We start from the raw sequence: 42,069 nt of genomic DNA, 5'->3' as shown, positions 1-42,069 counted from the left end.
TCGCGGTCGTCGGCGACCTCGCCGACGAGGCGGCCGTGACCGCCGCCGTCGAGCGCGTCGCCGCCGAGCTGGGCCGGCCCGGGATCCTCGTGAACAACGCCGGGATCCTCCGCGACAACCTGCTGTTCAAGATGACCGCCGACGACTGGGACGCGGTTCTGGGCGTGCACCTGCGGGGCGCGTTCCTCATGACCCGTGCCGTGCAGTCGCACATGGTCGACGCCGGATGGGGCCGGATCGTGAACCTGTCGAGCACCTCGGCGCTCGGCAACCGCGGGCAGGCCAACTACGCCGCCGCGAAGGCCGGTATGCAGGGATTCACCAAGACCCTCGCCATCGAGCTCGGCAAGTTCGGCGTCACCGCGAACGCCGTCGCCCCCGGTTTCATCCAGACCGAGATGACCAAGCTGACCGCCGAGCGCATCGGCGTGCCGTTCGACGACTTCCTGGCGCACGCCGCCAAGGAGGCGCCCGTCGGCCGCGTCGGGCAGCCCGAGGACATCGCCGCCGCCGTGGCCTTCTTCTGCTCCGAAGAGGCCGGCTTCGTCTCCGGTCAGGTGCTGTACGTGGCGGGAGGGCCCAAGGCATGAGCACGACGATCACGGTCGCCTCCCCCGCCGAGCTGGCGGACGCGGTCGGGCGCCGGGCCACCGGTGCGTGGTTCACCGTCGAGCAGGACCGCATCGACGCCTTCGCCGAGGCCACCGAGGACCGGCAGTGGATCCACGTCGACCCCGAGCGCGCCGCCGCCGGGCCGTTCGGGGCGACGATCGCGCACGGTTTCCTCACGCTCTCCCTGCTGCCGCGCCTGGCCTCCTCGCTGGTCGAGGTGGGGCGCACCGCCATGGCGATGAACTACGGGATGGACAAGGTGCGCTTCCTCAATCCCGTGCCCGCCGGCTCGCGGGTGCGCGCGACGACGGAGATCACCGCTGCGGAGACCACCGCCATGGGCGTGCGGCTCGGCTCGGCGGTGACCGTCGAGATCGAGGGCGTCGACAAGCCGGCGCTCATCGCCCAGACCATCTCGCTGTACGTCCCCGAGTCCTGAGGGACGCCGATGAGGCCCGGAGGACCACCGCGGTCGTCCGGGCCTGTGGTGTTCGAGGGGGCGGGCGTTCAGAGCCGTTCGACGACCATCGCCATGCCCTGGCCGCCGCCCACGCACATCGTCTCCAGCCCGTAGCGCCCGCCGGTGTCGGCGAGCGCGTTCAGGAGCGTGGAGGTGATCCGCGCGCCGGTCATGCCGAACGGATGCCCGACGGCGATCGCACCGCCCTTGACGTTCAGCTTCTCCTCGTCGATGCCGAGCATCCGCGCCGAGGGGATCACCTGCGCGGCGAACGCCTCGTTGATCTCCACGAGGTCCATGTCCTCGATGCCCAGGCCCGCCAGCGCGAGCGCCCTCCTGCTGGCCTCGACCGGTCCGAGGCCCATGATCTCCGGGGACAGGGCGCTCACGCCGGTGGAGACGATTCGCGCCACCGGCTCCAGCCCGAGCTCCTCGACGACCCGCTCGGAGACGACGACCACGGCGGCGGCGCCGTCGTTGAGCGGGCAGGCGTTGCCCGCGGTGACGGTGCCGTCGGGGCGGAACACCGGGTCCAAGGTGGCGAGCTTCTCCACCGTGGTGCCCGCGCGCGGGCTGTCGTCGGCGGAGACGACGGTGCCGTCGGCGAGAGTGACCGGGGTGATGTCGCGCTCCCAGAAGCCCTCGGCGATGGCCTGCTCGGCTCGCTGCTGGCTGCGAGCGGCGAAGGCGTCCTGCTGCTCGCGGCCGACGCCGCACAGGCCGGCGACGTTCTCGGCGGTCTGGCCCATCGCGATGTAGGGGTCGGGCAGGAGGCCATCCTGGCGCGGGTCCGTCCACACCAGGGCGCCGCCCTCGGCGCGTCGCTCGGTGCGCTCGAGGGCCTCGGCGAAGCGGGGGTTGTTCAGGTCGACGCCGGGGATGGCGTCGCTCGACCCTTCGGCCATGCCGCTGAGCGACTCGACGCCGGCCGAGACGAACACGTCGCCCTCGCCGGCCTTGATCGCGTGGAAGGCCATGCGGGTGGACTGGAGGCTGGAGGAGCAGTACCGGGTCACCGTGGTGCCGGGGACGGTGTCCCAGCCGAGCAGCACGGCGACGATGCGGGCCATGTTCATGCCCTGCCGCCCGCCCGGCAGTCCGCAGCCGAGCAGCAGGTCGTCGATCCTGGACGGATCCAGCCCGGGGACCCGGTCGACGGCGGCGCGCACCATCTGCGCGGCGAGGTCGTCGGCGCGGGTGTCCTTGAGCGACCCCTTGTGGGCCCGCCCGATGGGCGAGCGCGCGGTCGCGACGATGTAGGCCTCGGTCATGTGGTGTCCCTTTCTAGACGAATGCCTGGTGGCCGGTGATCGCCCGGCCGACGATGAGGGTGTTCATGTCGCGCGTGCCCTCGTAGGAGTAGACGGCCTCGGCGTCGGCGAAGTGCCGCGCGACGCCGTAGTCGAGTTGGATGCCGTTGCCGCCGAGGATCTCCCGGCACCATCCGACGGTCTCGCGCATGCGGGAGGTGACGAAGGCCTTGGCCATCGCGGCGTGCTCGTCGCGCTGGACGCCCTGGTCCTGCATGCGCGAGACCTGCACGCACATGGCGATGCTGGCGGTGATGTCGGCGAGCGTGCTCACGAGCTTGTCCTGCACGAGCTGGAAGGAGGCGATGGGCCGGCCGAACTGCTCGCGTTCCTTGGCGTACTTCGCGGCGGCCTCGTAGGCGCCGACGGCGATGCCGACGGCCTCCCAGGCGACTCCGGCGCGGGTGAGGCGCAGGATCTTGGCGACGTCGCGGAAGGAGTCGATGCGCTGGAGCCGGTCGGACTCGGGGACCTCGACGTCGGTCAGTTCGATGTCGGCGTTCTGGACCGAGCGCAGCGACTGCTTGCGCTCGATCTTGGTGGCGGTGAAGCCGGGCGCGTCTCCCCGCACGAGGAAGCCCTTGACCTGGCCTTCCTCGGTGTCCTTGGCCAAGATGACGGTGACGTCGGCGAAGGTGGCGTTGCCGATCCAGCGCTTGGCGCCGTTGAGGATCCAGGTGTCGCCGCGGCGCGTGGCGGTGGTGCGGAGCCCTTTGGCGGCGTCGGAGCCGGCGAGGGGCTCGGTGAGCCCGAAGGCGCCGATGGTCTCGCAGCGGCCCATGGGCGGCAGCCATTGCGCGCGCTGCTCGTCCGAGCCGCCGACGCCGATCGAGGTCATCGCGAGGCCGCTGGTGACGCCGACGAAGGTCGCGAACGAGGCGTCGACGCGGGCCATCTCGAGGGCGCACCAGCCGCGGTAGACGGCGCTGTTCTCGAAGCGGGCCGCCTCGGGCCACGCCGCGCCGACCACGCCGGTCTCGGCGAAGCCGGAGATGAGGTGGTACGGGAACTCGGCGCGTTCCCAGTAGTCGTCGGCGATGGGGCGGACCTCGCGTTCCATGAACTCCCGCAGGCCGAGCACGGCCTCGCGCTCCACCGGGGTGAGCGCGTCCTGGAAGGAGTAGAAGTCGGCGTCGAGCACGTCGTGGGCCATCGTCATCGGTCCTCCGATCCGGGCCGACCGAGCCGAACATTCCGACCGGTCGGTCTGTGACTAGTATGCATGATTACGTAATCCTTCCACCGATTGCCCCAAGGAGTGGCCATGACGGGATATCGACATGTGTTCCCATTGCGCTGGAACGACAACGATCAGTACGGCCACATGAACAACGCCGTGTACTACGAGGCGATGGACTCGGCGGTGAACATGTGGATGATGTCCAACGCGGCGCTCGACCCGCAAGGGCCCGTGATCGGGCTGGCACGGGCCTCGTCGTGCGAGTTCCTCGAGCCGGCGTCGTTCCCCGAGGTGCTGGAGGTCGACGTCGCCGTCGCCCGGCTCGGCACGACCTCGATCACCTGGGACCTGGCGATCGTGCGGAGCGGGGCGCCGGATCGCGACGCCCCGCTGGCGCTGGGCCGGTTCACGCACGTGTTCGTGGACCGGGACCGGCGCCGCCCGGTGCCGGTCCCCGAGCCGATCCGGTCCGCGGTGGTGGAGCGGCTCAAGGTGGGCTGAGCGGGGTCGCCGCTATTTCCCGAACGTCTCCACGAGCTCGCGCTTGAGGACCTTCCCGCTCGGACCGAGCGGGAGGGTCTCCACCAGGTGCACCACGCGCGGGTACTTGTAGGCGGCGACCTTCTCCTTCATGTACGCCACCAGCTCCTCGGCGGTCGCGCTGCGGCCCTCGGCGAGGACGACGGCGGCGTGGACCTCCTGGCCGTGCATCTCGTCCGGCACGCCGAAGATCGCCGCGATCGACACCGCGGGGTGCCGGGCCAGCACCGCCTCGACCTCCGTGGGGTACACGTTGTAGCCGTTGCGGATGATCATGTCCTTCTTGCGGTCCACGATGGTCACGATGCCGTCGGCGTCGACCGTGCCGAGGTCGCCGGTGCGGAACCAGCCGTCCACGACGGCGGCCGCGGTGGCGTCGGGCCGGCCCAGGTAGCCCTTCATGAGGTTGTGGCCGCGCACGACCAGTTCCCCGAGCTCGCTCTGGCCGTCCGGCGCGGGATCGGGCAGGAGCTCGATCCGGTCCTCGGCCTCGGGATCGGCCACGGCGACGTCGACGCCCCACATGGGACGGCCGACCGTGCCGGGCCGGATGGGCTCGGCGGTGATGTTGAACGTGCACGACGGGGAGGTCTCGGTGAGCCCGTAGCCCTCGTGGACCTGCGCCCCGTACGCCTCCTCGAACGCCTCCAGCAGCGCCACCGGCAGCGCCGCGCCGCCGGAGACGGCGTACCGCAGCGGCGGCCGGTCCGGTGAGCGCTTGGCGGCCTCGACCATCCCGGCGAAGTTGGTCGGGACGGCGGTGAACACGGTGGCCCGGTGGCGCGTCAGCAGCGCGAGCGCCTCGTCGGGGTCGAACTTCGGCAGCAGGATGATCGAGGCCCCGGTCCTGAAGGCCATGTTGAGCACGGCCATCTGCCCGAACGAGTGGAAGAACGGCAGCCCGCCGTAGACGATGTCGTCCGGGCGCATGTCGAAGGAGTCGATGAGCGAGCAGTGCACCTGCTCGATCATCGCCAGGTGCGAGCCGACGGCGCCCTTCGGCGTGCCGGTCGTGCCCGAGGTGTAGAGGATGGTCGCGGCGGCGAGCGGGTTGACCAGGGTGTGGCGGGCGATCGGCGTCGCCGCGGCGGCCTCCTCCTCCAGCCGGGCGACGGGTGCGCCGCCGAGCTCCAGGCCTTCGGGGGCGAGCACGGTCACCAGCGGCACCTTCGCGATCGCGGCGGCGGGCGCGGCCTCGGCCAGCATGGGCGCGGCGGCCACGACGAGGTCGGCCTCGGCGTCCTCGAGGACGAACGCGATCTCCTCGGCCTTGAACAGCAGGTGCACGGGAATCACGACGGCGCCGAGCGAGAGCGCGGCGTAGTAGACGCGCGGGAAGTCCGGCACGTTCGGCACCACCATCGCGACGCGCGAGCCGGCGCCGATGCCGCGCGCGGCCAGCGCCCCGGCGTACGCGCGGGTCTGCTCCCACAGGGCCCCATAGGTGATGGTGTGCCCCATGAAGTGGAGAGCGGGCCGCTCGGGGTGGCGGCGGGCGGTCTCGGCGAGGATGCTCGCGATCGAGAGCGTGCCTTGACCGGGTCCGTCGACGGCGGGGTCGGGACGGTGCGTCATTGCAGGTCTCCTTCCAGAGGGATTCGGGGTCGCATCTCGGCCTTGCCGAGGGCGGCGAGGTGGACCTCGTCGGGTCCGTCGGCCAGGCGCATCGCGCGCGCGCCGGCCAGCATCGCGGCCAAGGGCTCCTGGCCGGTCAGTCCCGCGGCGCCGAACAGTTGGATCGCCTGGTCGAGGATGCGCTGAACGGCGCGGGGAACGGCGATCTTGATGGCCTGGATCTCGGTCATGGCCCGCTTGTTGCCGACGGTGTCCATGAGCCAGGCGGTCTTGAGCACGAGCAGGCGCAGCGCTTCGAGCTCGATGCGGGACTCGGCGGCCCAGGCGCGGACGAGGCCCTTCTCGGCGAGCGGCCCGCCGAACGCGACGCGGTCGTTCGCTCTGGTCCGCGCCAGGTCGAGGGCGCGTTCGGCCATGCCGAGCGCGCGCATGCAGTGGTGGACGCGGCCGGGCCCGAGCCGGGCCTGGGCGATGGCGAAGCCCTCCCCTTCGCCGCCGAGGAGGTTCGCGGCCCGGACGCGGACGTCGTCGAAGTGGACTTCGGCGTGGCCGCCGTGGTCGCGGTCGTCGTAGCCGAGGACGGTCAGCGGCCGCACGACGGTGACCCCCGGCGTCTCGCGCGGGACGAGGACCATCGACTGCTGCCGGTGCCGCGGCGCCTCGGGGTCGGTCTTGCCCATGACGATGAACAGCCGGCAGTCGGGGTTCATCGCGCCGGTGGCGAACCATTTGCGGCCCGAGATCACGTAGTCGGCGCCGGCGCGGCGGATGTGGGTGGCGATCTGCGCGGCGTCCGAGGAGGCGACGTCGGGTTCGGTCATGCAGAACGCCGATCGGATCTCGGCCTCCAGCAGCGGTTCGAGCCATTGGCGCTGCTGCTCGCGGGTCCCGAAGTGGGCCAGGAGCTCCATGTTGCCGGTGTCGGGGGCGGCGCAGTTCATCGCGGCGGGTGCGAGGCGGGGGCTGTGCCCGGTGAGCTCGGCGACGGGGGCGTACTGGAGGTTGGTGAGCCCGGCGCCGCGGCCGTCGCCGTTCGGTCCGGGCGGCAGGAACAGGTTCCACAGGCCCCGCTCGCGCGCCACCTTCTGGAGCTCGCGCACGACGGGACGGAAGGTCCACTCCTCCGGTGTGGACTCGACCTGTTCGCGCAGCACGGCCTCGGCGGGCAGGACGTGCGCGTCCAGAAAGGCCCGCGCCTCCTCGACGTAGGCGGTCGTCATCTCGTCCGCTTGGAAATCCACAGCCCCTCCTCGGCCAGCGGCGCCACGAGGTCGCCGATCGTCTCGAACCCTTCGCCGACGGTCTGCCCGCCGGTGTAGCGGTAGTGGATGCCCTCGAGGATCACGGCCAGTTTGTAGCAGGCGAACGCCCGATACCAGGCCAGATCCGGCACACCGGTCCCCGAGCGGGAGGCATAGGCCTCGACGACCTCGTCGAAGTCGGGGTAGCCGGCGCCGGGCACGATCGCGCCCGCGGCGGCCTCGCCCCCGCGCAGTTCGCGTATGTGCCAGTACATGCCGAGCATCCCCAGGTCCACGAGCGGGTCTCCGAGCGTGGCCATCTCCCAGTCGAGGACGGCCGCGACGCGCGGCCGATCCCTCGGACCGGCGACGAGCACGTTGTCGAGCCGGTAGTCGCCGTGGACGACGCCGGCGCGCCGGCCCTCGTCGGGCGGCGAGGCGGCGAGCCGGTCCTGGAGTTCGTCGAGTGCCGGCTGCTCCCGCGACCTGGAGGCGTCGAGTTGACGCCTCCAGGTCTTCATCTGGCGGGCGAGGTAGCCGGCGGGGCGGCCGAAGTCGCCCAGGCCCACCGCTTCGGGGTCGGCGGCGTGCAGGTCGGCGAGGATCTCGGCGAGTTCGATGCCGAGCCGGCGCAGCCCGGTCTCCTCCCACCCGGCGTTCTGCGCCGGATTGGAGAGGACCTCGCCGTCGACGTACTCCATGACGAAGAAGACCGTGCCGGTGACCTCGCCGGCCTCGGTGTCGTCGACGAGGTCCACCGTGGACGGCACCGGGACGACGCCCTTGAGCGCCGAGATGACCCGGTGCTCGCGGCGCATGTCGTGCGCCGTGGAGAGCACGTGGCCCAGCGGGGGCCGCCGCAGCACCAGCGGCGTCCGCGCGCCGTCCACCCGGTAGGTGAGGTTGCTGCGCCCGCCGTCGATCAGCGCCGCCCTCAGCGGCGCGTCACCGGCGAGTTCCGGATGCTCGCGCTCAAGCCACCGGCCCAGGCCGGGCACGTCGAGCCCGGGCACCTCGGCCGTCTCGTCCACTTCGGTCATCGACTCCCTCTTCTTGTCCGGCGTTGCGTGTCCGCGCTTCCCGCTACTGAGGCGGGACGCCCTCGTTCTCCAGCGGCACGGGCTCGGCCTCGATCGTCTCGACCTGGCCGTTGCTCACGCTGTAGGTGGTGCCCACGTAGTCCTGGACGCCCTCGTCGACGATGGTGATGCCGACGCTGCGGTAGGCGGCGTGGTCGTCGGGGCCGAACGACAGCGGCACGATGCCGTTGCCGACGAGGTCGCCCGATTCGACGGCCTCCACGAGCGACTCGCGGGTGGGGTCCTCCCCCGCGGCCGCGAGCGCCTCGGCGAACAGGTAGGCGACGCTCATGCCGAACACCGTGTTGCCGGTGAACGGCTCGCCGCCGTTGTACTCCTCGTTGATCCGCGTGAACAGCTCGACCCATTCGCCCTCGGGGCTGAACGGGAGGTAGTTGACGCTCACCATGCCCTGGAGCAGGAGCGGGGCGGTCTCCTCGCCGAGGTAGCCCACGAGCGTCGGGTAGTCGGCCCCGGAGGACGAGACGTACCACCGCGGGAACCATTCGAGCTGTGCGGCGGTGCCGATCGCGCGCGCGGTGAAGCCGTTGATGGTGCCGAGCACGTTGATCTCGCAGTCGGCCTCCATCATGGCGCCGATCTGGGCGCTGACGTCCTCGCTGGAGACCGAGTAGTTCTGGATCTCGACGATGGTCTCGCCGCCGACGACGGCCTCGACGCCTTCGAGGATGCCCTCGCCGTAGTCGTCGTCCTGGCCGAGGACGCAGATCCTGGCGTCCGGGTCCTGCTCGACCGCGTACTGGGCGAGGGCGGCGCCCTCGGTGACGTAGTCGGCGTTGAAGGCGAAGGTGTTCGGATACACCCCAGGCTGGTTCCAGGTCAGGGAGCCGGAGGAGACGAACAGGTCGGGGACGCCCTGCTGGTCGAGGTAGTCGAGCACGGACGAGTGAGTGGGCGTGCCGAGGCCGTTGACGATCGCGAAGACGTCGTCCTCGGTGACGAGCTCGCGGACGACCGACTGCGTATTCGCCGGGTCGTAGGCGTCGTCCTTGACGATGTACTCGATGTCGCGGCCGTGGATGCCGCCGTTGTCGTTGAGGTACTCGAAGTACGCGGTGGTGGCCGCCGAGATGGTCGAGTAGCCGGCCGCGGCGGGGCCGGTCAAGGGCTGGTGGGTGCCGATGGTGACGGTGTCGTCGGTGATGCCGGGGGTGTCCTCCGAATCGCCGGGGGTGCTGCACGCGGTCAGCCCGAGGGCCGCCGCGGCGGCCAAGGCGGCCGCCGTTCTGGTGGGGATTCGCATTCCGATCACCTCTCTGTGTTCGTTGCAGGGGTTGCGATGTCAGTGGGCTCGGAGGCCGGTGCGGGCTCGGCCGGCGGGGCCGTCGGCTTTCGGCGGCGGAGCCGCCCGAGCAGGCCGGCCACGCCCTGCGGCCAGGCGATCGTCACCGCGACGATGACGAGGCCGAACAGCAGGACGGCGAGGTTGCCGTCGAGCCGCTGCCCGAGATCGGCGGGCACGGCGCCGACGAGCTCGTCGACCACCCAGGGCAGGGCGACGATGAGGACCGCGCCGACGGCGGCCCCGCCGATGCTGCCGAGGCCGCCGATGACGGCGGCGACCACGAGGGAGAGCGAGAACGCCAGGCCGTACCCGCCGGGGGTGACCTGCTGGGTGACGATCGCCAGCGCCGCGCCGCCGAGTCCGGCGGGGATCGCGCTGGCGACGAACGCGCCGGTCTTGACCGCACCGGGATCCACTCCGGACAGCTGCGAGGCGGTCTCGTCGCCGAGGACGGCGCGCATGCGCAGGCCGGCCCGGCCGGAGCGGAGCGCGACGAGCGGCACCACGGCGACGGCGGCGATGACGATCGCGAGCCACGCGTGCCACTGCTCGACGGCGATGAGGGCCGCGAGGGGCTCGGGTACCGCCAAGAACGGTGCGCGGGCGCCTTGGTCGCCGCCGATCGGGAGGGTGCTCGCCGCCGAGGGCAGCGCGATGACGAGGGCGAGGGTCAGGCCCGCGAGGTAGGGCCCCTTGAGCCGGGCGGCGGCCATGCCGAGCAGGAGGCCGAGCACGCCGGAGACGGCGACGGCTCCGGCGAGGCCCGCGAGGAGGATGAGCACGGTCGACTCGGGGGCGGCCTCGGCGACCGCCGTGGCGGTCATGGCGAAGCCGTAGCCGCCGGAGGCCATGAGCACCGCGTGGCCGAGGGAGAGCTGGCCGGTGAGTCCGACCAGGACGGTGAGTCCGGCGACGGCGGCGAAGCAGGCGGCGGCGGTGGCGAGCTGGTAGTTGCGGAACGGGTCGAGGCCGAAGGTGGCCGCGAGGGCGAGGAGGGTGAGCAGCGCGGCGCGCAGGGAGAGCCTCATGCTGACCGGGCCTCCCTCGCGGAGAAGAGTCCGCCCGGTCGCACCAGGAGCACCACCGTCAGGAGGGCGAGCACGGCCAGTGGCACGGCGGCGGCCGAGACGTACCCGGTGACGAGGCTGGCGAGCATCCCGATGGCGACGCCGGCCACGAGGGCGCCGACCGGGGAGTCGAGCCCGCCGACCACGGCGACGGCGAAGGCGTTGACGAAGAGCAGGTCGGCGGCGTGCGGGTTGAGGCCGAGTTCGGTGGGCACCAGCAGGAGCGCGGCGAGTGCCGCCGCGGCCACCGAGAGCATCCAGCCGACGGTGACCATGCGGGGCACGCGCACGCCGAGGAGCCGGGAGGTCTCGGGTGCGAAGGCGGCGGCCCGCAGTTGCAGACCGAGGGAGGTGCGAGCGAACAGCAGCGCGAGCGCGGCCATGACGACTGCGGCGATGACGAGGGTGAACAGCCCGTACGGGGAGAGCACGGGGACGTCACCGACGATGAAGGGCCGCTCGGAGAACGGCGCGCTGATCGGGCGGTGCTCGGGGCCGAAGGCGATGGCGAGCCCGGCTTGGAGGACCATCACCAGTCCGATCGCGACGATCATGCTCGGCAGGGGCGTCTGATGCGGCACCCGTTTCATGAGCCCGCGTTCGACGGCCGCACCGAGGAGCGCTCCCGTCGCGAGCCCGCCGAACAGGCCGAGCCAGTACGAGCCGGTGGCGGCGGTGAGCGCGAAGGCGACGTACACGGCGCACACGGCCATGGCGGCTTGGGCGAAGTTCACCACCCGGGCCGCGCGCCACACGATCACCAAGGAGAGGGCGAAGAGCGCCAGGACGGCCCCGCGGGCGAGACCGGTCGAGAGCAGGAAGACGAGTCGGTCCATCAGAACCCCAGGTAGGCGTGCCGGAGGGCGGGATCGGCGGCGAGGGCGGCGGCCGGTCGATCGGCCACCACCTCGCCGAGGGAGAGCACCACGCCGCGGTGGGCCACGGAGAGGGCGCCGGTGACGTTCTGCTCGGCGAGCAGCACGGTCAGGCCGGTGCGTTCGGCGGTCTCGCGGAGCACGCCGAGCAGCTGCGCCACGACGAGCGGGGCGAGGCCGAGGGAGGGTTCGTCGAGCAGCAGGACGCGTGGACGGGAGACGAGCGCGCGGGCCAGCGCGAGCATTTGACGCTCGCCTCCCGAGAGGGTGTGCCCGGCGGCGTGGCGGCGGCGGGCGAGGGGTTCGAAGAGGTCGTACATCTCCTCGACGGCGGCGCGGCGGGCCCGGCCGCGGTGCCGCCACAGGGCGCCGAGTCGGAGGTTCTCCTCGACGGTGAGTTCGACGACGACGCTGCGCCCTTCGGGGACGAGCGCCAGCCCGCGCCGGACGCGGTCCTCGGTGGACACTGCCGTGAGGTCGTCGCCGTCGAGCAGGATCCGGCCGCCGCGGGCGGCGACCTGGCCGGTGAGGGCGCGGAGCAGTGTGGTCTTGCCGGCGCCGTTGGCGCCGAGAAGGGCGACGATGGCGCCGTCGGCGATCTCGATGCTCAGCGCTGCGATGACGGGGGCGCCGTCGCCGTAGCCGACGGTGAGGTCGCGGCAGGTCAGGGTGCTCATGAGGCGGCCTCCAAACCGAGGTAGGCGGCTTCGACGGCGGGGTCGCCGCGCACCTGGTCGGGTTCGCCGCAGGCGATGACCCTGCCGAAGTCGAGGACGACGACGCGGTCGGCGATGTCCATGACGAAGTCGACGTGGTGCTCCACGAGCAGGACGGCGCAGCCGGCGTCGGCGACGCGGCGGATCGCGGCGGTGAGCGCGGCGATGTCGGCGGGGGCGAGGCCGCCGGCGGGCTCGTCGAGCAGCAGGAGGTCCGGTTGGGAGACGAGCGCGCGGGCGAGTGCGACGCGTTTGCGCTCGGGGTAGGGCAGGGTGCCGGCGGGGCGGTCGGCGGCGTCGGCGAGGTCGAGCTCGTCGAGGATCGCGCGGGTCCGGGCGGCGGCCTCGGCGGAGGTGACGCGCAGGCTCGACATCGGCACGAGGAGGTGTTCGCGGACGCTCATGCGGTCGAACAGTCCCAGTCCCTGGAGGGTGCGGGAGACGCCCGCTGCCAGGAGGCCGGTGGGCTTGCCCGGTGCGGGGCGGCCGCCGATGCGGACGGCGCCGGCGCGGGGTTTCACGAGGCCGCACACGGCGTTGAACACGGTGGTCTTGCCGGCGCCGTTGGGGCCGATGAGGGCGACCGTCTCGCCGTCGCCGACGGTGAATGCGACGTCGTCGAGGGCGGTGAGGCCGCCGAAGGTCACGTGGAGGCCGCTCACTTCGAGCCGAGGGGGCCCGCCGGGCGGAGGGGTCTTCGTCATCTTGGTACTCGCACCTCTTCGTGTCGGAGTACCGCCACTCTACCTGAAATACCGACCGGACGGTATGTGCGTGGCGGTGTGAATCCATTTCGATATGGAGACGGCTCGAACCGAGGTCTCAGACGTGTGGGATGCCGGCGGTCATGCCGCCGTCCACGACGATCTCGGTGCCGGTCACGTAGGCCGAGGCGTCGCTCGCGAGGAACAGGACCGCGCCGGTGAGGTCGCCCGGGACGCCCCCGCGCGTGAGCGGGATGATGAGCGCGTCGGGGTCGATGCGCTTGCTCATCTCGGTGTCGATGAAGCCCGGGTGGATCGAGTTGACGCGGATGCCTGAGGAGCCCAGTTCGACAGCGAGCGACTTGGTCAGCCCGCGGACGGCGAACTTCGAGGCGGTGTAGCCGTGGAGGCGGACGCTGCCGCGCAGTCCCTCCACTGAGGAGACGTTGACGATCGAGCCGCGCCCGGCGGCCTTCATCGCCGGGACCACGGCCCGGCAGCCGAGGAAGGTGCCGGTGAGGTTCACGGCGATCACCGCGTTCCACTTCTCGAGGGTGAAGTGCTCGATCGGCGCGGCGTTGGCGATCCCGGCGTTGTTCACCAGCACGTCAACGCCGCCGAACGATGCGATCGTGTCGGCGACGGTGCGGTCCCAGGCCGCCTCGTCGGCCACGTCCAGCCGCGTGAAGCGGGCGCGGTCGCCGAGCTCGGCGGCCAGCGCCTCGCCCTCCTCGGCGAGGATGTCGGCGATGACGACGCCGGCGCCCGCGCCGTGCAGGGCCCGGACGTAGGCCTCCCCGATGCCGCGCGCGCCGCCAGTGACGATCGCGACGCGTCCGTCCATATCGGTCATCTCCACCGCCTCACTCGGCGATCCGCACCACGAGCCGCCCCGTGGTGCTCCCGGACGCCACCCGCTGGACCGCCGCGGCGGCCTGGTCGAACGGCACGACCTCGGCCACGACGGGGCGGACGGCGCCCTCGTCGGCCAATCGCGTGAGCTCCTCGTGCGCCTCGACGACGAGCTCCGGGCGGCGCTGCTGGTACAGGGCCCAGTGGAGACCGAGCACGCTGTAGTTCTTGACGAGGGGGTGGCCCGCCTGGACGGCGGGGATGGTGCCGCTGGCGAAGCCGACCACGATGATGCGTCCCTCGAAGGCCACGCAGCGGGTCGAGCCCTCGAAGGCCTCGCCGCCGACGGGGTCGAACACGACGTCGGCGCCGCCCAGCTCGCGCTTGACCGCGCCGATCCAGTCGTCCTCGCGCAGCAGGACCTCGCCCGCGCCCGAGGCGCGGGCGACCTCGGCCTTGGCGGCGCTGCCGACGACGCCGACCACGGTCGCTCCGGCGGCGGCCCCGAGCTGGCAGGCGGCGGTGCCGACCCCGCCCGCGGCGGCGTGGACGAGCAGAGTCTCTCCGGATCGGAGCGCGGCGCGGCGGTGGAGGCCGAACCACGCGGTCTGGTAGGCGATCGTGAGCGAGGCGGCGGCCGCGTCGTCGAGCGACGCCGGGGCCGGGCGCACGGCCTCGGCCGGCACGGCGGCGTACTCCGCCATGACGCCGATCTTCGAACCGACGACACGCGTGCCCGTCTCGAGTCCGGTCACGCCCGGCCCGAGGGCGACGACGTCGCCGCACAGCTCGATGCCGGGGATGAACGGCAGCTCGGGGCGTACCTGGTAGCGGCCTCGGGCCAGGAGCGCGTCGGGGAAGTTCACCGCGGCGGCGCGCACCCGGACGAGGACCTCGCCGGGCCCCGGTTCGGGCAGCTCGACCTCGTGCACTTCCATGACCCGCTCGGGTTCGCCGTGGGCGGTCACACGCCAGGCGCGCATCGAATCAGCCATCGGTCCTCCTGATGCCTCGCAGGAACAGCTCGGTGATCTGCTGGGCCACTTCGCCCTTGGTCTCGGGTCCTTCGGGCGAGTACCAGTGCGGCAGATAGTGGACGTCGGAGAAGAAGTGCGCGATGAGCACCGAGGTCGGCATGTCGTCGCGGAAGCGGCCCTCGGCCTGGCCGCGGGCGATGAGTTCGGCGAACGCGTCGTGGTATTCGCGGCGGCGGCGCTTGACCTCCTGCTGGCGCTCGGGCGCGAGCATGTGCTGGCTGCGGAAGAAGATGGTGCCTTCGGGAAGGAAGTCGATGGAGGTGACGACCACGTCCTCGCACACGGCGCGCAGGACCTCCTCGGCCTCGCCGCCCCGAGCGGTGATCTCGTCGAGCCGCCGCTTCTGGAGCGACAGCATGCGCTCGTAGATCGCGAACAGGAGGTCGTCCTTGGAGGTGAAGTAGTGGTACATCGCGCCTTTGGTGACGCCGGCGGCCTGCACGATCTGCTGGACGCTGGTATTGGCGTAGCCCTGTTCGGCGAACAGTTCCAGTGCGGCGCGCAGGACTTCGTCGGGGACGCTCTTGGTCTTCATGGCACCCATCTTTCACCCCGCCTGCCGGTTGCCGGCGCCGCCGTCGACGAGCAGCGTCTGTCCGGTGATCCACGCGGCGTCATCGGACAGGAGGAAGGCGGCGGGTCCGGCGACGTCCTCGGGGACGCCGAGGCGGCCCAGAGGGTAGGCCGCGGCGGCCTGCTCCTCGCGTCCTTCGTAGAGCGCCCGGGAGAGTTTGGTCTTGATGACGGCGGGGGCGAGCGCGTTGACGCGCACGGCTGGGGCGAGCTCGTCGGCGAGCTGGATCGTCAGGTTGATCAGGGCGGCCTTGGAGACGCCGTAGAAGCCGATGTTGGGGCTGGCGGCGGTGCCGGCGATCGAGGCCATGTTCAGCACCGAGCTCGGCTGCGCGGCGGCGACGGCGTCGCGGGTCCAGTCCAGGGACGCGAGCACGTTCACCTCGAAGACCTTGCGGGCGAGGTCGGCGTCGAGGCCGGTGAGCGGGCCCCAGGCGGGGTTGATGCCGGCGTTGTTGACCAGGTGGTCGAGCCGGCCGAACCGCTCGAGCGCGCGCGCGAGGGCCTCGGCGCGGTGCCCCGGGTCGTCGGCGCGGCCGCGCACCCCGCAGGCGCGCTCCTCGCCGAGGCCGGCCACCGCCGCGTCCAGGCGCTCCTCGTCGCGCCCGGTGATGACCACCGAGGCGCCCTCGGACACCAGCCGCTGGGCGACCGCCAGTCCGATGCCCCTGCTGGCCCCGGTGATCAGGGCGACTCTGCCCTCGAACCTCTGCATGCGCGACTCCATACCGTCTGGTCGGTTTGCAGTCGACCCTACCATGCGCCGCCCGCGCACTCCGGCGGACGCTTTACGCCAGCGAGCCCCAACCGGGGAACAGGTGCATGCGGTCCTCGGCGGCCGGCCGGTCGAGGAGGACGTCGGCCCACCGTGCGGCGCACAGGGAGACGGCGCCGTCGGCGGGACCGTCGAGCACATAGGCGATGAGCCTGAGCTCGACTTCGGACATCATCGCGGCGATGATCCGGTGGACGCCGTCGAGCAGCAGCACGTGGTGGTCGACCGCATAGGCCGGGATGAGGAGCATGACGGGGCCGTGCTGCTCGGCGAAGCGGTGGCGGAAGTAGCCGACCCGCGCCGCCACGCCGTTGTTCCAGGAGGTCGGGCTGCGCACGGCCTGCCCGATCGTCATCGGCGTCGAGCCCAGGTCGAACTCCGAGCCGGGACCGCCCGCCCCGCCGGCGAACCACGGCGTGAGCATGCGTGCGATGCGGGACCTGTCGGTGACGACGAGCTCGGTCACGGGCGCGCTGCAACGCTCGAGCCGTTCCCATGACAACCGCACGCCTATCGAATCGGCGAACAGTTGATGAAAAGTACTCAGGTCCACTTGCTCAATTTACAACCGGGAAACCTGCCGTCACTCGGTCGAACGGTCAGACTTGCGCGTCTGCGATTCACCGAATAGGAGGTGCGACGGTCCCCCGCTCGACCAGGCGCACGCCGAGGGTGAGCGCCTTGTCCGGATGCTCGCGGCCCGCGAGGCGGTCGAGCAGCAGCCGCACCGTCATCGAGGACTTCGCGGGCAGGTCCTGGGCGACCGTCGTCAGTTTCGGGGTGACGTAGGTGGCGATGTCGAGGTCGTCGTAGCCGATGACCGACACGTCGCCGGGAACGGTCCGTCCCGACTCCGCCAGGCCCTCCATGACGCCGATGGCCATGATGTCGGCGGTCCCGAAGACCGCCGTGACCTCGGGGTGCCGTTCGGCCAGGCGGCGCCCGAAGGCGAGACCGTCGGCGTGCGTGGTCTCCACCGCGAAGAGCAGCCGCTCGTCCCAGGCGATCCCGGCCCCGTCGAGCACGTGCCGGAAGCCCTCGTAGCGCTGGCGGACGACGCCGGTCGCGGAGAAGGGCGGGCCGGCGAAGGCGATGCGCCGGTGCCCCAGACCGACGAGGTGCCGCGCCGCCAGCTCGGCCCCGGCGAAGTCGTCGGAGCGCACGCCGATGGTCAGTGCGTTCTCGGAGTAGCTGTCCATCGCGACCAGCGCGACATCGCCGACGGTGCGGCTGGTGAGCCGGTCGATCTCCCAGTCCTGGAAGCCCAGCAGGACCGCGCCGTCGAGGTTCCACGAGCGCAGTGCCTCGGTGATCTCGTCGGGGCGCGCGATGCCGCGGAGCATGAGGTGGTAGTCGTGTTTGCGCAGCTCGCGTTCGAGCATGCCGATGACCTCGACGGTGTGGGGGCTCATGGTGAGGCTGTTGTCGTCGACGGCGGGCACGAGGAGTCCGATCAGCCTGGAGGACTTGGCGGCCAGGCTCCTGGCCGACGCGCTCGGCACGTAGCCGCGCTGCTCGACGATCCGGAGGATGCGGTCCCTGGTGGCCTCGGAGACCCGCGCCTGCTTTCCGTTGACCACATTGGACACTGTCATGAGACTGACGCCGGCCTCGGCGGCGATGTCCTTCAGCGTGACGCGCAAGGGGGCTCCTTTCGGGAACGGCGGGCAAGCGCTCTCGGTCCGAGTGCCGGACATCCGCTGTTGACAAGTCTGACATCCAAGGTTTAAGCTCTCGGAAAGGTATAGCGCTAAACCTATCATGACCAGCGACTTCCATCGCTGCCATGCCGACCGAAAGGAACCCGCGTGCATTCCCGACCCCGAACCGAAACGGCCGACGCCTGGTGGCGCGGCGCGGTGATCTACCAGGTCTACCCGCGCAGCTTCGCCGACTCGAACGGCGACGGGACCGGCGATCTGGAGGGTGTCCGCTCGCGACTGCCCTACCTCGCCGAGCTCGGGGTCGACGCCCTCTGGTTCACCCCCTGGTACCGCTCGCCGCAGGCCGACGGCGGCTACGACGTGGCCGACTACCGGCAGATCGACCCCGCCTTCGGGACCTTGGCGGACGCCGAGCGGCTCATCGCCGACGCGCTCGCGCTCGGCATCCGCACCATCGTGGACATCGTCCCCAACCACCTCTCCTCGGAGCACCGCTGGTTCCGCGAGGCGTTGCTCGCCGACCCCGGTGACCCCTCGCGGGACCGCTTCTGGTTCCGCGAGGGGCGCGGCGAGAACGGCGAGGTGGCGCCCAACGACTGGAAGTCCACCTTCGGCGGCCCGGCATGGACGCGCACCGAGAACCCCGACGGCGCCCCCGGGCAGTGGTACCTGCACCTGTTCGCCCCCGAGCAGCCGGACCTGAACTGGTCGCACCCGGATGTGGCCGCCGAGCACGAAGCGGTGCTGCGGTTCTGGTACGACCGCGGGGTCGCCGGCGTCCGCGTCGACTCGGCCACGATGCTCGTCAAGGACCCCGAGCTGCCGGAGTTCCGGGAGCACTACGGGGACGGCGAACACCCCCACCTCGATCGTGACGAGGTCCACGACGTCTACCGCGGCTGGCGGGCGATCGCCGACTCCTATGAGGAGCCGCGCCTGCTCGTCGGTGAGGTCTGGCTCGCCGAGACCGAGCGGTTCGTGCGCTACCTGCGCGACGACGAGATGCACACGGCCTTCAACTTCGACTTCATGACCCGCCCGTGGGAGGCCGCGGCGCTGCGCGAGTCGATCCGATCGACCTTCGACGCCCACCGGCGGGTCGGCGCCGCGCCCACCTGGGTCCTGTCCAACCACGACGTCACCCGCACCGTCACCCGCTACGGCCGGGCCGACAGTTCGTTCTCCTTCGACGCCAAGCGCTTCGGCGTGCCGACCGACCTCGAACTCGGCGTACGCCGGGCCCGGGCCGCCGCGCTGCTCACCGCCGCGCTTCCCGGGGTCCTCTACGTCTACCAGGGCGAAGAGCTCGGCCTGCCCGAGGTGGAGGACCTGCCCGATGGCGCCCGCCAGGACCCGATGCACTACCGCAGCGGCGGCACCGACCCCGGCCGCGACGGCTGCCGCGTGCCCCTGCCGTGGACCAAGGACGGGACGACCTTCGGCTTCAACGCGCCCGGCTCGGCAGCCCCGTGGCTCCCCCAGCCCGCCGACTGGGGCTCCTACGCCGTCGAGGCGCAGGCGGCCGACCCCGCGTCGATGCTCGCGCTCTACCGCGAGGCCATCGCCCTGCGCCGCGGTGAGCGCGCGCTGCGCGGCGAGGACTTCACCTGGCTCGACACCGGATCCGAGGTGCTCGCCTTCCGCCGAGGCGAGGACCTGGCCTGCGTCGTCAACTTCGGCGACGCGCCGGCGGACCTGCCCGACCACGAAGGCGTGCTCATCGCGAGCGCGCCGCTCATCGACGGACGGCTTCCCGCCGACGCGGCCGCCTGGCTGCGCACCTGACGGCGGACGCATCCCTCTATCCACCTGCACAAGGAGCAACCAATGAAACCCTCTCGCATCATCGCCGCGACGGCCGCCGCAGCGGTCACCGCGCTCGGTGTCACCGCCTGCTCGGAGTCCGAGGACGACGACGGCGTCACCGACATCACCGTCGCCATCGACGCCGGGCTCGAACAGGGCGCCATCGACGCGTTCAACGAGCGCGTCGCCCAGTTCGAGGACGCCCACCCCGACATCGACGTCGAGGTCCAGGAGTACACCTGGACGGCGACCACCTTCACCGCCCAGCTCGCCGGCGGCACCCTGCCGGACGTGTTCACCGTGCCCTTCACCGACGGGCGCGGCCTGATCGAGCGCGGCCAGATCGCCGACATCAGCGCCCTGACCGCCGAGCTGCCCTACATCGACGACTTCAACCCCGAGGTCGCCGCCGCCGGATCCGACGCCGACGGCGACATGTGGGCCGTCCCCTGGTCCGCCTACGGACAAGGCCTGCACTACAACCGCACCCTGTTCGAGGCCGCCGGGCTCGACCCCGACGAGCCGCCGTCCACGTGGGCCGAAGTCCGGGAGGCCGCCGACCAGATCGCCGAGGCCACCGGCGAGACCGGCTACGCCATGATGACCAACGCCAACACCGGCGGCTGGATCCTCACCACCCTCGTCTACGCCATGGGCGGACGCACCGAGGTCGTCGACGGCGACACCGCCACGGCCACCATCGACACTCCCCAGATGCGCGAGGCGATCGACCTGCTCCGGCAGATGCGCTGGGAGGACGACTCCATGGGCGACGAGTTCCTGTACGACTGGGGCACCATCAACCAGGACTACGCCTCCGGCCGCATCGGCATGTACGTCTCCGGCGGCGACCTCTACCGGTCCCTGTTCACCCAGAACGCCTTGAACCCCGACGACTACGGCCTGGCCGTCCTGCCCCTCGAAGGCCCCGACGCCGGCGTCCTCGGCGGCGGCAACCTCGCCGCGGTCAGCCCGAACGCCGAGCCCGATGAGCAGGCCGCCGCGGTCGAGTGGATCGACTTCTACTACATGGAGAAGCTCACCGTCGAACAGGCCGCCGTCGCCGACGCCGAGGCCCTGGCCGAATCCGGCCAGCCCGTCGGGGCCCCGCAGCTGCCCGTCTTCGACAGGGCCACCTACGACGAGTCGCTCACCTGGGTCCAGGAGTACGTCAACGTCCCGCTCGACCAGATGGCCCCCTACACCGAGCAGATCTTCGATCAACCGCTGCTCACCGAACCGACCCGCGCCACCCAGGAGGTCTACGCGGTGCTCGACTCCGTGGTGCAGACCGTCCTGAGCGACGAGGGCGCCGACATCGGCGCGCTGCTGGCCCAGGCCGAGAGCGATGCCCAGACCGCCATCGATTCGGCCGCATAGCCAGCGAGCCGACGATGACCACCACTGACACCCGTCCCGCCGGCCGCTCCGGCGCCCGGGTCGGACCGCGCTCCGCGGCCCGACCCGGGCGGCGCGGACCCCTCGCATGGGCCCGCGGCGGCGGACCGCACACGCTGTTGTTCCTGCTGCCGATGCTGCTCGTGTTCGCGGTGTTCTCCTGGCTGCCGATCGGCCGGGCGATCCTCATGAGCTTCCAGCAGACGAACCTCGTCACCGACCCGGCGTTCGTCGGTCTGGAGAACTTCCAGACCGTCCTGGCCGACCCGCTGCTGTGGACGGCCGTGAAGAACACCCTCTACTTCGCGCTCCTGGCGCTCCTCTTCGGCTACCCGGTCCCGCTCGTCGCGGCCTTGCTGATGAGCGAGGTGCGGCGCTTGCGGGGCCTGTTCAGCGCCCTCGCCTACCTGCCGGTGGTCGTCCCGCCGGTGGTGGCGGTGCTGCTGTGGAAGATCTTCTACGACGCCGGGCCGGAAGGGGTGTTCAACACCCTCCTCGGCCACGTCGGCCTCGGCCCCTACGCCTGGCTCCAGGACGCCGACATCGCCATGCCCGCGCTGGTCCTGGAGGCCACCTGGGCGGCGGCCGGCGGCACCATCATCATCTACCTGGCCGCCCTCACCGGTGTCGATCCGTCGTTGTACGAGGCCGCCGAGATCGACGGCGCCGGCATCTGGCACAAGATCTGGCACATCACGCTGCCGCAGCTGCGCGGCGTCCTGCTCATCACGTTCATCCTCCAGATCATCGGCACCGCCCAGGTCTTCCTGGAGCCGTTCCTGTTCACCGACGGCGGGCCGGCGAACGCGACGGTGACCGTGCTGCTGCTGATCTACCGGTACGCGTTCACCAGTTCCCTCGGCGGCGACTACGGGGCCGCCACGGCGCTGAGCCTCATGCTGGCCCTCGTCCTGGCCGTGTTCTCGGTGCTGTACTTCCGACTCACCCGATCCTGGAGCAGTTCATGACCGGCCCGAGGAGCGCCGACCGCGGCGTCATCGCCCCCACCGACTGGAAGCGGCCGAGCGTCCGCTGGAGCGCGAGGGCGGTCCACGGCGCGCTGCTCGCCGCGTTGATCGCGGTCGGTCTCGGCCCCATGCTGTGGCTCGCCAAGGCCGCCGTCACGCCCACACAGGACACGTTGCGGAAGCCGCTCGCCCTGTGGCCCAGCGGCCTCGACCTCGCCAATCTGGTGGAGGCGTGGACACGCGTCGAGATCGACAAGTACTTCTTCAACACCGTCGCGCTCGCCGCGGGCGCCTGGGCCGTCCAACTGCTCGTCGCCACCACCGGCGGCTACGCGCTCGCGGTCCTGCGGCCGCGCTATGGCAAGGCACTCAGCGGGATCGTGCTCGCCACGCTGTTCGTTCCGAGTGTGGTGCTGCTCGTGCCGCTGTACCTGACCGTGCTCGACCCGCCGCTGCTGGGCACCTCGATGCTCAACACGTTCTGGGCCGTGTGGCTCCCCGCCGGGGCCAACGCGTTCAACGTGCTGCTGATGCAGCGATTCTTCGCGAACCTCCCCAAGGAGGTCTTCGAGGCCGCCCGCGTCGACGGCGCCGGTCCCTACCGGCTGTTCTGGTCGATCGTGCTGCCGATGTCGCGGCCGATCATCGGCGTCGTCTCGGTGTTCGCCGTCATCGCCTCCTGGAAGGACTTCCTATGGCCGATGCTGGTGCTGCCCGACCCGAACCTCCAGCCACTGTCCGTCCGCCTGCCGGCGCTCCAGCGGTTCGTCGAACTCGACGTGTTCCTCGCCGCGCTGGCCATCTCCACGATCATCCCCGTCGCCCTGTTCCTGGCCTTCCAGCGGATGTTCCTGTCCGGAGCGGGCCTCGGAGGCGCGATCAAAGGCTGAACCGAAGCGGGANNNNGGCCCGCCCGGATCGACCGGGCGGGCCGCTTCGGCACCGCGTCAGGCGAAACCGAAGACGAGCGGGAAGACCAGGACGACCGCCCAGGTCCAGCCCGCGTACACGCCGATGTACGCGGTCTGCCAGCGCTCCAGGCGGGCGAACGGGCGCCGTCCCCTCGCCAGCCCGAGGAACAGCCATGCCGACCACGCCAGGTTGACGAAGAGGATGACGTTCAGGCCCAGCGCGGCGGTCTTGTTCGGACTGAAGCCCCACTCGGTGATGCGGCCGGTGATGGCGATGAGGACCATGACGTCGATCAAGAGGGCGCTCACGACCAGGCACAGCTGCACCCAGTCGAAGACGCCGGGCCGGGTCTGCGGGTCGCGGGCCGAGATCGAGTACAGCAGCAGGCCCAGCACGACGACCAGCAGGAGGTCGAACAGGATGAGCATGTCGCGCTCGACGTCGATGGCGCTGGTGGTCACGACGATCGCGGCCAGCACCGCGAGCAGGGTGGCGGCGAACAGCGGCGTGAAGACGCGCGTGAGCACCGGCGCCATGTTCTCGATGACGCTCTGCTTGGCCTCCACGAGCCATGCGGCGACGACGACGGCGGCCGCGGCGCCGCACGGCACGAGCCATGCCGCGATGAACTCCTCGGCGTCGACGTCGATGGCCGCGAACGTGCCGACCGTGAAGCCGGTGAGCACGCCGCCGCCGAGTGCTATCAGGACGAGGTAGATGAACCACTCCCCGGTGAACCGGATGAAGTCCATCCGCCGCTGCTCCGAGCGCCACTCGCCTCCGGCGTAGGCGACGCCGACGACGAGCCAGAGCGCCAGCGGCAGGTGGATCGCCGTCAGCACGATCGTCTGCGAGTCCTCGCCGAGCGGGTAGGCGTTGGCGCCGACCGCGCCGAGGGCGAACAGGAATGCCAGGACGCCGATCGTCCGAGCGCCGAGCCCGCGCCGCCACGCGAAGTAGGCGGCCAGCGGCACCAGCGCGAACAGGCTCGCGTTGAGCGCGTAGAAGCCCGGATCGTCTTCCATGCCGACGCCGAACCAGGCCGGGACCTTGACGGCGATCGCGGCGGTCGCGGCGCAGACGATCATGGCGAGCAGTTCGCGGCGGCGACTGGAGGCCGGGGGCGCCTCGGACCCGGGGGTGAGCACGAGCTGCTTCCACAGCCGGTCGGAGTGTTCGCGGGCGAACTCCCGCGAGAGCTCGTCGAGGCCGCCCATGCGCTTGACGGCGATGAGGAAGGCCTCGTCGTCGCGCAGGCCGGTCTCGGCCAGGTCGGCGATACGGCCGCGCAGGTGGTCCTCGAGCTCTTCGACGTCGGTGTCGTGCAGGGCCCGGCGGCGGAGCATGTAGGTGCGCCATTCGGCGATCTGGGTCTCCAGATCGGTGTCGCTGTCGGCGGTCATCTCAGGCCTCCAGCGCGGGCGGCGCGCTCGGCCCGAACGACCGGGAGGCGTTCCAGATGTCGGCGAGCGCGTCGACGACGGCCGACCACTGCCGGCGCTGCTCGGCGAGCTCGGCCCGGCCCTGGGCGGTGATGCTGTAGTACTTGCGCCTGCGCCCGCCTTCGGGTCTGCGCCAGGCGGATTCGACGTAGCCGAGCCGCTCGAGGCGGTGGAGCAGCGGATACAGCAGTCCTTCGGTCCATTCGAGCCTGCCGCCCGAGCGCTCGCTGATCTCCTTGAGGATCGCGTACCCGTAGCTCTCCTCTTCGGCGAGGATGCCCAGTACCAGCGGCGTGGCCGAGGCGGCCACCAGATCTTTGGCTATGTGCACGTGGCGTCTCCCATCCCTAGCGGTGTTATGCCTTGCGCTTCTATGCATCGTAGCGCCAGGCTAGAGCAGCGGTCAAGCGGCATTGACAGGCGCCGATCCAGTGCGGACAATATATGGAACATCTTCGATGTTTACGTGAACATGCCGCGTACTGCTCGAAGCGCCTCCAACGCCCTGACACCGGCAATCAACCCAAAGGCGGCCGACCATGCCGAACACGACACCTCCCGCTCAGAGCGTCCGCAGTCCGCGGAGTCGGTACCGGCTCGCGGCGGTCGCGGCTCTCGCGACCGCCCTGCTGTTCACCGGATCGCCCGCGACGGCCGGGGGGAGCGGCCCCGCCGAAGCCGCGCCAGAGGTCTCCACCGCCGCCTGGGAGACGCTCATCGACGGCTCGTTCCAAAACCGCCAGACGCTCGAGTCGGAATGGAACTACCTGTACCCGTGGGGCTCCGACCACAACGGCACCGCCCGCATGTACGCGATCTCCACCGACGACGACCACCTCTACCTCTCCCCCAGCGGGGTGCTCAGCATCAAGGCCACTCGCATCGACTGGGACGAGGGCAGCAGCAGCAAGGACCCGTACCTGCCGATCCGCTACCGCTCGGCCGCGATCCACGCCAAGGACCGGATCGTCGTCAACGACCGGTTCCCCGACTACGAGATCAGGGGCGAGTTCCAGGCGCCGTCCGCACCCGGCACCTGGCCGGCGTTCTGGATCACCGGGGCGAACAGCTGGCCGCCGGAGAGCGACATCCTCGAGTTCAAGGGCGGCAACCGCAACTGGTTCAACACCTACGACGGCTCCTGGGACAACACGATCGTCCCGGTCAGCTCGCCCGGGAGCTGGCACGAGTACCGGATCTGGATGACGAAGATCAACGCCGCCGACGTCGAGATCCACTACTACCTCGACGGCCGGTGGAAGGGCTCGCACATCGGCTCGGGCTTCGTCGACAAGCCGATGAACCTCATCATCAACCTCCAGATGGAGGGCTCCTCGGGCTCGTCCGGCCCAAGCTCGGACACCCATTTCAGGGCACAGAACGTCTACGTGGGACGCACAAGGAACTGAGCGGTGCCGGCCTCGGACACCGAACAGCCAAGCGGAACGCACGAGGCATTGACCGACGCCGCTCTCGCACACAGAACGCCTCCGTAGGACGCATGGGGAACTGACCGACGCCGCCCCCGCGCACAGAACGTCCACGCGGGAGCACCAGGAGCGACGGCTGCCGCCGCTGCATACAGACACCCCTTGACAACCGCACCACCGCCGTTCAATATTGATCGAAAATGTTAGATGTTTACGTAAACATGCCGCCGGAGCGCTGCGCCGAGGCGGATATCGCGGAGGCGGGATGTCAATGAGGACACGACCGACGAAGAGGCGGACCTGGGCCCGGCGGGCCGGGATCGCGGTCCTGGCGGCGGCGTTGGCGCTGGCAGGCTCGGTCACGGCCGCGGGGGCCGAGACGCTCGCGCCGGACGCGGCGCCGAGCGAGTACGACACGGTTCCGGTGGGCCGGACGTGGAACGACACCGACGGCAATCCGATCCAGGCCCACGGCGGCGGCTTCCTGGAGCACGACGGCTGGTACTACTGGGTCGGCGAGAACAAGCGCCACGACTCGGCGCTGTTCCTGGCCGTCAGCCTCTACCGGTCCCAGGACCTCAAGAACTGGGAGTTCGCCGGCGACCTGCTCACCCGCGACACGCCCGGGGTCTGCGCCACCGGCACCTACGACGGCGAGGCGTGCAAGATCGAGCGCCCGAAGCTCGTGTACAACGAGGCCACCGGCACATTCGTCCTGTGGGGCCACTGGGAGACCGCCGACAGCTACGCCGCCTCGCACCTCGTCGTCGCCACCAGCGACACGATCGACGGCGACTACACCATCGTGCGCAACTTCCGGCCTGGTGTCGGCGAGGTCGCCACCGAGCACGCCGACCCGACCTACCCGGGCACCGACGGGAAGTGGGGCTACGGCTCGCGGGACTTCACCGTCTTCCAGGATCCCGACAGTGACGCGGCCTACCTCGTGTCCTCGCAGGACCACCTCAGCATGCGCGTCTACCCGCTCACCGACGACTACACCGACGTCGACTGGGAAGCGTCGTACCCGCTGTTCGAGGGGAAGCGGCGCGAGGCCCCGGCGCTGGTCAGGACCCCCGACGGCTACGCGATCATCACCTCGGCGCAGTCCGGCTGGTACCCCAACCAGGCGCTCTACGCGACCACCGACGACATCGCGGACCCCGGCGGATGGTCCGAGCTCGCCCCGGTCGGCAACAACACGACCTTCTACAGCCAGCCGACGAACATCATGACCATCGAGGGCGCCGACGGCGAACGCCAGTACATCTACATGGGCGACCGGTGGAACCCCGATGCGCTCGGCACCTCCACCTACGTGTGGCTTCCCCTCCGAGTCGACGGAACGGACCTGTCGATGGGCTTCCATCCCGAATGGAGCTTCGACACCGATTCGGGCACCGTCGTCGTCCCCGGCGCCGAGCTCGTCTCCGAGAACCGGCCGGTCACCGCCGACGGGACCGAGGCGAACCACCCGCCGACGGCGGCGAACGACGGGATCGCCTACAACCTGAACACCAGCGGCGACAACACCAACTACTTCAAGCCGGCGGGCGTGCCGTTCGACTGGCAGGTCGACCTCGGCCGGCCGCGCGAGCTCGCCCGCGTCGACCTGAGCTGGCGCAGCTACAACGGCTCCGAGACCTACAGCCGGTACACCGTGTGGGGCAGCGTCGACGGCACGGACTGGACCCGGCTCGCGGACCGGTCCGGCAACGCCACCGTGGGCTTCACGAGCGACCCGCTGTCGGGCCGCTACCGGTACGTCCGCGTCGACGTCGCCGACGTGGTCAACGACCACAACGGCAACGGCGCCGCCTGGGCCGCCGGACTGGTGGAGGTCCAGGTGTACGCCCAGCCGCAGGGCCGGGCGAACTGCCCCGAGCAGAGCAGGAGCGACTGCGGCCGGCGCTGACGCCGGCGCACGACCCGAGAGCCGGGCGCCGAATCCCCGTGTCATGGACGGGAAGCGCCCGGCTCTCGCACTGCCACAGGGACAAGCGATTGCAGCTACGCCGGCGTTGGCGGCGGACTCGCGGGGCCGGCGAGGGTCGAAGCCCTGCATACGCCTCGTACCGGCGCCCGAACCGCCCGGAGTCGCTCGCAATCGCTTGCATTTATACATTGAAATATCGAAAATCGCTTCTTTAGACTCGGAACGAACAGGCATATTCCGTACGCCCCCCGAACGAGACGAGGAACGACATGTCCCGACGAAGAACAGTGCGAGCGGTGGCCGTGGCCGGGCTGACCGGCATGGTCGCCGCCGCGGCCACACTGGTGGCGATGAACACCGCGCACGCCGCCGCGGTCCGCTACGAGGCCGAGGACTCCTCGGCCGAATGCGACGGCGCGATCGAGAACGAGCACGCCGGCTACTCCGGCAGCGGGTTCTGCAACACCGAGAACGAATCCGGCGCCTCCGCGACGTTCACCGTCGACGCGGACGCCGCGGGGACCGCCACCGTTGGCCTCCGGTACGCCAACGGCGGCTCAGGCAGCCGATCCGCGAACGTGGTCGTGAACGGCTCGACCGCGCGATCGGCGACCTTCGACTCCACCGACGAGTGGACGAACTGGACCACGCAGACCCTCACCGTCCCGGTCCGCGCGGGCGCCAATTCGATCGCGTTCACCGCGACCGGCTCGGAAGGCCTGCCGAACGTCGACTACCTCGACGTCGACCTCGAAGCGGACCCCGACCCGACCACCCCGCCCGACGAGACCACCCCGCCGCCCTCGGGCGATGAGATCTACGTGGCGCCGAACGGCGGCGACGGGGCCTCCGGCACCGAGTCCGACCCGACCACGCTCACCGCCGCGATCGACCGCATCGAACCCGGCGGGACGATCTACATGCGCGGTGGCACCTACAACTTCTCGGAAACGGTCACGATCGAGCCGGGCAACGACGGCACCTCCGGCGACCGCACCGAGCTGTTCGCCTACCCCGGCGAGACCCCCGTGATGAACTTCTCGGCCCAGAGCGAGGACTCGGCGAACCGCGGGCTCGCCATCGGCGGCGACTGGTGGCACATCCGCGGCATCGTCGTCGAGCGCGCCGGTGACAACGGGATCCTCCTCGGCGGCAGCGACAACATCGTCGAGCGCACGATCACGCGCTACAACCGCGACACCGGGTTCCAGCTCTCGCGGCTGATCGCCGGTGCGCCCCGGGAGGACTGGCCGGCCAACAACCTCATCCTGAGCGCCGTGTCGCACGACAACGTCGACTCCGACGGCGAAGACGCGGACGGCTTCGCCCCGAAGCTCACCGTCGGCCCCGGGAACGTCTTCCGCTACACCGTGGCCCACAACAACATCGACGACGGCTACGACCTCTACACCAAGGACGACACCGGTCCGATCGGCGCGGTGACCATCGAGCACTCGCTCGCCTTCGAGAACGGCACCCTCTCCGACGGCTCCCAGGCCGGGAACGGCGACCGCAACGGCTACAAGCTCGGCGGCGAGGACATCGGCGTCGACCACATCATCCGCGGCAACATCGCCTACGAGAACGGCAAGCACGGGTTCACGTACAACCGGAACCTCGGATCGATGACGGTCTCGGACAACGTCAGCATCGGCAACGAGGAGCGCAACTTCAACTTCGACGGCGGCTCCTCGACCTTCAGCGGCAACACCTCCTGCGACAGCGGGTCGAACGACCGCATCATCGGCGACGACGCCGGCTCGAACCAGTGGTGGTCGGGCTCCAACGGCTCCCGGTGCTCCTCCTACGACGGGAACCTCAACTGGTCGTTCGCCTCGGACGGCAGACTCGTCGTGACCTTCGGCTAGGAAGGCGACCACTGAGCACCACAGTGGTAGCAGGCCGGCCCGTCCCGTGACCCGGGGCGGGCCGGCCCGCGCTCAGCCCTGCCGCAGGGCCTCGGCGGTGGCGGTGCCCCGCAAGCCCGCGACCGGACCCTCGTACAGGACCTGCCCGCCGTGCCGGCCCGGCCCCGGGCCGAGGTCGATGATCCAGTCCGCGCGGCGGATCACGTCGAGGTTGTGCTCGATGACCACGACGGTGTGGCCGCCCTCGACGAGCTGGTCGAGCACGGCGACGAGGGTGTCGATGTCGCGCAGGTGCAGGCCGGTCGTCGGCTCGTCGAGCACGTACAGCGACGGCCGCTCGGCGTCGCGCAACTCCTTGGCGATCTTGACGCGCTGGCACTCCCCGCCCGACAGCGTCGTCAGCGGCTGCCCGAGGCGCAGGTAGCCCAGACCGACGCGTTCGAGGTGGCGCAGCGAGTCACGGATCGCCTTGTCGGGGAGGCTGTCGAGCGCGTCGGCGATGGTCAGCTCGTCGACGTCCGCGATCGACAGCCCGCCCACGCGGTGGCGCAGGACCTCCGGCCTGAACCGCCGCCCGCCGCAGGCCTCGCAGACGCTCTCGTGCCCGTCCATGAACGCCAGATCGGTGTAAACGATCCCCAGGCCGCCGCATTCGGGGCACCCGCCCTCCGAGTTGGCGCTGAACGACTTGACGGACTGGCCGGTCAGGCGGGCGAAGAGCCGGCGGATCGGGGCGGCGATGCCGGTATAGGTGACCGGCGTCGACCGCCGGTTGGCGCCGACGGGCCGCTGGTCGATCACGACCGCGCCGTGCTGCTCGACCAGTTCGGCGGCGAGACTCGACTTGCCCGAGCCCGCCACGCCGGTGAGAACGGTGAGCACCTCGGTCGGCACGTCGACGGTGACGTTCCGCAGGTTGTTGCGGGCGGCCTCCTTCACCGTCATGACGCCGGCCGGACGGCGCGGCTCGGCGATGACCGGCGCCTGGGCGGCGAGGGCCCTCGCGGTGGGCGTATCGGCTCGCAGCAGGTCCTCGAAGGCGCCCTGGAAGACCAGCCGCCCGCCGTCGCCACCGGCGTCGGGCCCGATCTCGACGATCTGGTCGGCGACCGCCATGACCGCGGGGTCATGCTCGACGACGAGCACCGTGTTCCCCTTGTCCCGCAGACGCAGCAGCAGATCGGTCATGGAGTCGATGTCGTGCGGGTGAAGGCCGACCGTGGGTTCGTCGAAGACGTACAGCATCTCGACCAGGCTGCTGCCGAGGTGCTTGACGGTCTTGATGCGCTGCGACTCCCCGCCCGAGAGACTCGCGGTGGCGCGGCCGAGGTGGAGATAGCCCAGGCCGATCGCGTCCATGGCCCGCAGCCGCTCGACCAGCGCCTCGGTCACCGGCGCGACGGCCGGGTCCCGAATCTGCTCGGCCAGGTCGGCGAGCTCGGTGACCTCCATGCGGGCCATCTCGCCGATGGTGCGGCCGGCGACCGTGGCGGCCCGCGACCGCTCGTTCAAGCGGTCGCCGCCGCACTCGGGGCAGGTGCCGGAGCGGGTGAACCGCGCGATGGCCTCCCGCTTGCGTTCGGACAGGTCGTCGGAGGTGCGCAGGTAGATGCGCTCGAACCGCTCCACGACGCCCTCGTAGTCCGACGGCGGCCTGTTGCCGAGCCGGGCGGCGTACTCGCCGCCGTAGAGCAGCGCGCGGCGCTCGTCCTCGCTCCATTCGCGCAGCGGCGTGTCGACCTCGAAGCTGCCGATGTCGGCGTACTTGCCGTGCCAGTAGCCGCCGTCACCGAAACCGGGCAGCAGGATCGCGCCATCGGCGAGCGAGCGGTCGAGGTCGAGGAAGCGGTCGACGGCGCTCACCACGACCTCGCCGAGCCCCGAGCAGCTCGGGCACATGCCCGCGGGGTCGTTGAACGAGAAGTGGTTCGACTCCCCCACGTGCGGCGTGCCGATGCGCGAGAACAGCAGCCGCAGGTACGTCCAGGCATCCGTGATCGTGCCGACGGTGGACCTGGCGTTGCCGCCGATCCGGCGCTGGTCGATGAGGATCACCGGGGAGAGCCCCGCGATCTCGTCGACCTCGGGCCTGGTCCACTTCGGCAGCCGGTTCCTCGCGAACGGCGGGAACGTCTCGTTGAGCTGGTGACCGGCCTCCGCGGCGATCGTGTCGAACACCAGGGACGACTTGCCCGACCCCGACACGCCGACGAGCACGACCACGCCGCCGCGCGGCAGGTCGACGTCCACGGACTTCAGGTTGTTGGTGCGGGCGCCTCGGATGCGGATCGTTCGCTGTGTCATGCGATCGACGCTACGAGCAGATGTGGCCGGAACCTGGCCGCGATTCGCGCGAGAATGGCCTCATGTCCGACGTCACCGAGCGCGCCCTGGCGCTGCTGTCCATGCTCCAGACCGGGCGCTCGTTCAGCGGCGACGATCTCGCCGAGCGGCTCGGCGTGAGCCCGCGGACCCTGCGGCGCGACATCGACCGGCTCCGCGGCTACGGCTATCCGGTCGAGACCCGCCCCGGCCCCGGCGGCCACTACCGGCTCGCCGCCGACCGGGTCCTGCCGCCGCTCATGCTCGGCGACGACGAGGCGATCGCGGCCCTGCTCGGGCTGGCGACGCTCGCCGCGAGCGGCGGCGCCGACGAGGGCAGCCTCGCGGAGGCGGCCACCAGGGCCTACGGGAAGACCGACCAGTTCCTGCCGAAACGGCTGCGCCACCGGGCAGCGCGGCTGCGGGCGAGCCTGGAGACCGGCTCGGCGCCGGCGCCGAGCACCGACGCCGGAGCGCTGGCGGTCCTCGCGGACGCCATCGAGCAACGGTGCCAGGTCACCTTCGACTACGAGCGCAAGGACGGCTCGGTCGCCGCCCGCCGCGTCGAGCCGCACCGGCAGATCCACCACCACCTGCGGTGGTACCTGCTCGGCTGGGACACCGACCGCGAGGACTGGCGGGTCTTCCGCATCGACCGGATCACCGGGCTGCGCGCCTCGACGTGGGGCTTCGAGCCGCGGCCCCTACCGGCCGACACCGCCCTCGAGTACCTCGACGCCGGCCTGGGCAGGGAGCGCGAGCGCGTCGTCCTCACCGTGGAGGCACCGGCCGCGGCCGTGGCCGACGCGTTCCGCTACGAGCACGTCGAGCTGCGCCCGCTGGGCGAGCGGCGGACCGAGGCGGTGATGCGGGTCGAGACCTGGGAGTGGCTGCTGGTGGCCCTGGCGTTCCTCGACGCCGACTTCACCGTCCACGAGCCGGCCCGCTTCCGGGCCGCGCTCACGGTGTTCGCGGAGCGGCTTGTACGGGGCGTGCCGGAGTGAACCCCGGCGCGGGCGTCAGTGCTCGCGGCGCGGGCCGGCCGAGCCGCCGGTCGCCAGCCGCATCAGGTCCGAGCTCAGGTCGATGTCGAGCTCGGTGCCGCCGGCGCTGCCGTACTCGTGCTGGTAGCTCTTCCAGGACTCGCTCCTGACCTTCTCGGCGAAGCCGCTCTCCATGAGCAGCAGCAGCTCGATCGCGGCCCGTTCGACGCGCTGGCCCAGGCCGGTGTCGTTCCAGTCCTCGCTGGCGGCGAAGACGGAGGTCGGCACCGTCATCGTCCGCAGGTAGGCGAACAGCGAACGCATCTGCTCGTCGACGACGAGGGCGTGCCTCGGCGTGCCGGCGGTGGCGGCCAGGACGACCGGCTTGGCGATGAGCAGGTCGTTGTCGAGCACGTGAAAGAACGAGCTGAACAGCCCGCTGGGCGCGGCCTTGTAGACCGGCGCGCTGGCCACGATGCCGTCTGCCTCGCCGAGCACCTCGATCGCGCGGGTCATCTTCGGGCCCATGAGCTGCGAGACCAGCGCGGTCGAGATCTCGGTGGCCAGCTCGCGCAGGTCGATCACGTCGACGGCGACGTCCTCGCCGCGCTGGGAGGCCAGGTCGCGCACGCCGCCGGCGATCCGGTCGGCGAGCATGCGGGTGGAGGACGGGTCGCTGGTGCCGCCGCTGACGACGGCGACGCGGAACCGCTCGCTCGCGGTGCTGTCGGTGTGTTCGCTCATGTCGCGATCTCCTCGTGGTAGTGCTCGGTGCGGCGATCCCCGTGCGGGTCGAGCCCGGAGAGCTTGCGGCAGATCGCCTCGAGCTGCCGCATCTCCTCGTCGTCGAGTTCGGCGGTCATGGCGCGGGCGACGTCGACCGCGTGGCGCCCGCCGACCCGGCGCTGCCGCTCGCGTCCGGACTCGGTGAGCGCGAGCCGGACGCCGCGGCCGTCGGCCGGGTCGGCGGTGCGTTCGATCAGGCCGCGCTCGGCGAGCCGCTCGACGAGGCGGGACAGGGCCGGCTGGCTGAGCAGGACGTTGCGGTTCAGTTCACTGAGCCGGATCGGCCCCTCGCTCTTGGAGAGCGTGTAGAGCACGTCGTACTCGCGCATCGTCAGCTCGCCCCAGATGTCCCGTGCGGCGAACCGCTTCATCAGCACCGCGTGCGCGGTCAGCAGGGACTCCCAGGCGTCGTTGGCCAGTCGGGCGCTGGTGCGGGTCATGATCGTCCTCTCGGCATCGTCCTGCTCAGCCCAGGCTCGGGTATTCGGCCTTGGCGTCGCTGTCCTGGTAGGGCGAGGCGCCGGTGACGTTGTCGCCGCGGTTGGCGTTCGGGCGCGGCTGGCGGGCCGGCTCGTCGCCGTACTTGGCCTTGACGAGTCGCTCGTGGGTGGGCGCGGCGGCCGACTCCGGGTCGCGGCGGGCGTCCAGTTCCTTGCGGAGCACCGGGACGACCTCCTCGCCGAGCAGGTCGAGCTGCTTGAGGACCGTCGTCAGCGGCAGGCCGGCGTGGTCGACCAGGAACAGTTGGCGCTGGTAGTCGCCGAAGGTGTCGTGGAAGGTCAGGGTCTTCTCGATCACTTCCTGCGGGCTGCCGACCGTCAGCGGCGTCATCTGGCTGAAGTCCTCCAGGGACGGGCCGTGGCCGTAGACCGGGGCCTCGTCGAAGTAGGGCCGGAACTCCTTGACCGCGTCCTGCGAGCGCTTGGCGATGTAGGCCTGACCGCCGAGGCCGACGACGGCCTGCTTCTTGGTGCCGTGGCCGTAGTGCTCGAAGCGCTGGCGGTAGAACTCGATCAGCCGCAGCGAGTGCGAGGAGGGCCAGAAGATGTGGTTGGCGAAGAAGCCGTTGCCGTAGAAGGCGGCCTGCTCGGCGATCTCGGGGGTCCGGATCGAGCCGTGCCACACGAACGGCGGCACGTCGTCCAGGGGCCTGGGGACCGAGGTGAAGCCCTGGAGGGGCGTGCGGAACTGGCCCTCCCAGTCGACGACGTCCTCGCGCCACAGGCGGTGCAGGAGGTTGTAGTTCTCCAGCGCCAGCGGCAGGCCCTGGCGGATGTCCTGGCCGAACCACGGGTAGACCGGCGCGGTGTTGCCGCGGCCGAGCATGAGGTCCATCCGGCCGTTCGCCAGATGCTGGAGCAGCGCGTACTCCTCGGCGATGCGCACCGGGTCGTTGGTAGTGATGAGCGTCGTGGCGGTGGACAGGACGAGCCGTTCGGTGAGGGCGGCGATGTGGGCCAGCAGCGTGGTCGGCGAGGAGGAGAAGAACGGCGGGTTGTGGTGCTCGCCGATCGCGAAGACGTCGAGCCCGACCTCTTCGGCCTTCCGGGCGATCGTGACGATCGCGTCGATCCGCTCCGCCTCGCTCGGGGTCTCGCCCGACACGGGGTCGCGCGTGATGTCGCTGACCGAGAAGATTCCGAATTGCATTGGTGCCCCGATTCTCCGGTCCCTGCGGACCGATGTTCATGCGTTTGCATCTACTTCAACGATCGCTCCGCGGGGCCTATTCCGATCGCGAACGGTGACCTGGTGCACGAGGTCGGTGCCGTGCGCCGGGCACACTATTCGGTCTCGGACTCGCTCCGGACGAGGAACGGGCGAAGCAGGTCCGGGACCGCCTCGTCGGCGAAGTCGAGCACCTCGTGCTGGTCGGCGTCGATCACCGGGTAGTGGCCCTTGCCCGCCGCGGTGGTGGCGTCGAGCGTCATCAGGCCGAGCCGGCGCTGGAACACCGATTGGCTGATGCGCCAGCCGATGATGCCCGAGCGGTCGAGATGGACCGTCGCCCGCCGGACGCTGCCGCGCCGCGACACCAGGTAGCCGCGGTTGAGGCCGTGGCCGAGCGAGGCGTAGGCGTCGAGGGCCGTCCACACGGCGGCGGCCGCCGCCAGCGCGGCGACGATCACGATGACGGCGCTGAGGAAGCCGGGCACCGACCACAGCAGGTGGACGGCGGTGACGGCGATCGCCAGCGCGAGCACGGTCACGGCGGCCCAGCGCAGTCGCCTGGTCCGGGCGGTCTTCGGGTGCCGGGCGAGGTCGCATTGGATCGGGCCGATCACCGCTTCGGCGGCGGACGTGGTCGCTTCGCGGGGCGCGACCGGAACGAGGGTGCTCAGGTCGCTCCCGCTCTGGTCGGTCTTCAGGCCGATCGCGACGACGTCGAGGCGTGCCGCGTCCGCGGAGCGCACGCCGATCGGTTCGACGATCTCGATGCCGCGGATGCGTTCCTCTTCGAGGCTGAGCGAGCGGTTGACCAGCAGGCCGCGCCGGACGCGGAGGGTGCCGCCGCTTTCGCGGTCGAGGCGGTGGTTCCACCAGGCCTCGCCTTGGAAGACGAGGCTGCCGATGACGCCGACGATCAGGAGGGCGACGAGTCCGAGCCCGAGGACCGTCCAGGGGCCGTACCGGTCGACCAGGTCGACGACGATCGCGACGGGCAGGCCGCCGTGGCCGAACCAGTCGGCGACCTGGAAGACCGCGCCGACGACCACGCCGGCGAGCAAGGGGGTCAGGAAGGAGCGGGGCGCGTATCGCAGCCAGCTCGGCCGCCAGGTGGCGAGGCGCTGTTCGTCGGTGGCGGTGTCGGTGGTCTCGCGGCGGAGCAGTTCGGCGCGGAGCCGGTCGGCTTCGGCGCGGTCGACGGAGTCGAAGGTGAGCGACTGCTCGTTGGTGGAACCGGAGCCGCTGCCGGACTCGCCCGTGCCGACCTTGACCTTGACGAGGCCGAACGCGCGGTAGAGCGGGTTGGCGCTCAGGTCGACCGAGCGGATGCGCTCGCGGGCGAGGGAGCGGCGGCGCCTGAACAGGAGGCCGGTGCGCATGTCGACCCGGGTGTCGGTGACGCGGTAGCGCGTCACCTTGATCCGGACGGCTTCGAGGACGATCGGCACGGTGATGAGCAGGGATCCGCCGGAGATCACCCAGGCGAGGGCGACGGGCCAGGAGGTGCCGGAGGCGAGGCCGGGAGCGGTGGGGACTCCGACGGCGAAGGCGACGCCGAGCATGACCAGGCCGGTGACCTTGAGGCCGTCGGGGTGCAGCCGCTTCCAGGGGGCGTCGGATTCGGGTTCGGGGTGCTCGTCGGTCATGTCGCGTCCCCGGGGGTGGCGTCGGTGAGCTCGGTGAGCTGCTCGGCGAGGGCGGCGGCCTGTTCGTGGTCGAGTCCCTCGAGTTTGACGGCGCCGGCCGAGGAGGCGGTCGTGACGACCACGGTGGACAGTCCGAAGGCGCGCTGGATCGGGCCTCGGGTGGTGTCGACGGTCTGGATGCGGGACATCGGTGCGACGCGCCAGGTGCGCCAGAAGTAGCCGGTGAGGGAGTACACGGCCTTGTCGGTGATCTCCCAGCGGTGGACGCGGTGCCACCAGATCGGCATGGCTACGGCGGCGGCCAGGCCGATCACGGCGAACACGATCGCCGGCCCGAGCAGCCATACGCGGGCGGGCGCGATGACGAGCCCGAGCAGCGCGAGCGGGCCGGCCGCGATGACGGTGGTGATGGCGATCTGCGTGCGCCACCAGGGCAGCGTCCGCCGATCGTATCGGTGCCGGGGCGGGCGCAGCGTGGTTCCCGTTGGGGTCATGCCCGAATGGTAACCATTCGCGCGGCGCCGGGCGCCGGTCCGGGGTTCAGCCCGCGGGGGACCGCTCGCGCCGCTGCGGTGCCGGGGCGTATCTCGGGACCCATTTGGCGAGCCATCCGGCGCCGAACCAGGCGACCGCGCCGAGGGCGACGGCCGCGACGCCGAGGGGGAAGGCCAGGGCGATGAGGCTGATGAGGCCGGGCCCGGTGACGTTGCCGAGGTCGGCGCACAGTCGCCAGCCGCCGAGGAACTGGCGGCGTTCGCCTTCGGGCGCGACGTCGGCGCCGAGGGTGAGGACGATCCCGGCGGAGATGCCGTTGCCCAGGCCCATGAGGCAGGCGACGAGGCCGATGGTGAGCGCGGAGCCCGCGAGCGGCAGGAGCACGAATCCGGCGCCGAGGACGACCATGGCCGGCAGCGCGACCCACATGCGCCCGAAGCGGTCCATGATCCAGCCGCCGGGGTAGAACAGCAGCATGTCGACGGCGGCGGAGAGGCCGAAGATGACGCTGATGGTGGAGGCGTCGAGCCCTTGGGACTCGCCCCACAGCGGCACAATGCTCTGGCGGGTAGCGCGTGCGGCGGAGATGAGGAGGATGCCGGTGCCGAGGGTCAGGAGCACGGTGCGGTGGCGGGCGAGCACGGACCACAGCCCGCGCGGGCGCTCGGTGGTGGGCGGGCGGGACGCGGCGGGCAGGTTCGGCAGGGTGAGGCTGAGCAGGCCGCCGGCGAGGCTCATGCAGGCGGCGAAGACGAAGGCCGCCCCGATGGAGAACTGCTGGACGAGGAGCGCGCCGACGAACGGGCCGATGAAGGTGCCGATGCGGAAGGTGCCGCCGAGGGTGGACAGGGCGCGGGCGCGGAAGTGCGCGGCGACCGCCTCGGTGAGGTAGGCGTGCCGGGCGAGCCCGAAGACGGCGGCGCCGAGACCGGCGGAGAACACCGCGATCGACAGGACGATGAGCGAGTCGGTCCAGGAGGCGACCAGCATGGCGGTGGCCTCGAGGACGCAGGCGGCGAGCAGGACCGGCTTCTCGCCGAAGCGCTGGGCGAGCGCCCCGGCGGGCAGGTCGCCGGCGAGTTGACCGAAGCCCATGAGGCCGACGACGACCGCGGCCTGGGCGACGGTGGCGCCGAGGTCCAGGGCGGAGAGTGCGATGAGCGGGAGGACCGCGCCCATCCCGATCGCGATCAGGATGGTGGGGCCGTAGATCGGGATGAGGAGGGCGCGCCACTTGATCGATACATCGGGGTCGGTCACGGCGCGAACGTATCAACCGCGGCGCGCGAGACCTGCGTCGCTTCGAGTGACGTCCGACACGTCGCTATGCGGTCGGCGTGACGACGGCCTCGAAGCGCTCGCAGCGCAGGAAGCGGCCGAGGCCGGTGCGGAAGCGGACGCGCGAGACATGCCCGAACCGGTCGGGCCGGGCCAGCGCCTCATAGGGGGCGCGGTCGAAGTCGTAGACCAGCATCCGGCCGCCGGGACGGAGGACGCGGGCGATCTCGGCCGCCCCGGCCAGGGGGTCGTCCCAGTGGTGGGCGGTGAAGCTGGCGACGACCACGTCGAAGGACTCAGGGTCGAACGGGAGCGCGGCGACGTCGGCGGTGCGGACCGCCGCGGTGTCGCCTAGGTTGCGACGGGCGGCGTCGATCATGTCGGCCGAGACGTCGACGCCGGTGAGCTTCAGGTCCGGCCGCGAGCGGGCGAGCTCCATGAGCAGCACGCCGGGGCCGGTGCCGATGTCGAGCACGGCGCCGTCGGCGGGCGCTGCCGCGGTGACGTCGGCGGCGAGGCGGCGGTAGACGCGGCGCATGAAGTACCGGGCCATCAGGTCGTACCGGCGGCTGGCGCGGCCCTCGATGGGACCGTGACCGTGACCGTGGCCGTGGTCTCGCGTTCGTTCGTTCATGGCATCCTCCAACAGTTGCAAGCTACAACTTTTGATCTAGCCTACGATAGACAGTTGTTTCCCGCAACTGACATACCCGTGGAGGAGCTCGTGGAACCCGGTTCGGACCACCACCTGCATCATCTGCTCATGGACCTGGTGCGCCAGGCCGGGGTGATCCTGACGGACCGTGCGGTGCCCGGCCAGCCGCTGTCGCTGTCGCAGCTGTTCGCGCTACACGAGCTCGACCACGAGGGCGGCCTGTCGCAGCGGGAGCTGGCCGAGCGTCTCGACCTGGAGAAGAGCACCGTCAGCCGGCTCGTGGGCGACCTGGAGTCGGACGGACTGCTCAGGCGCGAACGCGACCCGTCCAATCGGCGCCTGTACCGGGTCGAGATCACCGACGCGGGCCGACGGCTCCACCACCAGGTGGCCGAAGCGTTCAACGAGCGGTACCGGCATTGGGCCTCCGCGATGACCCGAGAAGAACGCCAGGCCCTGGCGATGAGCCTCCCCGCATTGCTCCGAGCCATGCAGGCCGATCGGATCCCCGACGCCCCCAACGCTGAATCGACCTGAGCGGACACCGCATCGAACGGCGCCAACACCTGCGACCCACTCATCTTGAATACCCGAGATTCATTCGCATCCAATGGCCGCCGGTTCGATCTGCTCGCCATCGACGGGGGCGGCAACGGGAAGCGCGGCGCTGCCGCCGATCCGGAGAAGCTGCTACGTCCGAGTGGTCGTCTTGTCGTCGACGACTTCACTCCGACAACTGGATGGCCGCCCATGCACAACGGCGGCCCCGAAGTGCACGGCTGAGTTGGCTTGAACATCCGGCGTTGCTGACTGCCGAGGTGCGGCTGGCTCCCGATCTGTCCACGATCGTGGGCACCCGGCGCCCGTAAGGGCGCCGTATAGCTCAATTGTCGCTGCGACCTTCGAGGTGATCGACTGTCTGGCGGGTGGCGCGGCACCGGGTGCAGTTCTCTGAGATCGCATCCGGTCATGAAACCCGGTTGCATGTCGGGGATCGAGCGGCTTTGGTAGTCATCGTGACCGAATCGCGCAGCCCCAGGCCCGTCGACGCCTATTTCGTCTGCGGCACACCGCGGACCGGCAGCTCATTGCTGCTCGGCCTGCTCGAGTCCACCGGTGTCGCCGGTCGGCCTCAGGCCTACTTCCGGCGACCCGACGAGCCGTTGTGGGCCGAGCGGTGGGGCCTGGCGCGCCGACCCGACGGCGGCTTCGACTACGGCGACTATATACGCGCGGCCCTCGCCCAGGGCCGTACGCAGAACGGGGTGTTCGGCGCGAAGCTCATGTGGGGCACCCTCGACGAGCTGACAGCCAATCTGGCCTCGGTCCACCCCGCTCTCGCCGGTGACGACCTCGCACTGTTGGATCGAGTCTTCGGACGCACCGCTTTCGTGTACGTGAGCCGCGGCGACACGGTCGCCCAAGCGGTGTCGTGGCTGCAGGCCGAGCAGACGAACACCTGGTATCTCGGCGGCAGTGGCGAAATCGGTGGCGTCGGTAGCGGTGCCGGTACCGGTGGTCATCGGCCTTCCTATGACGCCGAAGCGATCGCGACCATTGTGAGGCGCATAGCATCACACGACGCCGCGTGGGAGGACTGGTTCGCATCGGTTCGAGTCGAACCGCATCGGGTGCGTTATGAAGACATCGATGCCGACCACACCGCCGTCGTCGAGGGCATCCTTGGGCACCTCGGACTCGAGCTCCCCGCAGACGCGGAAATCACGCCGCGCCACCGTCGCCAAGCCGACGGACTCAACGAGGAATGGACGAGGCGCTACCGCGCCGAACGTGACCTAGGTTGTCAAGCCGCAAGGGTGGCGTGCCGTCGCTCCGGACATAGGTGCGAAGTCTCGGCGGAGTGCTCGAGCCAGGGCTTTGCCTGATGAGCCCGGCAAGGGTCGCGGTGGCGTTGGCGGGAACGGGCGAGTGTGATGGTCGTTCTGCGCAATGGCAGCGATGACGAGGCGGTGGGGCGGGCAAGGGCGGGTGTCTGAAGTTGGCGCCGGTGTGGTCGGGCGGGGCGGCTTGGAGAGCCCGGCAATGGCCGCCGGTGCGTTGGCGGGAACGGGCGAGTGTGATGGTCGTTCTGCGCCAAGGCGGCGACAAAAGCGGTGGCGGGTGGGGTGGGGCTGCTGTTCGTCGCGGCGGTGGTCGTGGGGCCGTGCCGGGTCGGATTGGGTCTGGTCCGGCGGCGGATGCGGGGTGGTTGGTAGTCATTGGTAGTCCGGTTCGGGGCCTGGGCATGGGAATGGGCTCGAACCGGGTGTCCGGTTTCGAGCTGGCGACCTATGAGGTGCCTTCCCCGCCACGGCATCCCGCAGCGGGCAGGTTAAGAACGGCGGCGGTCCGTAGTCCGGTGCCGGTGCGGTCCTTACCGGTTCGCGAGACCGCTTCGCCTCATTAGACGGTATGGCAGTCTCGTATCCCTGTCCCGGTTCCGGTTCGGGTGCCGGTGCTGAAGCCGGTTCGGGTTCGGTCTCGGGTCGGGGTGCCGATGTCGTGAACCGTGCTCGCACTTTCGTGCGGGCGGCCTTCGCGGCGGCCATGACCTGCTCGGTCTCGGCCCGCTCGGCAGCCGCTTCGAGGTCCGGTTTCAGTGCCTCCGACCATTCCTCGGGATACAGGCCGGTCGGGAAGGCGTTCGCGATGTCGTCGGTGAAGTCGGCGTCCAAGTCCGCGTCGATGCGCCAGTCGGCGCAGCCACATTGGAGGTCGGGGTCGGTGTCCTCGTGCCCCTCGTGGTGGACGATCAACGCCTTACCCGGTCCGGTCTTCTGAATCGTCCAGCCGGGGGTGTGGACGCGGCCGTGGTGGAACCGGCACAGCAGAATCAGGTTCTCAGCGACGGTCGGGCCACCATTCGCCCAGTGGCGGATGTGGTGGGCTTCGGTCCACTGCACCGGTGCG

40 protein-coding genes are annotated in these 42,069 nt (G+C 70.9%); 13 read left to right on the top strand and 27 right to left on the bottom strand.

All coding sequences use genetic code 11. The features are described 5' to 3' along the window. The coding region (locus ACYVK3_RS12360; RefSeq protein ID WP_460497625.1) for an SDR family oxidoreductase at window positions 1-590 on the top strand (590 nt) is incomplete at its 5' end. Further along, window positions 587-1,051, top strand: coding sequence for a MaoC family dehydratase (locus ACYVK3_RS12355; protein WP_460497624.1), 465 nt, complete (start codon window positions 587-589; stop codon window positions 1,049-1,051). The genes ACYVK3_RS12360 and ACYVK3_RS12355, both read left to right, overlap by 4 nt. Window positions 1,052-1,119: 68 nt before the next feature. Here ACYVK3_RS12355 and ACYVK3_RS12350 read toward each other — a convergent pair whose 3' ends face one another. Further along, window positions 1,120-2,343, bottom strand: a complete 1,224-nt coding sequence (locus ACYVK3_RS12350; protein ID WP_460497623.1) for an acetyl-CoA C-acetyltransferase — start codon at window positions 2,341-2,343, stop codon at window positions 1,120-1,122. A 13-nt stretch (window positions 2,344-2,356) separates the two neighbouring features. Beyond that, window positions 2,357-3,535 carry an acyl-CoA dehydrogenase family protein gene (locus ACYVK3_RS12345; RefSeq protein WP_460497746.1) on the bottom strand — a complete coding sequence of 393 codons (1,179 nt, stop codon included), beginning with the start codon at window positions 3,533-3,535 and terminating at the stop codon, window positions 2,357-2,359. Window positions 3,536-3,646: 111 nt separating this feature from the next. Here ACYVK3_RS12345 and ACYVK3_RS12340 point away from each other — a divergent pair, with 111 nt between their 5' ends. Next, window positions 3,647-4,063: an acyl-CoA thioesterase gene (locus tag ACYVK3_RS12340; protein ID WP_460497622.1), complete on the top strand. Its 417-nt coding sequence runs from the start codon at window positions 3,647-3,649 to the stop codon at window positions 4,061-4,063. Window positions 4,064-4,075: 12 nt separating this feature from the next. Here ACYVK3_RS12340 and ACYVK3_RS12335 read toward each other — a convergent pair whose 3' ends face one another. The 14 genes from ACYVK3_RS12335 to ACYVK3_RS12270 form a co-directional block, all read right to left on the bottom strand. Beyond that, window positions 4,076-5,677 carry a long-chain-fatty-acid--CoA ligase gene (locus ACYVK3_RS12335; RefSeq protein ID WP_460497621.1) on the bottom strand — a complete coding sequence of 534 codons (1,602 nt, stop codon included), beginning with the start codon at window positions 5,675-5,677 and terminating at the stop codon, window positions 4,076-4,078. Beyond that, a complete protein-coding gene (locus tag ACYVK3_RS12330) occupies window positions 5,674-6,918 on the bottom strand; it encodes an acyl-CoA dehydrogenase family protein (protein WP_460497620.1) in 1,245 nt (414 codons plus the stop codon). Before ACYVK3_RS12330 ends, ACYVK3_RS12335 begins: the two co-directional genes overlap by 4 nt. Further along, a complete protein-coding gene (locus ACYVK3_RS12325) occupies window positions 6,894-7,958 on the bottom strand; it encodes a phosphotransferase family protein (protein ID WP_460497619.1) in 1,065 nt (354 codons plus the stop codon). Before ACYVK3_RS12325 ends, ACYVK3_RS12330 begins: the two co-directional genes overlap by 25 nt. Before the next feature lie 43 nt (window positions 7,959-8,001). Further along, window positions 8,002-9,261 carry an ABC transporter substrate-binding protein gene (locus ACYVK3_RS12320; RefSeq protein ID WP_460497618.1) on the bottom strand — a complete coding sequence of 420 codons (1,260 nt, stop codon included), beginning with the start codon at window positions 9,259-9,261 and terminating at the stop codon, window positions 8,002-8,004. A 5-nt stretch (window positions 9,262-9,266) separates the two neighbouring features. Then, window positions 9,267-10,331, bottom strand: a complete 1,065-nt coding sequence (locus tag ACYVK3_RS12315; protein WP_460497617.1) for a branched-chain amino acid ABC transporter permease — start codon at window positions 10,329-10,331, stop codon at window positions 9,267-9,269. Then, a complete protein-coding gene (locus tag ACYVK3_RS12310) occupies window positions 10,328-11,206 on the bottom strand; it encodes a branched-chain amino acid ABC transporter permease (protein ID WP_460497616.1) in 879 nt (292 codons plus the stop codon). Before ACYVK3_RS12310 ends, ACYVK3_RS12315 begins: the two co-directional genes overlap by 4 nt. After that, the gene (locus tag ACYVK3_RS12305) at window positions 11,206-11,922 is read right to left on the bottom strand and encodes an ABC transporter ATP-binding protein (RefSeq protein ID WP_460497615.1); all 717 of its coding nucleotides are present in this window, start codon (window positions 11,920-11,922) and stop codon (window positions 11,206-11,208) included. Before ACYVK3_RS12305 ends, ACYVK3_RS12310 begins: the two co-directional genes overlap by 1 nt. Continuing rightward, window positions 11,919-12,665: an ABC transporter ATP-binding protein gene (locus ACYVK3_RS12300; RefSeq protein WP_460497614.1), complete on the bottom strand. Its 747-nt coding sequence runs from the start codon at window positions 12,663-12,665 to the stop codon at window positions 11,919-11,921. Before ACYVK3_RS12300 ends, ACYVK3_RS12305 begins: the two co-directional genes overlap by 4 nt. 118 nt (window positions 12,666-12,783) lie before the next feature. Continuing rightward, window positions 12,784-13,518, bottom strand: coding sequence for an SDR family NAD(P)-dependent oxidoreductase (locus ACYVK3_RS12295; protein WP_460497613.1), 735 nt, complete (start codon window positions 13,516-13,518; stop codon window positions 12,784-12,786). 10 nt (window positions 13,519-13,528) lie between these two features. Beyond that, on the bottom strand, window positions 13,529-14,512 hold the full coding sequence (locus tag ACYVK3_RS12290) for an NADPH:quinone oxidoreductase family protein (RefSeq protein ID WP_460497612.1): 984 nt from the start codon (window positions 14,510-14,512) through the stop codon (window positions 13,529-13,531). Continuing rightward, complete coding sequence (locus tag ACYVK3_RS12285; RefSeq protein ID WP_460497611.1) at window positions 14,505-15,089, bottom strand: TetR/AcrR family transcriptional regulator; 585 nt, start codon at window positions 15,087-15,089, stop codon at window positions 14,505-14,507. Before ACYVK3_RS12285 ends, ACYVK3_RS12290 begins: the two co-directional genes overlap by 8 nt. Before the next feature lie 12 nt (window positions 15,090-15,101). After that, the gene (locus tag ACYVK3_RS12280) at window positions 15,102-15,842 is read right to left on the bottom strand and encodes an SDR family oxidoreductase (protein WP_460497610.1); all 741 of its coding nucleotides are present in this window, start codon (window positions 15,840-15,842) and stop codon (window positions 15,102-15,104) included. 73 nt (window positions 15,843-15,915) lie between these two features. Then, window positions 15,916-16,368 (bottom strand): hypothetical protein, encoded by a 453-nt coding sequence (locus tag ACYVK3_RS12275; protein ID WP_460497609.1) that lies wholly within the window; start codon window positions 16,366-16,368, stop codon window positions 15,916-15,918. A 154-nt stretch (window positions 16,369-16,522) separates the two neighbouring features. Continuing rightward, window positions 16,523-17,545, bottom strand: coding sequence for a LacI family DNA-binding transcriptional regulator (locus ACYVK3_RS12270; RefSeq protein WP_460497608.1), 1,023 nt, complete (start codon window positions 17,543-17,545; stop codon window positions 16,523-16,525). A 165-nt stretch (window positions 17,546-17,710) separates the two neighbouring features. On the opposite strand from ACYVK3_RS12270, the gene ACYVK3_RS12265 reads away from it, so the two are divergent. From ACYVK3_RS12265 to ACYVK3_RS12250, 4 genes are read left to right on the top strand one after another with little or no spacing between them, the layout of a single operon-like run. After that, window positions 17,711-19,351, top strand: coding sequence for a glycoside hydrolase family 13 protein (locus ACYVK3_RS12265; protein WP_460497607.1), 1,641 nt, complete (start codon window positions 17,711-17,713; stop codon window positions 19,349-19,351). Between the two features lie 42 nt (window positions 19,352-19,393). Continuing rightward, the gene (locus tag ACYVK3_RS12260) at window positions 19,394-20,752 is read left to right on the top strand and encodes an ABC transporter substrate-binding protein (RefSeq protein ID WP_460497606.1); all 1,359 of its coding nucleotides are present in this window, start codon (window positions 19,394-19,396) and stop codon (window positions 20,750-20,752) included. Between the two features lie 14 nt (window positions 20,753-20,766). Beyond that, a complete protein-coding gene (locus ACYVK3_RS12255) occupies window positions 20,767-21,738 on the top strand; it encodes a carbohydrate ABC transporter permease (protein ID WP_460497605.1) in 972 nt (323 codons plus the stop codon). Further along, window positions 21,735-22,628, top strand: a complete 894-nt coding sequence (locus ACYVK3_RS12250; RefSeq protein ID WP_460497604.1) for a carbohydrate ABC transporter permease — start codon at window positions 21,735-21,737, stop codon at window positions 22,626-22,628. The genes ACYVK3_RS12255 and ACYVK3_RS12250 overlap by 4 nt, the downstream gene beginning before the upstream one ends. Before the next feature lie 57 nt (window positions 22,629-22,685). Here ACYVK3_RS12250 and ACYVK3_RS12245 read toward each other — a convergent pair whose 3' ends face one another. Then, window positions 22,686-24,053, bottom strand: a complete 1,368-nt coding sequence (locus ACYVK3_RS12245) for a permease prefix domain 1-containing protein (protein WP_460497603.1) — start codon at window positions 24,051-24,053, stop codon at window positions 22,686-22,688. Window position 24,054: 1 nt separating this feature from the next. Continuing rightward, window positions 24,055-24,423 (bottom strand): PadR family transcriptional regulator, encoded by a 369-nt coding sequence (locus tag ACYVK3_RS12240; RefSeq protein WP_460497602.1) that lies wholly within the window; start codon window positions 24,421-24,423, stop codon window positions 24,055-24,057. A 208-nt stretch (window positions 24,424-24,631) separates the two neighbouring features. On the opposite strand from ACYVK3_RS12240, the gene ACYVK3_RS12235 reads away from it, so the two are divergent. The 3 genes from ACYVK3_RS12235 (at window position 24,632) to ACYVK3_RS12225 (ending at window position 29,326) form a co-directional block, all read left to right on the top strand. After that, entirely contained in the window at window positions 24,632-25,501 is an 870-nt protein-coding gene (locus ACYVK3_RS12235) for a glycoside hydrolase family 16 protein (RefSeq protein WP_460497601.1), read from the top strand. Between the two features lie 292 nt (window positions 25,502-25,793). Continuing rightward, window positions 25,794-27,437 carry a discoidin domain-containing protein gene (locus ACYVK3_RS12230; protein ID WP_460497599.1) on the top strand — a complete coding sequence of 548 codons (1,644 nt, stop codon included), beginning with the start codon at window positions 25,794-25,796 and terminating at the stop codon, window positions 27,435-27,437. Between the two features lie 290 nt (window positions 27,438-27,727). After that, complete coding sequence (locus ACYVK3_RS12225) at window positions 27,728-29,326, top strand: CBM35 domain-containing protein (RefSeq protein ID WP_460497598.1); 1,599 nt, start codon at window positions 27,728-27,730, stop codon at window positions 29,324-29,326. A gap of 72 nt (window positions 29,327-29,398) precedes the next feature. Here the strand turns inward: ACYVK3_RS12225 and ACYVK3_RS12220 are convergent, their stop codons facing one another. Then, window positions 29,399-31,630, bottom strand: a complete 2,232-nt coding sequence (locus ACYVK3_RS12220; protein ID WP_460497597.1) for an excinuclease ABC subunit UvrA — start codon at window positions 31,628-31,630, stop codon at window positions 29,399-29,401. 62 nt (window positions 31,631-31,692) lie between these two features. On the opposite strand from ACYVK3_RS12220, the gene ACYVK3_RS12215 reads away from it, so the two are divergent. Continuing rightward, the gene (locus tag ACYVK3_RS12215; protein ID WP_460497596.1) at window positions 31,693-32,652 is read left to right on the top strand and encodes a helix-turn-helix transcriptional regulator; all 960 of its coding nucleotides are present in this window, start codon (window positions 31,693-31,695) and stop codon (window positions 32,650-32,652) included. Between the two features lie 15 nt (window positions 32,653-32,667). Here the strand turns inward: ACYVK3_RS12215 and ACYVK3_RS12210 are convergent, their stop codons facing one another. The 7 genes from ACYVK3_RS12210 to ACYVK3_RS12180 form a co-directional block, all read right to left on the bottom strand. Further along, the gene (locus ACYVK3_RS12210) at window positions 32,668-33,375 is read right to left on the bottom strand and encodes an NADPH-dependent FMN reductase family protein (protein ID WP_460497595.1); all 708 of its coding nucleotides are present in this window, start codon (window positions 33,373-33,375) and stop codon (window positions 32,668-32,670) included. Further along, complete coding sequence (locus ACYVK3_RS12205; protein WP_460497594.1) at window positions 33,372-33,857, bottom strand: MarR family winged helix-turn-helix transcriptional regulator; 486 nt, start codon at window positions 33,855-33,857, stop codon at window positions 33,372-33,374. Before ACYVK3_RS12205 ends, ACYVK3_RS12210 begins: the two co-directional genes overlap by 4 nt. Window positions 33,858-33,882: 25 nt before the next feature. Then, window positions 33,883-35,067 (bottom strand): LLM class flavin-dependent oxidoreductase, encoded by a 1,185-nt coding sequence (locus ACYVK3_RS12200; protein WP_460497593.1) that lies wholly within the window; start codon window positions 35,065-35,067, stop codon window positions 33,883-33,885. A 134-nt stretch (window positions 35,068-35,201) separates the two neighbouring features. Further along, window positions 35,202-36,731, bottom strand: coding sequence for a PH domain-containing protein (locus ACYVK3_RS12195; RefSeq protein WP_460497592.1), 1,530 nt, complete (start codon window positions 36,729-36,731; stop codon window positions 35,202-35,204). Beyond that, on the bottom strand, window positions 36,728-37,225 hold the full coding sequence (locus ACYVK3_RS12190; RefSeq protein WP_460497591.1) for a PH domain-containing protein: 498 nt from the start codon (window positions 37,223-37,225) through the stop codon (window positions 36,728-36,730). Before ACYVK3_RS12190 ends, ACYVK3_RS12195 begins: the two co-directional genes overlap by 4 nt. Window positions 37,226-37,271: 46 nt before the next feature. After that, entirely contained in the window at window positions 37,272-38,486 is a 1,215-nt protein-coding gene (locus ACYVK3_RS12185; protein ID WP_460497590.1) for an MFS transporter, read from the bottom strand. A gap of 64 nt (window positions 38,487-38,550) precedes the next feature. After that, window positions 38,551-39,138: a class I SAM-dependent methyltransferase gene (locus ACYVK3_RS12180; RefSeq protein WP_460497588.1), complete on the bottom strand. Its 588-nt coding sequence runs from the start codon at window positions 39,136-39,138 to the stop codon at window positions 38,551-38,553. Between the two features lie 90 nt (window positions 39,139-39,228). Between ACYVK3_RS12180 and ACYVK3_RS12175 the strand changes: the two genes are divergently transcribed. Together ACYVK3_RS12175 and ACYVK3_RS12170 are read left to right on the top strand one after the other, a co-directional pair. After that, window positions 39,229-39,696 carry a MarR family winged helix-turn-helix transcriptional regulator gene (locus ACYVK3_RS12175; protein ID WP_460497587.1) on the top strand — a complete coding sequence of 156 codons (468 nt, stop codon included), beginning with the start codon at window positions 39,229-39,231 and terminating at the stop codon, window positions 39,694-39,696. A 479-nt stretch (window positions 39,697-40,175) separates the two neighbouring features. Beyond that, window positions 40,176-41,045 (top strand): Stf0 family sulfotransferase, encoded by an 870-nt coding sequence (locus tag ACYVK3_RS12170; RefSeq protein ID WP_460497586.1) that lies wholly within the window; start codon window positions 40,176-40,178, stop codon window positions 41,043-41,045. Between the two features lie 330 nt (window positions 41,046-41,375). Here the strand turns inward: ACYVK3_RS12170 and ACYVK3_RS12165 are convergent. Next, window positions 41,376-42,069: HNH endonuclease signature motif containing protein (locus ACYVK3_RS12165; protein ID WP_460497585.1), on the bottom strand; the 694-nt coding region annotated here is incomplete at its 5' end.

Source organism: Glycomyces tarimensis (genome assembly GCF_054776215.1).
Note: the sequence above shows the minus strand (reverse complement) of the source record. Positions and strands in the feature narration are given on the sequence as shown.

What these genes read in the sequence shown, in the direction of transcription:
- ACYVK3_RS12355 (WP_460497624.1), top strand. Translation starts at nt 587, where the DNA reads ATGAGCACGACGATCACGGTCGCCTCCCCCGCCGAGCTGGCGGACGCG.
- ACYVK3_RS12350 (WP_460497623.1), bottom strand. Translation starts at nt 2,343, where the DNA reads ATGACCGAGGCCTACATCGTCGCGACCGCGCGCTCGCCCATCGGGCGG.
- ACYVK3_RS12345 (WP_460497746.1), bottom strand. Translation starts at nt 3,535, where the DNA reads ATGGCCCACGACGTGCTCGACGCCGACTTCTACTCCTTCCAGGACGCG.
- ACYVK3_RS12340 (WP_460497622.1), top strand. Translation starts at nt 3,647, where the DNA reads ATGACGGGATATCGACATGTGTTCCCATTGCGCTGGAACGACAACGAT.
- ACYVK3_RS12335 (WP_460497621.1), bottom strand. Translation starts at nt 5,677, where the DNA reads ATGACGCACCGTCCCGACCCCGCCGTCGACGGACCCGGTCAAGGCACG.
- ACYVK3_RS12325 (WP_460497619.1), bottom strand. Translation starts at nt 7,958, where the DNA reads ATGACCGAAGTGGACGAGACGGCCGAGGTGCCCGGGCTCGACGTGCCC.
- ACYVK3_RS12320 (WP_460497618.1), bottom strand. Translation starts at nt 9,261, where the DNA reads ATGCGAATCCCCACCAGAACGGCGGCCGCCTTGGCCGCCGCGGCGGCC.
- ACYVK3_RS12315 (WP_460497617.1), bottom strand. Translation starts at nt 10,331, where the DNA reads ATGAGGCTCTCCCTGCGCGCCGCGCTGCTCACCCTCCTCGCCCTCGCG.
- ACYVK3_RS12310 (WP_460497616.1), bottom strand. Translation starts at nt 11,206, where the DNA reads ATGGACCGACTCGTCTTCCTGCTCTCGACCGGTCTCGCCCGCGGGGCC.
- ACYVK3_RS12305 (WP_460497615.1), bottom strand. Translation starts at nt 11,922, where the DNA reads ATGAGCACCCTGACCTGCCGCGACCTCACCGTCGGCTACGGCGACGGC.
- ACYVK3_RS12300 (WP_460497614.1), bottom strand. Translation starts at nt 12,665, where the DNA reads ATGACGAAGACCCCTCCGCCCGGCGGGCCCCCTCGGCTCGAAGTGAGC.
- ACYVK3_RS12295 (WP_460497613.1), bottom strand. Translation starts at nt 13,518, where the DNA reads ATGACCGATATGGACGGACGCGTCGCGATCGTCACTGGCGGCGCGCGC.
- ACYVK3_RS12290 (WP_460497612.1), bottom strand. Translation starts at nt 14,512, where the DNA reads ATGGCTGATTCGATGCGCGCCTGGCGTGTGACCGCCCACGGCGAACCC.
- ACYVK3_RS12285 (WP_460497611.1), bottom strand. Translation starts at nt 15,089, where the DNA reads ATGAAGACCAAGAGCGTCCCCGACGAAGTCCTGCGCGCCGCACTGGAA.
- ACYVK3_RS12280 (WP_460497610.1), bottom strand. Translation starts at nt 15,842, where the DNA reads ATGCAGAGGTTCGAGGGCAGAGTCGCCCTGATCACCGGGGCCAGCAGG.
- ACYVK3_RS12260 (WP_460497606.1), top strand. Translation starts at nt 19,394, where the DNA reads ATGAAACCCTCTCGCATCATCGCCGCGACGGCCGCCGCAGCGGTCACC.
- ACYVK3_RS12255 (WP_460497605.1), top strand. Translation starts at nt 20,767, where the DNA reads ATGACCACCACTGACACCCGTCCCGCCGGCCGCTCCGGCGCCCGGGTC.
- ACYVK3_RS12250 (WP_460497604.1), top strand. Translation starts at nt 21,735, where the DNA reads ATGACCGGCCCGAGGAGCGCCGACCGCGGCGTCATCGCCCCCACCGAC.
- ACYVK3_RS12245 (WP_460497603.1), bottom strand. Translation starts at nt 24,053, where the DNA reads ATGACCGCCGACAGCGACACCGATCTGGAGACCCAGATCGCCGAATGG.
- ACYVK3_RS12235 (WP_460497601.1), top strand. Translation starts at nt 24,632, where the DNA reads ATGCCGAACACGACACCTCCCGCTCAGAGCGTCCGCAGTCCGCGGAGT.
- ACYVK3_RS12230 (WP_460497599.1), top strand. Translation starts at nt 25,794, where the DNA reads ATGAGGACACGACCGACGAAGAGGCGGACCTGGGCCCGGCGGGCCGGG.
- ACYVK3_RS12225 (WP_460497598.1), top strand. Translation starts at nt 27,728, where the DNA reads ATGTCCCGACGAAGAACAGTGCGAGCGGTGGCCGTGGCCGGGCTGACC.
- ACYVK3_RS12220 (WP_460497597.1), bottom strand. Translation starts at nt 31,630, where the DNA reads ATGACACAGCGAACGATCCGCATCCGAGGCGCCCGCACCAACAACCTG.
- ACYVK3_RS12215 (WP_460497596.1), top strand. Translation starts at nt 31,693, where the DNA reads ATGTCCGACGTCACCGAGCGCGCCCTGGCGCTGCTGTCCATGCTCCAG.
- ACYVK3_RS12210 (WP_460497595.1), bottom strand. Translation starts at nt 33,375, where the DNA reads ATGAGCGAACACACCGACAGCACCGCGAGCGAGCGGTTCCGCGTCGCC.
- ACYVK3_RS12205 (WP_460497594.1), bottom strand. Translation starts at nt 33,857, where the DNA reads ATGACCCGCACCAGCGCCCGACTGGCCAACGACGCCTGGGAGTCCCTG.
- ACYVK3_RS12200 (WP_460497593.1), bottom strand. Translation starts at nt 35,067, where the DNA reads ATGCAATTCGGAATCTTCTCGGTCAGCGACATCACGCGCGACCCCGTG.
- ACYVK3_RS12195 (WP_460497592.1), bottom strand. Translation starts at nt 36,731, where the DNA reads ATGACCGACGAGCACCCCGAACCCGAATCCGACGCCCCCTGGAAGCGG.
- ACYVK3_RS12190 (WP_460497591.1), bottom strand. Translation starts at nt 37,225, where the DNA reads ATGACCCCAACGGGAACCACGCTGCGCCCGCCCCGGCACCGATACGAT.
- ACYVK3_RS12180 (WP_460497588.1), bottom strand. Translation starts at nt 39,138, where the DNA reads ATGAACGAACGAACGCGAGACCACGGCCACGGTCACGGTCACGGTCCC.